Here is a 56426-nt window from a genome sequence, read left to right on the forward strand (position 1 = left end):
CAAGCACCCACACGAATTGCTTGATTCAATTTGTTAAAGAGCGTTTGGCTGAGAGCGTTTCGTCTCAACCGAGGCGCGCATTCTACGCTTTCCTCATTTCGTGTCAAGCGTTTATTTTGAGGTTTTTAACGAAGAACTCGTTTCACTTCAAACACTTGACTCGCCGCGATCTCTCGTAGCGGGAGGCAAATCATACAGCGTTACAACCTGCTGTCAACTGCCTTTTTCACCGCTGCCGATCAGATGATCGAAGCACTTCCGATACTACCTGAAACATTCAACCTATTGATTAACAATAAGTTTTTCGTTTCGACTACGTCGGAAGTGGGGCGCATTATAAGGGGATCTGAGAGGGCGTCAACCGTTAATTTCATTAAAGTGAAATATCGGGGGAAAACACCGCGTCAGGGCTGCCAGCTGCCCATCACAGCCCTAGCACTTATATAAGCAGCCAAAAAACAAAGCGGGGCGGCCTGTCGGCCGCCCCGCTTTCATCCCTGCGCCTTACAGGCTCGGGAACGCAAACTGCGAAGCCTCATGGCTGGCCCGCTGTGGCCAGCGCTGGGTGATCGCCTTGCGACGGGTATAGAAGCGCACACCGTCCGGACCATAGGCATGCAGGTCGCCGAACAGCGAACGCTTCCAGCCACCAAAGCTGTGGTACGCCACCGGCACCGGCAGCGGTACGTTGACACCCACCATGCCCACTTCGATCTCGTCGCAGAACAGCCGCGCCGCTTCACCGTCACGGGTGAAGATGCAGGTTCCGTTACCGTACTCGTGCTCGTTGATCAGCTGCATGGCCTGTTCCAGGCTGTTCACCCGCACCACGCACAGCACCGGACCGAAGATCTCTTCCTTATAAATACGCATCTCGGGGGTGACCTTGTCGAACAGGGTACCGCCAACGAAATAGCCATCCTCGTTACCGGCCACACGGTAGCCGCGACCATCGACCACCAGCTTGGCGCCAGCGGCGACGCCGTCATCGATGTAGCCCACCACCTTGTCACGCGCGGCGGCGGTCACCAGCGGGCCCATGTCCAGGCCACAGGCAGTGCCGGCACCGATCTTCAGCGCCTTGATCTGCGGCTCCAGCTTGGCGATCAGCGCATCAGCCACCTGGTCGCCGACACACACCGCCACCGAAATGGCCATGCAGCGTTCGCCGCAGGAACCGTAGGCCGCGCCCATCAGCGCGCTGACGGCGTTGTCCAGGTCGGCGTCAGGCATCAGCACCGCATGGTTCTTCGCGCCGCCCAGCGCCTGGACGCGCTTGCCGCGCTTGGTGCCCTCGGCATAAATGTACTCAGCGATCGGGGTCGAACCAACGAAGCTCAGGGCCTTGACCTCCGGCGCCTCGATCAGCGCATCGACCGCTTCCTTGTCGCCATGCACGACGTTGAGGATGCCTTTCGGCAGGCCGGCTTCCAGCAGCAGCTGGGCGATGTACAGGGTCGAGCTCGGATCGCGCTCGGACGGCTTGAGGATGAAGGCGTTGCCGCAGGCGATGGCCAGCGGGTACATCCACAGCGGCACCATGGCCGGGAAGTTGAACGGGGTGATGCCGGCCACGATGCCCAGCGGCTGGAAGTCGGACCAGGCATCGATGTTCGGGCCGACGTTGCGGCTGTACTCACCCTTGAGCAGCTCAGGGGCAGCGCAGGCGAACTCGACGTTCTCGATGCCACGCTTGAGCTCACCCGCCGCGTCTTCCAGGGTCTTGCCGTGCTCCTCGCTGATCATCTGCGAGATCTTCGCCTCGTTCTGCTCCAGCAGCTGCTTGAAGCGGAACATCACCTGGGCACGCTTGGCCGGCGGGGTGTTGCGCCAGGCCGGGAAGGCGGCCTTGGCCGAATCGATGGCCTGCTGGATGGTGGCGCGGCTGGCCAGTTCGACCTTGCGCACGGCCTGGCCGGTGGACGGGTTGAAGACATCGGCGGTGCGCTCGCCCTTGGTGACCAGCTCGCCGTGGATCAGGTGCTGAACAATGCTCATGCAGAACTCCAGATAAAGAAGGTAGAGACAGGCGCGTGGTACTCACGCGCCCGACGTCAAAATCAGAAAAGTCAGTCGACCTTGTTCAAGGCTTCGCCCACCGCGTCGAACAGGCGATCCAGTTCCTGCGGCTGGGTGTTGAAGGTTGGCCCGAACTGCAGGGTGTCGCCACCGAAGCGTACATAGAAGCCGGCTTGCCAGAGCTTCATGGCCGCCTCGTACGGACGGACGATAGCATCACCGTCGCGCGCGGCGATCTGGATGGCGCCGGCCAGGCCGTAGTTGCGGATGTCGACGACGTTCTTCGTCCCCTTGATGCCGTGCAGCAGCTTCTCGAAGTGTGGCGCCAGCTCGGCGGCGGACTGCACCAGGCTTTCCTTCTGCAGCAGGTCCAGCGCGGCGATACCGGCGGCACAGGCGACCGGGTGTGCCGAGTAGGTGTAGCCGTGGGGGAATTCCACGGCGTACTCGGGGGTCGGCTGGTTCATGAAAGTCTGATAGATCTCGCTGGTGGCGATCACCGCCCCCATCGGGATGGCGCCGTTGGTGACTTGCTTGGCGATGCACATCAGGTCCGGAGTGACGCCGAAGGCTTCGGCGCCGGTCATCGCGCCCATGCGGCCGAAACCGGTGATCACTTCGTCGAAGATCAGCAGGATGTTGTGCTGGCTGCAGATCTCGCGCAGGCGCTTGAGGTAGCCCTTCGGCGGCGGCAGCACACCGGCGGAACCGGCCAGCGGCTCGACGATCACTGCGGCGATGTTAGAGGCGTCATGCAGCTCGATCAGTTTGAGCATCTCGTCAGCCAGGGCGATGCCGCCCTCTTCCGGCATGCCCTTGCTGAACACGTTGGCCGGCAGCACGGTGTGAGGCAGGTGATCGACGTCCAGCAATTGACCAAACAGCTTGCGGTTGCCGTTGACCCCGCCCAGGCTGGTGCCGGCGATGTTCACGCCGTGGTAACCACGGGCACGGCCGATGATCTTGGTCTTGGTGGCCTGGCCCTTCAGGCGCCAGTAGGCGCGTACCATTTTCAACGCGGTGTCGGCGCACTCGGAGCCGGAGTTGGTGAAGAACACATGGTTCAGGTCGCCCGGCACCAGGTCGACGATCTTCTCGGCCAGCTGGAACGACAGCGGGTGGCCGAACTGGAAGGCCGGCGAATAATCGAGGGTGGCGACCTGACGGGCCACCGCCTCGCTGATCTCCTTGCGGGTATGCCCGGCACCGCAGGTCCACAGGCCCGAGAGGGCGTCGAACACTTTGCGGCCCTTGTCGTCGACCAGGTAGTTGCCTTCGGCCGCCACGATCAGGCGCGGGTCGCGCTGGAAGTTGCGGTTGGCGGTGTACGGCATCCAGTGGGCGTCCAGCTTGAGCTGGCTGGCCAGACCGACCTGGACGGTTTCGGGCATGTTCATCGGGCGATTCCTCGGAAGACGATTAGGCAACGATGGGTGTTGTTGCAGCTAAATTGTCACGGCGATAAAGTTCGAAAAACCCAGCATTTCTAATCTTCAGTCAGCGGATAACTAAACTAATGAGCCGACGTCCCGATCCCCTCGCCCAAGTCAGCGATTTCGACATCCGCCTGCTGAAAATCTACCGCAGCGTCGTCGAATGCGGCGGTTTCTCGGCGGCGGAGAACGTGCTGGGGATCGGCCGCTCGGCGATCAGCCAGCAGATGAACGACCTCGAGCAACGCCTGGGTCTGCGTCTGTGCCAACGGGGGCGCGCCGGGTTTTCGCTCACCGAGGAAGGCCGCGAGGTCTACCACTCGGCGTTGCAGTTGCTCAGCGCCCTGGAGACCTTTCGCACCGAGGTGAACGGCCTGCACCAGCACCTGCGCGGCGAACTGAACATCGGCCTCACCGACAACCTGGTGACTTTGCCGCACATGCGCATCACCCATGCCCTGGCCGAACTGAAGGACCGCGGCCCGGACGTGCGCATCCAGATCCGCATGATCGCGCCAAGCCAGGTCGAGCAGGGTGTGCTCGATGGCAGCCTGCATGTCGGCGTGGTGCCTCAGACCAGCCCACTGTCGGGGCTTGAGTACCAGCCGCTGTACAGCGAGCGCTCACTGCTCTACTGCGCGGTCGGCCATCCGCTGTTCTATGCCGATGACCAGCAGATCGACGACGACCGCCTCAATGACCAGGATGCGATCGCCCCAACTTTCCGCCTGCCGGCCGACATCCAGGCCCATTACCAGGCCTTGCGCTGCACCGCCAGTGCCTCGGACCGCGAAGGCATGGCCTTCCTCATCCTCACCGGACGTTACATCGGCTACCTGCCCGACCATTACGCGATGCTCTGGGTGCAGCAGGGGCGCCTGCGTGCGCTCAAACCCGCCCAGCGCTTCTATGACCTGAGCCTGAGCTGGGTGACGCGCAAGGGCCGTCGGCCGAACCTGGTGCTGGAAAGCTTCCTCGAGAGCCTGGCTGCGACACGTTGATACGTATCTCTACCGCTAATGCTTGTCACTTCGGCACAGGCAGGTAATCTGTCGGACATCTGTAACGACCCGCCCGGAATCGTCCATGACCCTAGAAGTCCCTGCGCATCGCTCCCCCGCCTCGGGCAAGCCCGCCGGCCGCATCCGCCAGAAGAACGAGCAGGCCATCATCCAGGCCGCCGAAGACGAATTCGCCCGCCACGGCTACAAGGGCACGAGCATGAACACCATCGCGCTCAAGGCCGGGCTGCCCAAGGCCAACCTGCACTACTACTTCACCAACAAGCTGGGCCTGTACATCGCGGTGCTGAGCAACATCATCGAGCTGTGGGACAGCACCTTCAATGCCCTGAGCGTGGAAGACGACCCGGCCGTGGCGCTCAGCCACTACATCCGCACCAAGATGGAGTTTTCCCGACGCAACCCGCAGGCCTCGCGAATATTCGCCATGGAAGTGATCAGCGGCGGCGAATGCCTGAGCGAGTACTTCAGCGCCGACTACCGCGAATGGTTCCGCGGCCGTGCCGCGGTGTTCCAAGCCTGGATGGACGCCGGCAAGATGGACCGGGTCGACCCTGTGCACCTGATCTTCCTGCTCTGGGGCAGCACCCAGCACTACGCCGACTTCGCCACCCAGATCTGCCAGGTGACCGGCCGCAGCCGGCTGACCAAGCAGGACATGGAAGACGCCAGCAACAACCTTATCCACATCATTCTCAAAGGCTGCGGCATCAGCACGCCCGCCTGACCCGGACTTATGCCTTCTACCCTGCTCGAGCTCTGCGAGTTCCGCGAGGACATCCGCAAGAGCCGCTTCATCACCCTCGCCGGCCCGATCAGTAGCCCGGCCGAGGCCATGGCCTTCATCGAACGCCACAGCGACCTGGCGGCCACCCACAATTGCTGGGCCTGGAAGCTCGGCGGCCAATACCGCAGCAGCGACGACGGCGAGCCCGGCGGCACGGCCGGGCGCCCGATCCTTGCCGCCATCGAGGCCCAGGACTGTGACCAGGTGGTGGTTCTGGTGATCCGCTGGTACGGCGGCATCCAACTGGGCACCGGCGGCCTGGCCCGGGCCTACGGCGGCGGCGCCAACAAATGCCTGCAGCAGGCGCCCAAGCGCTTGCTGGTACAGCGCAGCGAGTTCGCCTGCAGCTGCACCTTCAGCGAACTGGCGCTGGTCAAGTTGCGCCTGGGCGAAGTCGACGGCCTGGTGCTGGACGAGCAGTTCACCGCCAACGGCGTCGACCTGCGCATCGCCCTGGGTGACAGCCACCTCGAGGTGCTGCAGCAGCAGCTCGCCGACCTGAGCCGCGGGCGCATCCTGCTGGAACGAGCCTGAGCGTTGCCCACAACTGCTGTGGGCCTGCCTGTGGATAAGCTTGGGGCACTCCGCTGCAGGCCTTGTTCCGCAAGGCCTGCAGCGTATTGAGCATATTTTGATCACATTTGTGTGACATTAACCCAAGTCACTGAAAGCGTGTGAGTTATCCCCAGTCAGCAGCGACTGCGTTCCCTGAAACGGGCATTTTCAGGCTGTCGCGCTTGCACACAATTACTGTGGAGCAGCCTGTGGATAACCCGTGAACCACCCTGTCAGACCCCGTCTCCACAGGCCTTTCAGACCTTCGATCATTTTTTGACCAGCCGCGACAGGGCAGCCGACCTCTTCCTGGTTTATGCTCGTCACCCAGGCCCTCCCAGTGGAGGGCAACCGCCACGTTGCCGCGCGACAAGCGAACCTGTGCACAACACCGCTCGCCGCGCCCTTGATATGGAGTATCGCTATGAACGCCAACAAGACCGCCCTCATCATCGGCGCCTCCCGAGGTCTCGGCCTGGGCTTGGTACAACGCCTGCGCGAAGATGGGTGGAACGTCGTCGCCACCGTGCGCGACCCGCAACAGCCGGGTGCGCTGGGCGAAGTCCCCGGGGTGCGCATCGAGCGCCTGGAGATGAACGACACGGCCCAGCTCGACGGGCTCAAGCAGCGCCTGCAAGACGAAGTATTCGACCTGCTGTTCGTCAACGCCGGGGTGATGGGCCCGCTGCCGCAGGACCTGGAAAGCGTGCAGGTACAGCAGGTCGGCGAGCTGTTCATGACCAACGCCGTGGCGCCGATCCGTGTGGCCCGTCGCCTGGCCGGCCAGGTGCGCGAAGGCAGCGGCGTGCTGGCGTTCATGAGCTCGATCCTGGGCAGTGTGACCATCCCCGACGGTGGCGAAGTCTGCCTGTACAAGGCCAGCAAGGCCGCGCTCAACTCGATGATCAACAGCTTCGTGGTCGAGCTGCAGCGCCCCGACCTGGCCGTGCTGGCCATGCACCCGGGCTGGGTGAAGACCGACATGGGCGGCGAGAACGCCGAGATCGACGTGCTGACCAGCACCCGGGGCATGCTCGAGCAAGTCAAGGCCCAGAGCGGCAATGGCGGCCTGCGCTTCATCAACTACAAGGGTGAAGCGCTCATCTGGTAAACCCGGGCGTTGCGGCCTGGGTGGGCGCATTGCCCGGCCAGGCCCTGTAGAATGGCGGCCAACCGTACCTGATCGAGATTGCACACATGTATGAATGGCTGAACGCCTTGCCCAAGGCGGAACTGCACATGCACCTGGAGGGCTCGCTGGAGCCTGAACTGCTGTTCGCCCTGGCCGAACGCAACAAGATCGCGCTGCCCTGGGCGGACGTCGAGACCCTGCGCAGCGCCTATGCCTTCAACAACCTGCAGGAATTCCTCGACCTCTACTACCAGGGCGCGGATGTCCTGCGCACCGAGCAGGACTTCTACGACCTGACCTGGGCCTACCTGCAGCGCTGCAAGGCGCAGAACGTCATCCACACCGAGCCGTTCTTCGACCCGCAGACCCACACCGACCGGGGCATCCCGTTCGAGGTGGTGCTCGATGGCATCAACCGGGCCTTGAAGGATGGTCGCGAGCAGCTGGGCATCAGCAGCGGCCTGATTCTCAGCTTTCTGCGCCACCTGAGTGAAGACGAGGCACAGAAGACCCTGGACCAGGCCCTGCCCTTCCGCGATGCCTTCGTCGCCGTGGGCCTGGACAGCTCGGAAAAAGGCCATCCGCCGAGCAAGTTCCAGCGCGTCTTCGATCGCGCCCGCAGCGAAGGCTTCCTGACCGTGGCCCATGCCGGCGAGGAAGGCCCGCCCGAGTACATCTGGGAAGCCCTCGACTTGCTGAAGATCCAGCGGATCGATCACGGCGTGCGCGCCATCGAGGACGAGCGCCTGATGCAGCGCATCATCGACGAGCAGATCCCGCTGACCGTCTGCCCGCTGTCCAACACCAAGCTGTGCGTGTTCGAACACATGGGCCAGCACAACATCCTCGACATGCTCGAGCGTGGGGTGAAAGTTACCGTCAACTCCGATGATCCAGCCTACTTCGGTGGCTACGTCACCGAGAACTTCCACGCCCTGCATCAGCACCTGGGCATGACCCAGGACCAGGCACGCCGCCTGGCGCAGAACAGCCTGGATGCGCGACTGGTCCGCTAGCCGACCTGCCGGGCCGGGAGGCAGGCGATCGCGTTGATCTGCTGCTGGCCGAGCGGTGTGAGTTGCACCGCCCGGCTGCCCTCCTGCTCACGCACCCAACCCGACTGGGTGAACAAGCGGAGCAAGGCCTTGCCCAGGCAACCGCCCAGGTGCGGGCCCTGATCGTTCCATTTACTGCAGTGGCATATCACGCAGCCGCGCCGGTCACCGGCGGCCATCGCGTCAATGAATACCCCCAGAGCCTCCAGGTGCTCCTTGCCCTCCTGGCTCACCGACAGGTACTGCTCGCTGCCCTCCAGCCAACCGGCCACCTGCAGGCGGTGGAGCAGCGCGGCGGCCACTTCGCCGCCCAGGTGATCACCACACAGGCGTGCCTTGCGCATCGACAGGGGAATCTGCAGTGTCGTGCCCTGCTCCCCAGGTGAGCGCGTCGCCAGTTGCACGCTGGCCAAGGCTTCCACCGCAGTGCCGACCTCCGGCGTGGCCAGGCGAAAGAAGCGCTTGCGCCCACGCGCCTCGTGCCTGAGCAGCCCGGCACTGCACAACAGCGACAGGTGCGCACAGGCCGACGACGTGCTCAGCCCGGTGAGCACGGCAAGCTCGTCCGCCGCACGCGGGGTACCATCGATCAACGCCCACAACATGGCGCTGCGCTTGGGATCGGCCATCAGGTTGGCGACCTGACTGATGCTGCGGACTGCGTTCATGAACCTGAAGCTCCCTGATGAATCCCGCCTGCTGGCGAACGCCGCAGATGCCCTGCCTCCGGTGTGGGCAAGCGCGGGATGGTTCGTGTGCCGGATGGTGGTCGCCAGCCCAGGGAAACGCTCACCCTTCGCTGGCCGCCAGGGGGCAGTATAAGCCGCTGGAGGGCACTCGCCGTGAGGGAGGCATGCCCCAGATGGGTCGGTATACGCCTTCCCAAAATCGTTCTTAAAGATGCGTCTGTCAGAGTGGCTGACGACTGACTCTGCCCATCCCCCGTGCTACCGTGGCTCTAGCGGGAACGCAGCTGACAGCAACGAACCAGGGGGTCGATATGTCCGACTGGAAGAGGGAAAATTTCCGCCCTGCAAAACAGAACGTCTCCCAGCGTCAGACCGTCATGACCGTCAGTCTGGGTGCTGATCGCGGTCATGGCGCGAGCCGGGGGCAGCGCTACACTAGTTCCGCTCCCGCTCACTTGAGGTGGATCGCGATGAAGATTGTCGTCAGTGCGTCGAACCGGAACCCCGCCTGCCCCTGGCAGGTCCAGCTCGACCAGCATGTGGTGAGTTTCCGCAGCGAGGCCGAGGCGCGATCGTTCGTCGCCCTGCTGGAGGCGCGTCTCAACGCGCCCCACCCGCTCACGCGGGCCGGCTGGCCTGCAGGCGCCGGGTCAGCATTGCGACACTGACCACCAGCGCGCCGCACAAGCTGATCACCAGCGCCATGGGCACCGCGCTGCCGTCGTGCAGCACTCCGACCAGCGCCGCCGCGCCTGCGGCGACGCTGAACTGCAGGCAGCCCATCAGGGCCGAGGCACTGCCAGCCCGCGTTCCTTGCCCGCTCATGGCGCAGGCCGAAGCGTTGGGGATGATGCAACCGAGGCTGGCGATACACACGAACAGCGGCACCAATAATGGCCAGAGCTGTGCCGGGCGCAACGCCGCCACCACCAACAGCGCCAGCGCCGCCACCAGGTACAACCACACCGCTCGCGCCAGCAGGAATGCCGGACCGCGCTTGGCCAGCAGCCGCGCATTGACCTGGGCCATCAGGATGAAGCCGGCGGCGTTGGTGCCGAACAGCCAGCCGTAGTGCTCGGGCGGCACGCCGTAGAGCTTGATGAACACGAACGGCGAACCGGCGATGTAGGCGAACATCCCAGCGATGGCGATGCCGCCGGTCAGCGCATGTCCGACGAACACCCGGTCGCCGAACAGGCTCAGGTACTGGCGCAGCGCGCCCGACAGCGGCTGGCGCGGTACATGGGCCGGCAGGCTCTCCGGCAGGCCCAGGCCGACGGCGAGCAGGCATGCCGCACTGAACAGGCCCAAGGCCAGGAAGATCGACTGCCAGCCTGCCACGTTGACCAGCACGCCACCGAGCATCGGCGCGAGGATCGGCGCCAGGCCCATCACCAGCATCAGTTGCGAAAACACCTTGGCCGAGGCCACCGCGTCACACTTGTCGCTGACGATCGCCCGCGACAGCACCATGCCGGCGCAGCCACCCAGGGCCTGGACGAAACGCGCCAGGATCAGGCTGTCGAGATTTGGGGCATAGGCGCAGGCCAGTGACGCCACGGTAAACAGGCCAACCCCGAACAGCAGCGGCAGACGCCGGCCGAAACGGTCGGCCACCGGCCCGTAAGCGAGCTGGCCCAGGGACAAGCCGAGGAAATAGGCGGCCAGGGTGGTCTGCACATGCTTTTCGTCGGTGCCGAAGGCATGCGCCATGGCCGGGAAGGCCGGTAGATAAAAGTCGATCGCCAGAGGCCCGAACGCACTGAGGGCGCCGAGAATCAGCAAGGTTCGAAGGTTCATGGAAAATCCATAGCAGGCTAAGCAAGTCCGCTAGTCTACCTGAAAACCTTTGTATTGATTTTGTAGGTGCACCACGGAAACCGTGCACCGTCAGTCAGATCGCGCGCCGCCTGCGCGGCGCGCGATCTCATCGGCGCCGCAAGACTATCGCCATGCACACCGCGATAACTCAGGCGACCTCGGCCTGATACCCCTCTTCACGAATCGCCGCCAGGATCTGATCCGCCGCCAGGGCACTTTCCACCCGCACCTGGCGCGCCGCCAGGTCCACTTCCACGCGTGCCGCCGCATCCTGCTCCTGCACCGCCCGGGTCACGCCCTTCACACAATGGCCACAGGTCATGCCTTGTACATTGAACACTTGCATCGAGGTTGCCTCCTTGTGGGTTTTGCCCAGTCTCAGCCTTGCCATCGGGGCAAGGTCAAGTTCCGCAGAAAACGGCCGGGCTGGAAATCCGCGCGCGCCTCGGCCAAGCTGCGCCTTTGACGATTTTGGCAAGCAGGAGATTTTTCATGATCAGGGCAGCATTGGGCCTCGTTGGATTGCTGGGCGCGCTGGCCGTCGTGCCACCGGCCAGCGCCGAGGGCAATTCGGACTACAGCGTGCTGATCATTTCCCGGGAACGCCTGGAGGTGGCCACCAGCTGCGAGATCGGCATCTACCTCAACGACCAGCTGTCCGGCCGCCTGTTCCAGGAGCAGTCAACCTCATTCAACCTGCCGCCGGGCCCCGTCGATGTGCGCCTGCGCCTGTTGCCCGGGCAGGTTCCCGGCTGCGCGCCCGGCGTCGAGGACCAGCGCAGCACGCGCCTGACCTTGCAGGCGGGCCAGATCAACAAATACCGGATCGCCATGGGGCACAATGGCCTGGTGCTCAAGAGAGCCGGCCTGGGCTATTGACCTTGCCCGCATGGCAAGGTTGATGCTGGAGGCCTGTCCACGGAGGAGAGAGCCATGCCCGCATCCACCACCTTCGACCTGCCGATCGGTGGCATGACCTGCGCCAGCTGCGCAGGTCGGGTCGAACGCGCCCTGCGCAAGGTCACCGGTACCGAACACGTCAGCGTCAACCTCGCCACCGAGCAGGCCCGGGTCCAGGCCCCGGCCGACAGCCTGCCGGCGCTGGTCGACGCGGTGCGCGACGCCGGCTACAGCGTCCCCACCCGTACCCTCGAACTGCAGATCGGCGGCATGACCTGTGCCAGTTGCGCCGGCCGGGTCGAGCGCGCCCTCGGCAAACTGCCGGGGGTCGAGCAGGTCAGCGTCAACCTGGCCAACGAACGCGCCCACCTTGAAGTACTTGAGGGCGTCGACGACGGCGCGCTGATCGCCGCGGTCGAGAAGGCCGGCTACAGCGCCACCCTGCCGCTGGCCAGCCACGATGACCAGGCACAGGCCCGACGCCGCCTGCGCAACGAACGCCTGGCGGTCGCCGCGGCCCTGCTGCTGGCCCTGCCGCTGGTGCTGCCGATGCTGGTGCAACCGTTCGGCCTGCACTGGATGCTGCCGGCCTGGGCGCAGTTCCTGCTGGCCACCCCGGTGCAGTTCATCCTTGGCGCACGCTTCTACGTCGCCGCCTGGAAGGCCGTGCGCGCAGGTGCCGGCAACATGGACCTGCTGGTCGCCCTGGGCACCAGCGCCGGCTACGGCCTGAGCCTGTACCAATGGGCCAACGCCCACGCCGGCATGACGCCGCACCTGTACTTCGAAGCCTCGGCGGTGGTGATCGCCCTGGTGCTGCTGGGCAAGTACCTGGAAAGCCGCGCCAAGCGCCAGACCGCCAGCGCCATCCGGGCACTGGAGGCCCTGCGCCCGGAACGCGCCGTGCGGGTGGTCGAGGGGCGCGAGGAAGACGTCGCCATCAGCCAGCTGCGCCTCGACGATGTGGTGCTGGTCAAGCCCGGCGAGCGCTTCCCGGTCGATGGCCAGGTGCTCGAAGGCAGCAGCCACGCCGACGAAGCCCTGATCAGCGGTGAAAGCCTGCCGGTGCCCAAGCAGCCCGGCGACGCGGTGACCGGCGGCGCCATCAACGGCGAAGGCCGCCTGCTGGTGAAGACCCTGGCGCTGGGCACCGAGACCGTGCTCGCCCGCATCATCCGCCTGGTCGAGGACGCCCAGGCGGCCAAGGCGCCGATCCAGAAGCTGGTCGACCGGGTCAGCCAGGTATTCGTCCCCGCCGTGCTGGTGCTGGCCCTGGTGACCTTGGTCGGCTGGTGGCTGGCCGGCGCACCGCTGGAAACCGCGCTGATCAACGCCGTCGCCGTGCTGGTGATCGCCTGCCCCTGCGCCTTGGGCCTGGCCACGCCCGCGGCGATCATGGCCGGCACCGGTGTCGCCGCCCGCCACGGCATCCTGATCAAGGACGCCGAAGCGCTGGAGCGCGCCCATGCGGTCAACCGCGTGGTATTCGACAAGACCGGCACCCTTACCTCCGGCAGTCCGCGCATCGTCCACCAGCAGGCCAGCAGCGGTGACGATAACCAACTGCTGCGCCTGGCCGGCGCCCTGCAGCGTGGCAGCGAGCACCCCTTGGCCAAGGCGGTGCTCGATGCCTGCGCCGAACGCGATCTTGACGTACCGCAAGTGGCCGACAGCCAGTCCCTCACCGGCCGTGGCATCGCCGGCCAGGTGGAGGGCCGCGAGCTGGCCCTGGGAAACCGCCGCCTGCTCGACGAGAGCCGGCTGGTACCGGGCGAGCTGGCCGCCAGCGCCCAAGCCTGGGAGGCCGAGGGCCGCACCCTGTCCTGGCTGATCGAACTCGGCAGCCACCCCCGCGTGCTGGGCCTGTTCGCCTTCGGCGACAGTCTCAAACCCGGCGCCGGCCAGGCCATCGCCGCCTTGCATGCGCGCCACATCAGCAGCCACCTGCTGACCGGCGACAACCGCGGCAGCGCCAAGGTGGTGGCCGAGGCGCTCGGCATCGACGACGTGCACGCCGAAGTGCTGCCGGCGGACAAGGCCGCCACGGTGGCCGCGCTCAAGCAACAGGGCGTGGTGGCGATGGTCGGCGACGGCATCAACGACGCCCCGGCGCTGGCGGCCGCCGACATCGGCATCGCCATGGGCGGCGGCACCGACGTGGCCATGCAGGCGGCCGGCATCACCCTGATGCGCGGCGATCCGCGCCTGGTACCCGCGGCACTGGAAATCAGCCGCAAGACCTACGCGAAGATCCGCCAGAACCTGTTCTGGGCATTCATCTACAACCTGATCGGCATCCCCCTGGCCGCGCTGGGCTACCTCAATCCGGTGCTGGCCGGCGCCGCCATGGCGTTGTCCAGCGTCAGCGTGGTGAGCAATGCCCTGTGGCTGAAGACCTGGAAACCCACCGCCATCGACCAGGAGGCCCCATGAACATCGGCCAGGCCGCCCGCCGCAGCGGGCTGAGCGCCAAGATGATCCGCTACTACGAGTCCATCGGCCTGCTGCGCCCCGCCACGCGAAGCGAAAGCGGCTACCGGCTGTACCAGCAGGAGGACCTGCACAGCCTGGCGTTCATCAAGCGATCACGTGATCTGGGCTTTTCCCTGGAAGAAGTCGCCAAGCTGCTGACCCTGTGGCAGGACCGCCAGCGCGCCAGCGCCGACGTGAAGGCCCTGGCCATGCAGCATATCGAGGCGCTGAACAAGCGCATCGAGGAGTTGGTGAGCCTGCGCGACACCCTCGGCGAGCTGGTGGCCCACTGCCAGGGCGACGACCGGCCGGACTGTCCGATCCTCAAGGACCTGGCCAATGGCAGCGGGTGCTGTCACTGACCGAAACAGCAGCCGCTACTACAGGCGCAGTTCCCCTGGCGTGGCGCCGAACAGCTGGCGAAAGGCGGCGATGTAGGCCGAAGTCGAGTCATACCCGCAGCCCAGCGCGGCCTGGGTGACGCTCTCTCCGGCCTCCAGCAGCGCCAGCGACGACAGCAGGCGCATGCGCTGGCGCCAGTTGCGAAAGCTCAGCCCCGTCTCGCGCTGGAACAGGCGCATCAGGGTCTTTTCCGATACCCCGAGTTGCACCGCCCACTGCTGCAGGGTCTGGGGCCGGTCGGGGGCGGCGATCAAGCCGTTGCACAACGCCAGCAAGCCCGGGTGGCGCGGCAGCGGCAGCGAGAACCCCACCTGCGGCAGGGTGCGCAGCTGGTCCAGCAACACGGCCACCAACCGCGCCTCGGCACTGTCGCCTTCCGGGTAGTTCACCGCGAAGGTGCAGAACTGCTTGATCAGCTCCCGCGCCAGCGGCGTGACCTCCAGCACCCGGCATTCGCCCGGTGCCCAGGGACAGGCATCGCGGCGCACATACAGGCTACGCATCTCGGCCTGCATCGAGGTCAGCACTTCATGCTCGGTGCCGGCCGGGATCCACACGCCCCACTGCGGCGGGGCGAAGTAGCTGCCGTCACTGGTGTACACGCCAAGCACGCCGCTGATGGCATAGGAAAATTGCACCCAGTCATGCTGGTGACGGGTGGTCCAGGACCCGGCGCCCAGGCTCTCGGCGCGGGCGTAGAGCGGCCTGGGCAACTGGTCCAGGGCGGGGATGGGACGTGGTCCGGTGATCGACATGCTAAGGCCTGGTGTCTCGGGTCGGACAAGGGTACCAGCCATCGCCGCCTAGCGTTCGACGATCGCCGTTACCCCCTGCCCACCCGCCGCGCAGATCGAGATCAGGCCACGCCCCTTGCCACGCTCGCCCAGCAGCTTGGCCATGTTCGCCAGTATCCGCCCTCCCGTCGCCGCGAACGGATGCCCGGCGGCCAGCGAGCTGCCCTTCACATTCAGCTTGGCGCGATTGATCGACCCCAACGGCCCTTCGAGCCCCAGGCGCGTGCGACAGTAGTCGGCATCCTCCCAAGCCTTGAGGGTACAGAGCACCTGGGCGGCGAAGGCTTCGTGGATCTCGTAGAAGTCGAAATCCTGCAAGGTCAGGCCATTGCGCGCCAGCAGCCGCGGCACCGCGTACACCGGTGCCATCAGCAGCCCCTCCTGACCATGGACGAAATCGACGGCCGCCGCCTCGCCGTCCACCAGGTAGGCCTGCACCTTCAGGCCCTGCGTCTCGGCCCAGGCCTCGCTGCCGAGCAACACCAGCGAGGCGCCATCGGTCAGCGGCGTGGAATTGCCCGGCGTGAGCGTGCCCAGGCCGCTGCGCTCGAACACCGGCTTGAGCTTGGCCAGCTGCTCCAGGCTCAGGTCGGCGCGCAGGTTGTTGTCCCGGGTCAGGCCAAGGTAGGGCGTGAGCAGGTTGTCGTGCCAGCCCTCGCGGTAGGACGCCGCCAGGTGCTGATGGCTGAGCAGGGCCAGTTCATCCTGCTCCTCGCGGCCGATCTGCCAGGTCTGCGCCATGCGTTCGCAGTGCTCGCCCATCGACAGCCCGGTGCGCGGCTCGCCATTACGCGGCAACTCGGGCTTGAGCAGGCCCGGGCGCAGTTTCAGGAAGGGTTTGAGACGTTCGCCGAGGGTCTTGCCGCGGTTGGCCTGCAGCAGGATCTGCCGCAGCCCTTCGCTCACGGCGATGGGCGCGTCCGAGGTGGTGTCGACGCCCCCGGCGATGCCGCTGTCGATCTGCCCCAGGGCGATCTTGTTGGCCACCAGCAACGCCGCTTCCAGGCCGGTGCCACAGGCCTGCTGGATGTCGTAGGCCGGCGTCTGCGGCGACAGCCTCGAGCCCAGCACGCACTCGCGGGTCAGGTTCATGTCACGCGAATGCTTGAGCACCGCGCCGGCCGCCACTTCGCCCAGACGCAGGCCGTGCAGGCGGTAACGCTCCACCAGGCCCTCGAGGGCCGCCGTGAGCATCGCCTGGTTGCTGGCCTTGGCGTAGGCGCCGTTGGAGCGGGCGAAGGGAATCCGGTTGCCCCCCAGGATCGCGACCCGGCGAATTGACTGCATGCCTGTATTCCTCCTGAAACAATTTGATCCTTAAGCCTAGGTTCTTTTCGCGCATTCGAACGACCCTGCCACAAACTTGGTCCACACTTGCATGCTTGCCTTCAGGGAGAACCGTACATGAGCGACCGCTATCTGGGCTTTGCCAACTCCACCCTCGGACGAAAACTGGTCGATGCCCTCGGCCTGCCCCGCCCGGTGCCGCTGGAACGCTGGCAGGCCGGGCGCCTGCGCCCCATCGAGGGCGCACTGGTGCTGGGCGGCGGGCCGCTGGCAGCCCAGGTGGCGGCGATCGCTCCACGCCTGACCGCCGACTGCTACGGCTTCGCCAGCGACGCGCTCGAGGTCCCGGCCTGGGTCGCGGGCCTGGGGCCGAAGCTCAAGGCGGTGGTGTTCGATGCCAGTCACCTGTCCGACAGCGATGACCTCAAGCAGTTGCGCGAATTTTTCCAACCCCTGCTGCGCAGCCTGGCCTCCAGCGCCCACGTGGTGATCCTGGGGCGTGCGCCAGAAGGCGTCGCCGATGCGCAGGCCAGCGTTGCCCAGCGGGCCCTGGAAGGCTTCAGCCGCTCGCTGGCCAAGGAACTGCGCATTGGCGCCACGGCCAACCTGCTGTATGTCGCCGAAGGCGCCGAAAGCCAGCTCGAGGGCGCGCTGCGCTTCTTCCTTTCGCCCAAGAGCGCGTTCGTTTCCGGCCAAGTCCTGCGCCTGACGCCCTGCGCCGCCCAGGTGCAGGACTGGACCCGGCCGCTGGCCGGCCGCCACGCCCTGGTCACTGGCGCCGCCCGGGGCATCGGCGCGGCGATTGCCGAAACCCTGGCCCGAGACGGCGCCGAGGTGACGCTGCTCGACGTGCCCCAGGCCCAGCGCGACCTCGACGCCCTCGCCGCGCGCCTGGGCGGTCGTGCCCTGGCGCTGGACATCTGCGCCGCCGATGCCGCCGCGCAACTGCTCGAAGCCCTGCCCCAGGGCCTGGATATCGTCGTGCACAACGCCGGCATCACCCGCGACAAGACCCTCGCCAACATGACCCCGGAGTACTGGGACGCAGTGCTGGCGGTCAACCTCAAGGCGCCCCAGGTGCTGACCGAGGCGCTGTTCGAAGGCGGCAAGCTGCACGCGGATGCGCGCATCACCCTGCTCGCCTCGGTCAGCGGCATCGCCGGCAACCGCGGCCAGTCCAACTACGCGGCCAGCAAGGCCGGGCTGATCGGCTTCGCCCAGGCCTGGGCGCCACGCCTGGCCGAACAGGGCGCCAGCATCAACGCGGTGGCGCCAGGCTTTATCGAAACGCACATGACCGCGGCCATGCCCATGGGCCTGCGCGAGGCCGGCCGACGCCTGAGTTCGCTGGGCCAGGGCGGCTTGCCGCAGGACGTCGCCGAAGCCATCGCCTGGCTCAGCCAGCCGGGCTCGGGCGCGGTCAATGGCCAGGCCCTGCGGGTCTGCGGCCAGGCCTTGATGGGAGCCTGACCATGACCCGATCCTGGCACGACCTGCACAGCCCCGAATCACGACCGAGCCTGTACCTGCGCGCCCTCGGCAAACGCAAGATCCGTGGCAGCCAGCTGCCGGAGCAGGGCCTGCGCTGCTTCCTGCGGGTCGACCCCGCCAACCTGGCGGCCTACCGCCGGCTCTGCCACTTCGCCGACGATGGCCGCCTGCCGGGCACCTACCCGCACGTCATGGCTTTCAGCCTGCAACTGCAACTGCTCACCGCCGAGGACTTTCCCTTCCCGTTGCTGGGGCTGGTGCACCTGCACAACAGCCTGCAGGTGCTGCGCCCCCTGGGCGGCATCGACGGGCTGCGCTTCGCGGTGTATGCCGACAACCTGCAGCCCCATGAAAAAGGCGGCACCTTCGACCTGGTGACCGAGGCCGAGGATGGCCTCGGCCTGCTCTGGCGCGAAACCAGCCGCATGCTGGTGCGCGGCCTCAAGCTCGACGCACCGGCCGCGGAACTCGCCGACACAACGTCCGCCACGTTGCCCGAAGCCACCCGCTGGTATGCCGACGGCGATATCGGCCGGCGCTACGCCAGGGTCTGCGGCGACTACAACCCGATCCACCTGAGCAGCCTCACGGCACGCCTGTTCGGCTTCCCCAGGGCCATCGCCCACGGCATGTGGAGCAAGGCCATGGCGCTGGCGGCCTTGCAGGGGCACCTGCCCAAGGCCGGATATGCCTTCGCGGTGGACTTCCACAAACCGGTGCGCCTGCCTTCGGAGGTGATATTGAGCGCCAGCCAGGCGGGGCCGAGCGGCGAGCTGCGCCTGGATGGCCACGGCGGCCTGCTGCATATGCTCGGCAGTTGGCGCACGCTCTGATCGGGCTTGCTTTGCAAGGCACCTCGCCGGAAGCTATGCGCCACGAGGAGACCCCGATGAACCTGCAAGAACTGACCGAACGCCTGCACCGCATCCGCGACACCAACGACTGGCGGGTGTTTCACAGCCCGAAGAACCTGGCCATGGCCGCCAGCGTCGAAATGGCCGAGTTGGTGGAGATCTTCCAGTGGCTGACCGAGGACGAGTCCCGCCGGCTGCCCGCCGACAAGCTCGCCCACGCCGGCCAGGAAGTCGGCGATATCGTCCTCTACCTGTTGCTGCTGTGCAGTGAGCTGGGACTGGACATGAACGAGGTGGTGCGGGCCAAGCTCGCCGACAGCGAGAGGCGCTTCGGCAAATGAACGACCGTCATTTCGATGAGCTGGCCAGCCGCTTCGCCGAGAAGATCTACGGCGGCGCCAAGGGCGCCATCCGCCTGGCGGTGCTCCAGGCCGACCTGGCCGAGGCCCTGCCCGACCGCCCCCTGCGGGTGCTCGATATCGGCGCGGGCCTCGGCCACATGGCCCTGTGGCTGGCCCAGCGCGGCCACCAGGTGACCCTTGCCGAACCCGCCGCGCCGATGCTCGACGGCGCCCGTGCGCGCTTCGCCGAGGCCGGCCAGCAGGCGACCTTCATCCAGGCGCCGTGGCAGGACCTGCTCGGCCAACTCACCGAACCCTACGACCTGGTGCTATGCCACGCCGTGCTCGAATGGCTGGCCGAGCCCGAGAGCATCCTGCCGGTGCTGCACCAGCTGACCGCGCCGGGTGGCTGGCTGTCGCTGGCCTTCTACAACCGCGACGCGCTGGTCTACCGCAACCTGCTCAAGGGCCATTTCCGCAAGTTGCGGCACAATCGGCTGGCCGGCGAAAAGCAGAGCCTCACACCACAGAAACCACTTGATCCACGCCAGCTCAAGGCGCAACTTGAAGCTCTGTGGCAGGTCGAAAGCGAGAGCGGCGTACGGGTGTTCCACGACTACATGCCCAAGGAGTTCCAGGACAAGGCCGAGCTGCTCGACCTGCTGGAGATGGAACTGGCGCACCGCCGTCACCCCAGCTTCGCCGGCCTGGGCCGCTACCTGCACTGGATGTGCCGCCCCCACTGACCCGCTCGCCAGGAGGATCCATGCCGTATCGTCTGCTCTGCCTGGCCCTGCTCCCCTTCGCTCTGGCCGCCTGCCAGGGCAGCAACCCCTATGTCGCCAGCGGCAAGCCGCTGCCGCCGGCGCCGCCCCAGGCCGCCAGTACCTTCGATGCCAGCGCCTACCCCGCGCCGACACGCGACTACGGCCGTTACCGCAGCTGGAGCTGGCGCAACAACCAGCCACCCGGGGGCCTGGCCAACGCGACGCCGGGCCAGCTGGCCGACGCGGTGAGCGGTGCCCTCGACCAGCACGGCCTGCGCCCGGCACGCAATGCGCCCGCCGACCTGCTGGTGAGCGCCGACGTGCGTCTGGAGCGGCGCCTGCGCCAGGTGCGCGACTACGATCCCTACTACGGCCCCTACCCTTACGGCGGCGTCGGCTACGGCGGCTATCGCAACGGCTATGGCGGCTACGCAAGCGTGCCGATCGTGCGCACCTACGAAGTCGAGGTGATGGTGGTGCGCATCGACCTGTTCGATGCCCGCAACGGCCAGCCGGTGTGGAGCGCCAGCGCCGAAAGCGGCAGCGACAAGGACTCGCCGCGTGAGCGCGAAAGCGCCCTGCGCGAGTCAGTGAGCAAGGCGATGAGCGGCTATCCTCCCAGCTAACGTTCAACGGAGAACCACCATGTTGCGCCGTCTCGTTCTACTGTCCTTAGCCCTGCTGCTGGCCGCCTGTTCGAGCAACAACGTGCAGCACGATTTCGATGCCAGCCGCGACTTCGCCGCCTATCGCAGCTGGGCCTGGCAGGAACCGGGCCTGCAATATCGCCCGGACGATCCGCGGATCAAGAGCGACCTGACCGAGCATCGCATTCGCCAGGCGGTCTCCAACCAGCTCGACCAGCGCGGCCTGCGCCCGGTCCAGGGCAATGCCCGGGCGGATGTGAAGGTGCGCGCCTACCTGATCGTCGAGGACCGCCAGCAGCAGGTCACCACCAACTACGGCGGTGCCTGGGGTGGTTATTGGGGCGGTTACTGGGGCGGGCCGATGTACAACGAGACGCGCAGCGTCGACTACAAGGTGGCGACCATTCAGGTCGACCTGTTCGATGGCCGCGACGGCAAGCTGGTATGGCGCGGCAGCGCCGAGCAGATCATGAACAACTACCCGCCCAGCCCGCAGGAGCGCAATGCGGCGATCCAGAAGACCGTGACCCAGGTGCTGAGCAACTATCCGCCGCACTGAAGCCTGCGCGCCGCTCCCACAGAGATCGCGTGCAGCAGACAAGGCAACTTGCCATCACCTTGACTACACTCCTTGCACCGCCGCCGCGCTGCCGGGCCACAGGCCGGCAAAGGAGTGCCCGTGGTTCCCCGTTCCGCTGTGCGCCAACGCGGCGCGATCGGCCTGATGGCCGCGCTGACCATGGGCCTGGCCCTGGTGTTCATGCTCCTGACCGTTGACAGCGGCCGCCTCTACCTCGAACAACGCAAGCTGCAGCGCATCGCCGACATGGCCGCCCTGGAAGCCGCCGAGCACGGCGGCGTCTGCAGCGGCAGCGGCCCGCAGGCCTCCACCCTGGCCCGCACCGCGGCCACCCGCAACGGCCACTCGCCTCTCAACCCCCTGATTGCCAACTGCGGCTACCTGCGCACCGGTCTCGACAACCTGCGCACGTTCACCGCCGACAACGTGCGTCACGAGGCGATCAAGGTCGAGGTCAGCAACGTGGTGGTCACCAGCGTCGCTGGCGGGGTGTACGCGCTGGTCCAGGGTGGCGCCATCGCCCGCACCACCACCCTGCGTGCCAGCGCGGTGGCAGCCACCCCCGGGACGCCCCAGGCGCGGCTGAGCATCCGCACTACCCTGGCCACCGTCAACTCGACCCAGGGCTCGGTGCTCAACGCCCTGCTCAAGGCCCTGGGCGGCTCGGCGCAGCTCGATGTGCTGGGCTGGCAGGGCATCGCCAACACCCAGCTAAACCTGCTGAAGTACCTCGACCAACTGGCGGTGGACCTGCACCTGGATATCGGCGACTACCAGCAATTGCTCAACGCCGACACCAGCGCCACCGTCCTGCTGCAGGCCGCGGTCAAGGTGTTGCAGCAAAGCGGCGCCGCCGTCGACGTGATCACCAACCTGGGCAAGCTGGCGGCGGACCTGCCGGTGGGCGGCCTGCAACTGGGCGAGCTGCTCGACCTGCAGAACGGCACGGCCCAGGCTGGCCTGGACGCCAGCATCCAGCTGCTGCAACTGGTGCAAGGGGTGATCCAACTGGCGGCCAGCGAGAACGCCGTCAACGCCGACCTGCCGATCAATGTGCTCGGGCTGGTCAATGGCCGCGTGCAACTGCGGGTGATCGAGCCCCCGCAGATCTCGGCGGTGGGTGACCCGCGCACGGACGAGTTGCGCGTTCATACCGCCCAGATCCGCGCCCTGGTCTCCCTCGATTTGCCCCTGCTAAGCGGCATCGCCGGGCTGCTCAATGCGGTGCTGGACCTCGCGGCACCCTTGACCAACGTGCTCAACAACCTGCTCAGCCTGAACCTGCTGGGCACCGTGCAATCGTTGACCTGCGCCCTGGGCATTCCGTGCAAGGTCAGCGACATCAAGCTGCTGGACGGCCAGGTGCATATCGATATCGGCATCGAAGTCGCCGAAGGCAGCAGCCGCCTGCGCCCGGCACCGCCCGACAACTACACCTGTAGCCCGAAGAGCCTGACCACCCTCACCCAGCGCTCGGCGGCGAAAATCGCCATCGGCAGGTTCGATTCAACGACGGACTTCCTCAGCAACGGCACCACCGTGGTAAAGGCCTTGCCAGTCATCGATATCGGCACCAATGTCTGCAGCCGCCTGCTGATCCTGCCGCCGTCCTGCGGCACGCGGGTGCCCTACGCCGGCGGTGGCATCGGCCTGCGGGTGGACAGCAAGCTGCTGGGCAGTGGCCCAGTGGAAAAGCCCCTGCTGTTCAGCGGTGCCCATGCCCCGACCGAAATCGGCCAGGAACCGGCCTACCAACCCATGGACAGCGACCAGGCGCAGGTGGTGGCGAGTCTGTCCGACACCCTGGCGGGCATCCACCTGGAAGCCTACAAGCCCACCGGCAATGGCGGCCTTGGCCAGGTGCTGGTGCTCACCGCCGGACTGCTGGACGGGGTGAAGAACATCCTCGAGCCGGTCATCAAGAACCTGCTCAGCCCCCTGCTCGATCCCCTGGTCAACGGCTTGCTAAAGGTGCTGGGTATCGACCTGCTCGACGCCCAGGTCGGCACCAACCTCAGCTGCGCCAGCGGCCACGCTCAACTGGTGCTGTGAAGGGGCAGTTCGACCCGCAAGCACGCGCCCTCGACGCCGTTGTCCACGCTCAGGCGGCCGCCCATCTGGCTGACGATGCCATGGCTGACCGACAAGCCCAGCCCGGTGCCGACCCCGGCCGGCTTGGTGGTGAAGAAGGGTTCGAAGATCCGCTCGTGCAGCTGCGGATCGATCCCGCCGGCGTTGTCCTCCACCAGCAACCACAGGCACCCGCCATGCAGCGCCTGGCGTACCCGGATCCACGGCTGCGCCACCTGCTTTTCCAGCAAGGCGTCACGGGCATTGACCATCAGGTTGATCAGCACCTGTTCCAGCTGATCCTGATGCCCGAGCACCTGGGCCAAGGCCTCGGGCGGTTCCAGGCGCAGTGTCACGCCCTTGCCGCGCAGGCCTTCTTCAAGCAACGCCTGGGCGCCTTGCACCGCGGCCCAGGCGGCGAAGCGCTCGCGCTCGACCGCCGAGCGCCGGCCATACACCCGCATATGGTCGACCAGCCGGGCGGCGCGCTCGACCTGGGCCTCGATACGGCGCAGCTTGTCTTCCAGATAAACAGGATCGGCAGCGCCGTTCTCCAGACGCTTGAGGGTGTTGACCACCGCCATGCGCATGACGTTGAGCGGCTGGTTGATCTCGTGCAACAAACCGGTGGCCAGCTCGCCCAGGGTCGCCATCTTCGCGCCCTGCAGCAGTTGCTGCTGGCTGCGCCGCACTTCGGTGTTGTCGCGGCCCACGGCCTGGACCTCCAGCAGGTTGCCCTCGGCATCGAACAACCCACGGTCGGCCCAGACCCACCAGGCATGCTCGCGGCCGGGCAGTTGCAGGCAGATCTCCGCGCTGCTCACCGGCTGCTCCGGCGTCAGCGCCCGCAGGCGCAGGAGGAAGGCCTCGCGCTGGCCGGCGGACAACCATTGCCCGAGGTCCGCGCCCTGCAACTGCCCGGGCGTGCAGCCCAGGTAGTCGGCCAAGGGCCGATTGCCGAACAGCACGGTCAGGTCCGGGCGATAACGGCAGATCATCGCCGGCGAGTCTTCCACCAGCACGCGGTAGCGCTCCTCGCTCTGGCGCATGCGCTCGGCAGCTTCCGTGGCCTCGCTGACGTCCAGCCACAGGCCGACCACCTCCAGCGGCTGGCCGAGGTCGTCACGCAGCAGGCGGGCTTCGTCAAGCATCCAGTGATAGCCGCCAAGGTGATCGCGCAGGCGATAGCGGCAGCGTACCTGGCCATCGCGCAACAGACCGCGGGTGCGCTCCAGCCACAGCGGACGGTCGTCCGGATGCACCGCCAGGCCCGGCTGGCGCGCCTGCTCGCTATCGGCCGCCCAGCCGAGCAACGGCGCCAGGCTGGCGCTGTAGAAGTCGCTGTGCAGCGCGCCTTCGGCATAGCGCTGCACGTAGATCACCGCGGGCGAGCGGGCGATGAGGTTCTCCAGCCGCGCACGGGCCGCGCCGGCCTGCTGCTCCTGGGCCTTGAGGGCGCTGATATCGAGCAGGAAGCCGCGCAGTTGGCCGGCCTGGCCCTGGCCGGCCCAATGGAACCAGCGCGGCGGCGCCTGGGGATCGTGACCCGGCAGGCGCACGCTGAGGCTCAGCGCCTGCCCGTCACGGGCCTGGTCCAGGGCCAGTTGCGCCGGCTCGCGGTCCGCCGGGTGCAGGCGGGCGAGCCATTGGCCAAGGCTGACCCGATTCGCCAGCCCGAGGGTCGCGGCCAGGGCCGGGTCCAGCTGCAGCTCGCCGTGCGCCGGCCACTCCCACCATCCCGCGCCCAGTTGGCGCTGCAGGTCATCGAGGTGATGGGCCTGGTGCTGCAGTTGCTGGCGGCGATGGCGCACCAGCAGCGGCTCGGTCAAGGTCCGTACGAGCGCCAGGGCCATGTCGACCGCAGGCGCCTGCCGCGCCCCGGCGCACAGCACCCAGGCCTCGGCCTCCAGGCCCTGACGATAGGGCACCAGGAACAACGACGCAGCACCGCACAGGGCAAGCAGCTCGGGGTCGTCATCGACCTCGACCAGGGTATGGGCCGGCCAGCGGTCCAGGCGCTCGCGCAGCCTGCGATCGTCGGGCCAGGGCCAGGTCTCGTCGCTGCTGGCGTAGTGGCGCCAGCCTCCTGGTTCGCGCAGCATCAGCCGCAACGCGGCCGCCTGCCAGTGCTCGGCCAGGCTGTGCAACTGTTCGCGGGCCGTCTGTAGCAGGCGCTCACTGCCACATTCGCGCAGGGCGTGGCCGATCTCGCCGAGCAAGGGGCGCTGGCGGTCCCAGCGCTGCTCGCGCAGCAGGTCACCGATGTCGAAAAGCTGCAGCATCCAGCCCTGTTCGTGGCGCTGCAGCCAGCCACGGGTGTGCAGCGCATGGCCCATGACGGTGTGAAAATCCAGGTCCAGGGGCTGGCCCTGCCAGTCGGCGGGCTGCCCTTCGAGCACCAGCCAGCTGTGACGCTCCAGATAATCGTGCACCCGCGCGCCCGCCTGAGCGGGAAGTGCCAGCAGGCTGCGCAGCGGACCGGCCAGACGCAATACCCGCGCCTGGTCGTCGAGCCACAGCTGCAGACCGATGGCCGGCGTCACCTCGGACGTCTGGGCCGGGACCGGCGCGGCGAACCAGCGATCGAACAGGCCACCACTCACAGTTGCAGGCTCGCCTGGGCCTGCAGCCGCGCGGGCAGCTTCGGTACGTCACCGACCACCGGCAGCACCAGGGTCGGCAGCACCCGCGTCAGGCGCGAGCGCGGGTAGTCGATCACCACCGTGAGCACCTTGTCCACGCCGACGGTGACCCGGGTGTCGGTGAGCACGTTGAATCCCAGCGCGCTGGGCATCCACGCCAACTGCTGGCCGATCACCTGGCGGGCCAGCCCCTGCACGTCCAGCTCGTAGGTCTGGCTGGCGGGGTCCACGGCCACGCAGCGACGCACCGCCTCGCTGCTGGCCTGGTTGAACGACTGCAGCATCAGCATCGGCAAGGCGTAGCTGACCAGCCCGTAGAACACCGCGAAAAACACCATGAATACGGCGACAAACTCGATGGCTGCCGCGCCTTTTTGCTGTCCCGCCGGGCTTGCTTTCATGATCGCGTCTACCCTGACTGTGAGACCTGTCTGAAAGCATAGAACCGTTCAACGAATAGGGATGGCAATTTGCCAATGCAAAGCATTGTTCTCCTGATGTGGCTTGCCTTGTGCACCGAACAAGATGTCCGTGAACGGCAAATCTCCAACGCCCTGACCCTCGGGGTCGCGGCGTGCGCCCTGGCCTGGCTGTTCGCCACCGGACGCAGCTGGATCGGCGCCGACGCAAGCGAAGCCGGCTGGGCCCTGGCCATCGTCATGCTGCTCACCCTGCCCGGCTACATGCTCGGCCGCTTCGGCGCCGGCGACGTCAAGCTGATGGGCGCCCTGGCCCTGGCCACCAGCCCGCAATACGTGCTCGGCACCTTCATCGGCGCCGGGGTCACCGTGCTCGCCTGGATGTTCGGCCGGCGGCGTCTGTGGACCCTGCTCAATCCCAAGGTGAAAAAGCGCCTGCAGGCGCTGGCCGAACAGGTCGGCGACAAGCAGCCCTTTGCCCCGTATGTGCTGGCCGGCTTCCTGTTGACGGCCGTCTGGATCCAATAACCGACCGCTGGGTCGCTTCCATGAGCTAGATGCATGTACATAATTGCAAAGTGCGACTACTTTTCTACCTGCCAGAGCCTCTGGCCCGGGAGCAGAGCCGATACAACAGGGAGTTGATCGTGAATAAATCTGTCAGTGAGGTGAAAGTGCTGGTGGTCGACGACCAGCCAGTGATCGTCGAAGAGTTGTGCGAGTTTCTCGAAAGCGAGGGCTACCGTTGCGTCCCCGCCCATTCCACCGGCCAGGCCATCGACTGCTTCAAGGCCGACGAGACCATCGGTTTGATCCTGTGCGACCTGCATATGCCCGAGCGCGATGGCATCGAACTGGTCCGCACCCTCAAGCAAAACGCAGGGCCGCAGCGCATGTTCGAGGCGATCATGCTGACCGGCCGCGCCGACAAGCAGGACGTGATCCGCGCCCTGCGCGAGGGCTTCGCCGACTACTACCAGAAGCCCATGGACCTCGACGAACTGCTCGAAGGCGTGCGCCGCCAGGAAGCGGCGCTGCTCGAACGGCGCCGCAACTTCCGCGAGCTGGGCAGCCTCAACCAGCGTCTGCAGGAGTTGGCCGAGTCCATCGACGATCTCTACCAGGACCTGGAAAAAGCCCGTGGCCAGGGCACCCACCGTCGCGCCAGCGATGCCGAGGACGGCGAGGCGGAGCTGCCCGCCGCCTTCGAGAAGCTGTCACCGCGCCAGCTTGAAGTGGCCCGGCTGGTAAGCAAGGGCAAGACCAACTACCAGATCGCCTGCGAGCTGGGCATCACCGAGAACACAGTGAAGCTGTACGTGTCGCAGGTGCTGCGCCTGACCCACATGCACAACCGCACGCAGCTGGCGCTGGCGTTGACTCCGCGTTCGTCGCCGGTGCATCAGCGGTTTACCACGCACTGACCTTGTGAATACCGCTCCTACACGATCGTGCCACAGCTTCAAGAGCTCAATTGTTCGACGAACTGATCTTGGTCCAGCGGTAGAAATCCGGAATCGCGTACTTGTAGCTGTCCAGCCAACGCTGCATGGCCTGGTCGCGTTCCTTGTCGGTCTGTTCCTGGCGCACGCTGGAGGCCTGGCGATTGCTCGCCTGTACCTGCAGCAGGGCCTCGGTGGCGGTCTGTGGGCGTGGCTGGCGCACAGGTTCTTCGGCCTGCGCCAGCAGCGGTGCGGCCAGGCAGGCCAGGACAATCCAGGGCTTGAACATGATCACCTCCCGATCAGTTGATGGCCGCGGCCGAAGACTCGGTCGCCGCCAGTGGGCCGCGCCCGTTGGACCTGATGCGCTGGGCCCGGGCCTGGGCCTCGGCGAATTGCTCGGGCTTCAGGCGCAGGCGATTGACCAAATCTTCCGCCTGCCGCCAGTTGTCCTGCACCAGCGACAGGGTCACCAGGTTCACCGCTGGCAGCGGGTTGTCGTCCTTGAGCTCGATGGCGGTGAGGAACTCGAAGCGCGCCTGTTCGTGGTTGCCCAGGTTCATCTGCACCACGCCCAGGTCGTTGCGCACCTTCTCGTCGGTTGGCGCCAGGCGTACCGCCCGCAGCAGGTTGCGCAAGGCCTGGACGTCATCGCCACGGGCCGAAGCCAGCTGGCCCAGGCCGTGCTCGCCCTCGGCGGCCAGGCAGCCGCCGAGCAGGCTGCGGTAGAGCGGCTCGGCCTCGCCGCGCCCGAGCTGGCGCAGTACCTTGGCCTTGCGCAGGCGGACCTGGTCGAGGGTGTCAGGCAGCTGTTCCAGGTGGGCCAGGCCCGCGTGCGGGCGGCCTTCGCTGATCATCTGGTCGGCCATGTCCAGGCTCAGTTGCTGGTCGGCATCGGGCTTGCCACAGGTGCCACCGCCGAGCAGACGGGCCAGGCCTTCGGGGGGCTGGCCGGCGCAACCGGTGAGCAGCAACAGGCCGATCAACGTCAGGATCGCTTTCATATCCATTTATCCCCTCATGAGCCCAAGGCCCGCGCCAGCGCGGAAAAACCTGGCCCGGCCAGGACGATCAGCAACGCCGGGAACAGGAACACCATCATCACCGCCGACATCTTCGCCGACATCTTCGACACCCGTTCCTGCAGGCCGGTCAGGCGCCGGTCGTCAAGCAACTCCTTGAGCGCCAGCAGCGACTTCATCGAGCCACTGCCCTGCACCAGCAGTTGCTGGAGAATGACGCAGGTGTCGATCAACTCGTCCACCGCCAGCAGGCGCGCGGTCTTTTCCAGCTCCGGGCCCAGGGCCAGGCCTGAGTCGACTCGCTGCAGGACCAGGCGCAATTCGTCACTGATGTTCGGTACCAGGCTGCGGCCTTCATGGGCCAGCACCCGCAGGGCCTGCTCCACCGCCAGCCCGGTTTCAAAGAGGATGCGCAGCAGCGGGATCAGCAGGCTCACCTCTTGGGCGATCTGCCGCTGGCGCCGCGCCGCCGCCAACACCAGCAAGCGCTTGGGCAGCAGGTAGCCCCCACCCATCGCGCAGAGCACCAGCACGCCCCAGTGCCCGCGGTTTTCCCCGGGCAAGCCATGGCCCAGCAGCAGCGCCACGCCCACCGCCAGCAGCGGCAAGCCCAACTGCACGGCGGCGAACAACGCCCGTTGCCGGCTGCGCCGCCAGCCCAGGCGATCGAGCAGCGCCTGGGTCTCGCCATCCAGCCGTTGCAGGCGCCGCCCCAGCGGGCTGCTGCCCAGCCACTGGAGCCAGTCGCCGAGCCGCTCGTCACGGGCCAGCCGTCCCTGCAGGCGTCGCGCCACCCGCTGCCGGGCCCGCCATTGCTGGCCGACCTGCAAGGCCAGCAGCACGAACGCGGCAAACAGGAACAGCGCGCAGAGCAACAAGGCCATACTTACAGGCTCCTCATCATGCGCCACAGCACCAGGCAGCCGACGGCCTGCAGGGCGAAGGCGAACAGCAGCATCAGTTGCCCACTGCGGTCGTGCCACATGGCCAACAGATAGGTGGGATTGGCAAACAGGAAGTAGCCGACCATGGCCAACGGCAGCGCGCCGAGGATCCACGCGGTAATGCGTGTTTCGCCGGTCATGGCGCGCAGTTGCCGGTCGCCCTGCTCGTGCTCGCGAATCAGCTTGATCAGGTTCTCCATCAGCTCGCTGGCATTGCCGCCGTGACGCTGGTTGATGCGCAGCCCGAGGGCGAACATGCGCAGTTCGGCCTGGCCATAGAGTTCGGCGAATTCATTGACCGCATCCTCCAGCGGCACACCCAGCTGCACGTTGCGCCGTACCCTCAGCATCGCCGAGCGCAGCGGCTCGCGAGTACTGTCGACGCCGCCGAGCACCGCCTCGTTCAGGGTGCGACCGGCCTTGAGGCTGCGCACGCTGTAGTCGAGCAGGCCAGGCAGTTGCTGGACGATCTGCTGCAGGCGCCGCCGGCAGCGCCAGGCCAGGAAGAAATGGCCGAGCAGCGGCAGGCCGAACAGCACCATCGACGCCACCACCCAGCCCGCCACAAGGCCGGCGAGCACGGTCAGCGCCAACCAGGCGAACAGCCACGGCCTGGGGGAAAATTCGGCATGGGCCAGGCCCGCCCGCTGCAGCAACGGGTCGAGCCAGTCGCGCCGGGCATTGCCGCTGCGCACGGCGCGGTAGGCCCGGCCCAGGCGTTCGAGGATGCGCTCCTCGCCACGCTTGTACAGGCCCAGGCGCAACAGCAGCAGCGCCATGCCCAGGCACAAGGGCGACAGTGCCAGCAGCAGCGGGCCCATCACAGCACGCCCTCGTGGCGCAGCTTGTTTCCCGCGGGGTTCGGCGCCTCGCGCAAGAAACCGTCGCCGCTGCGCCGGTCGAGGCGGAACAGGGTGTTCGTCACATACACATCATCGCGCACGCCGACCACTTCCAGCACCTCGCTGACGCAGCGCCGGCCATCGGCCAGTCGGGTCAGCTGGATCACCACGTCCAGCGCCGCGCAGATCATCTGCCGCAGGGTTTTCTCGGCCACCTGCCGGCCGGTCAGGCCGACCAGGGTCTCCAGGCGCAGCAGCGCGTCCTGGGCAGTGTTGGCGTGCACCGTGCTCATCGAACCGTCGTGGCCGGTGTTCATCGCGGTCATCACATCGAGCACCTCGGCGCCGCGGATCTCGCCGAGGATGATGCGGTCGGGGCGCATGCGCAGGGCGTTGCGGATCAGCTCGCTGGCCTTGATCTCGCCATGGCCCTCGGCATTTGGCGGGCGGGTCTCCAGGCGTACCACATGCGGGTGGTGCAGCTGCAGTTCGGCCACATCCTCGATGGTCACCAGACGTTCCTGGGGCGCGATCATTTGGCTGAGGATGTTGAGCAAGGTGGTCTTGCCGGTGCCGGTGCCGCCGCTGACCAGGATGTTGCAACGTCGGCCCACGGCGCGTTCGAGGAAGTCGTAGATCGGCTGGTCGATGGCCCGGGTGGCCAGCAGGTCGGCGCTCTTGAGCATGTCCTGGCGGAACTTGCGGATCGACAGGCATGGCCCGTCCAGGGCCACCGGCGGGATGATCGCGTTGACCCGGCTGCCGTCGGGCATGCGCGCGTCGACCATCGGCGACGACTCGTCCAGGCGCCGCCCGAGGGGCGCAAGGATGCGCTGCATCACCCGCTCGACATGATGCGCGTCGATGAAGCGCAAGTCGGTTTGTTGCAACAGCCCCGCCCGCTCGACAAACACCCGGTACGGGCCGTTGACCAGGATCTCGGTGACGCTCGGATCGCGCAGCAGCACCTCCAGCGGGCCGTAGCCGGTCAGCTCGTCGACGATCTCCTCGGCCAGGCGCTCCATCTCGTAGCGCGACAGGGCCAGGCGCAGGCGCGCCACATAGTCGCCCACCTGTTCCAGGACGAACTGCGCCAGCACCGGTCGCGCCCCTTCGAGCAGGTTGCGGCCGCTGTCCTCGATGGCGTCGATGACGTGCCGGTGCAGCGCGCGCTTGAGCACCTGCGGATCGCTGGCCGCATGGCGCGGCCCGCCAAAGGGTTCTTCGTTGCTCATCGGTTGCCCCACAGCCGGTTGAGCCAGCCCTGGCCTGCCGGCGCCAGGTTTTCCGAGCGCTGCGCCAGGCGCTCGCCCAGGCCGCGCAGGGCCTGGGTCAGGCCTTCGCGCGGAGCCAGCTCGAACAGGCTCAAGCCCTGGTTCTTGGCGTTCAGGCGCACCTCCGGGCTGTAGGGCATGACCTTGAGCAAGGCCAGCCCGTAGCGTTTGGCCAGGGCGTCGGCATCCGGCGCCACATGGCGCAGGTAGCGGTCCACCAGCAGGCTGGCGTGTTCGAGCTTGATGCCGCGGTCGCGCCACTGTTCGAGCACGTCCAGGTTGCGCCGGCAGTCGATGATGTTCTGGTCGGTGTAGACGATCAGCTTGTCGCAGTGGCTGACGATGGTGCGCAGGGCCTCGCTGTCGGCCTGGCCGGTGAGGTTCACGACGATGTGCTGGAAGTGCTGGCGCAAGGCGCTGAGCAGCATGTACAGCTCGGCGGCGCTGGATTGTGCCAGGGCTTCGTCGTTGTCGGCATAGGCCAGGATGCGCAGGCCGCCCTTGTCGCGGGTGAAGGCGCTGTCGATCAGGGTCGCGTCGAGCCGACGCAGGTGACGCAGGGCGTCGCCGAAATGAAACGAGGCCTCCAGGCCCAACAGGGCGAGGCTGTCGCCCCGGGGCAGGCCGAGGTCGAGCAACAGGGTCTGCTGGCCGCTCTCCTGCACCACCCGCGCCAGGTGCGTGGTGAGCAGCGCGCCGTCGGCGCCGCGCTGGGTGCCGAAGAGCACGGTCAGGCCGCCCAGGCTGGGGTTGCTGGTGGCCGTCGGCAGGCGCTTGCCCAGGCGCCGCACCAACCCCGCCACCTCGCTGGCCCGCGAACCATAGGCGACGAAGTCGCGGGCGCCGGCGCGCATGGCGTGCAGCACCAGCTGGTTGTCCATGCCGTCGCCGAGGGCGACGATGGCCAGCATCGGCTTGGCTTCGAGCATGCCCTCGATCAGCGCGCACTGGCCGATCAACTGCTCGCGGTCCAGGCCGATGAACACCAGGTTGCTGAAGGTCATGTCGACCAGCGCCAGCAGCTCGTCGAGGTTCGGGCTGCTGGCGCCGATCACCTGCCCCAGCGGCGCCAGCGCGCCCTGCAGCCAGTGCAGGTCCTCGTCGGTGCGGGTCAGGGCCAGGTAGGTCTGGTTCAGGCTTTCGTTCATTGGGACAACCCGCCACGGCCTTCGAAGTTGCCGTTTTCCATGAAGAACAGGCGGCCCCAGCTGGGGTCGTAGGTGCGCAACGCCTCGCCCGGCAGTTCCGGCAGGCGCGCATTGGCGGCCAGCGGCTGGACCAGGTGCGGGGTGACGATCATCAACAGCTCGGTCTCCTCGCGATTGAGCGCCGACTGGCGGAAGAACGCGCCGATGATCGGCAGGTTGCCCAGGCCCGGCATCTTGTCCACGTTCGAACGCACGTTGCTGCTGATCAGGCCACTGATGATGAAGCTTTCGCCATCGGCCAGGGAAATGCTGGTATCGGTACGCCGCACGCTGAGCCCCGGCACCCGGGTGCCGGCGATGACCACCGAATTGTTGAAGTCCAGCTCGCTGACCTCGGGGGCGACCTTCAGGGTGATGCGGTTGCGGCTGACCACCGTGGGGGTCAGCGCCAGGCGCACGCCGAACTCCTTGTACTCGATCGACACGTTGTCGCTGCCGCTGCTGGGCACCGGGATGGGGATCTCGCCACCGGCCAGGAAACTTGCGGTCAGCCCGCTCAGCACGGTGAGGCTGGGGCGCGCCAGGGTATAGGCGAAACCGCTGTTCTCCAGGGCGTTGATCATTGCCAGGAAGCGGCTGCTGCCGCCGCCCCAGACAATGTTGAAGACGCTGTTGTCGAGGGGGATGCCGGGCCGGGCGTCGGCGTAGTTGGCCGAGCTCGGCACGCTGGCGGTGCTCGGCACGTAGCCCGGGCGCACCACCGTGTCGGGCACGGTGCCGGGCGAGCCGATCAGGCTGTTGTTCGAGCCCTTGAAGAACAACCGCGCCCCGGCCTCCTTGTACTTGAGGCGGCGCACTTCGACGAAGCGGATATCAGCCTGCACCTGCACCGGCAGGTCCTCCTGGGCGGAGGGCAGTTGCGCCGTTTCCGTCATGTCGGCGCTGGCCCGGCCCTTGACAAACAACATGGCCCGGTGCGGCTGCGCGGTGCAGTCGGTCCACAGCATCAGGCTGGTGGTGCCCTGCCCCACCGCCGTCAGCAGCACGGCGCGCTCGCCGCTGGGCTGCACATCGGCCACCTTGGGCTCGCCCACCGCCGCCCGGGTGATGGCCACCGGCAGGCGCAGTTCCTGCTGCAGGCCCTGGTCCATCTCGATCACCGACGGCAACTGGCCGAACGCGGCGCAACCCTTGGCCGCCGCCTGCGCAGTCGGCGCCAGCAGGGCCAGGACCAGCAGCGCCGGGACCAGCCATCCGCCTCGTGGAGTAACACGCAAAGAAATACGCATGGATCGCATCCTTGCCGGTTCAGGGAGTCTTGTTGTTATCGCCGTTCTGGGCGCCGCGAATGATCTGCATCGCTGGGGCGCCAGCCGCGGCGGCGGCCGTCTGGCTGGCCAGGGGCACCTGGGACAGCTGGCTGAAGCGATAGAGGTCGCGATTGGCGCTCTGCAACTGCGGGCTGGCGTCCTGGCCGGACCAGTAGGCCGCCAGCAGTGGCTCCTCGGCGCTGCGCACCGCCAGGCGCAAGGTCCCGGCCTGGGCCGCCAGCATCAGCCGGCTGGCCAGGGCTTCTGGCACGGCCAGGCCCACGGTGCGGGTGGTGTTGCTGTTCAGCGATTGCTGGTCGCGGCGGGCCTTCTGTTCTTCGGCCGTCTGCGCCGGACGCCCGTCGTTGGCCAACCCGGTCTGCTGGTCGACGCTGAGCACGCGCAGGGCCGGCAGCACCACCTGGGCGGAGGACTGCGGGTTGTTGTTCTCCTCGCGCAGAAACAGCAGCACGTCGACGAAGTCACCCGGGCGCAACTGCCCGGCGGCGCCGATCACATCGTCGACGGCCACCGCCACGGCGCGCTCGTGGGGGCGGATCATCCGCGCCAGCGGTCCGCCGGCCTGGAAGCTCGACTCCTCCAGCCAACTGCCTGCCGCCAGGGGCCGGATGCTGCGGCGCCCGAGCACCTGGTCGAGTTGCTGGAAGGCGCCGGCCGGCACCACCTGCAGGCGTTCGACCAGCACATCGTCCTCGCTCAAGGGGGTGTTGGCCGGCACCGCCCTGCGCAACACCACGATGGGCGAGCGCGGCGGCTCGGGAGGGGCGACGGGGACGGGCGCGGCGGGGATCGCCGCTTCGCTCGGAGGCGCCAATGGCGCTGGCGCGGGCTCGGCCGGGCGGCTCAAACGCAGGCCCCAGTACCCGGCGAGCAAGGCCGCGATCAGGAACAGGCCGGCGAGGATCATGGTCAGGCGACTGCTCATCTGCGCTCTCCCCCCACGCCTGGGACCAATGATGGCAAAAGGTAACTATTTCGCTATTGGACGGTAGCTGAGCCGCCATCTTTCGCCATTACCTGCACCGCATTTTTAGAGCCATGAAATTGACGCGTCGGCAAAACAAAAACTTAGCATCGCCAATTACAACCAATACTTTTGGATTAATGCCTTTTTACATTTGCAGGTCGCCACAGCTTGGCAATGCTCTGATGGCAAAGGGGTATCACTTATCAAGCCCCGCCGACCGGCGCCCATCGAGCGCAAGGAGTAGTGCCATGCTGCTGCAACAGATCCTCATCCATGTAAGGGCTTTCCTCCAGCGCAAGGACGGCGCCTCCGGTATCGAATACGCCGTGATCGCGGCCATGGTGGCGGTGGTGCTGGCCGGCTTCGTCACGCCGATCTCGACCGAGGTATCGGCCATCATGACCACCATCAAGACCGCGATCACCCAGTGACCGCAGCACCTGCATGACGTGTAGTCCCACTGCCTGGAGCCGACCATGCCGACCTCTTCCTTGCGTCAACAGATCCTGCTGGTGGACGACGAGGAAGAGGCCCTGCTGGAACTGGCCGAGTTGCTGGAGAACGAGGGCTTCTGTTGCCACACCGCCACCTCGGTGCGCTGCGCCCTGCAGCAATTGACCCGCCACCCCGATGTCGCCCTGGTAATCACCGACCTGCGCATGCCCGAGGAAAGCGGCCTGGGCCTGGTGCAGCGCCTGCGTGAGCACACCGCGCGCCAGCACCTGCCGGTGATCGTGATGTCCGGGCATGCCGACATGGACGATGTCAGCGACCTGCTGCGGCTGCAGGTGCTCGACCTGTTCCGCAAGCCGATCTACCACGCACGGCTACTCGAGACGCTGGAGAACCTGTTTCCCAAGCCATTGATGCAGGCCGTCAAATAGCTTGCGCGCTCCTACAGCTGATAACTGAAACTGAGGTTCAGCCGTGGCCGCCGGTTGAAGCTGTCCAGGGCGATGTCCGACATCGGCTTGGCCACCTCGACCGCGATGTTGTAGTAGCGCATATCGCCGAACCGCAGCCCCAGCGCCGCCGATGACATCTTCGTGTCCTTCACGTCCAGCGCGTTGAACCAGGCCCGCGCCGTGTCGAGTGCCACATACGGCTGCACGACCTTGAGCCAGGCACCGTCACGCCGGAAGCTGTAGTTGAGCTCGTAGGCCAACCCCCAGCCCTTGTCGCCCGAGCCCTGGTCGCTGGGATAACCCCGCCCGAAGTTCTGCCCGCCGAACACCGCCCGTTCGCTGTCGGGCAGGCTGTCGTTGCTCCAGTAGGCTGCCGCCGAGGCCACACCCTGCCAGTTGTCGGTGAAGTTGTCGCTCTGCACCCCCGATACCCGCAGGCGCAGGAAGTCCAGGTCGTAGTCGGCATTGGTGCTGGCCCCCAGGCGGTCAAGGCCCTGGTAGACACCGGCACTGAGGATGCGCAGGCGCCGTGCCTCGGCCTTGCGCCAGTCCCCTTCGAAGGACAGCGCACGAATATCGGTCTGGCTGTCCAGGCGCAACGGAAAGCCCACCACCTGGTAGTCGATGCGGTCGTTGACCACGTAGAAGCGCCCGACCACCTCCAACCATTCGCTGGGCGAGGCGATCAATGTCTGGCTGATGCCCATCGAGTAGCGATCGTTCTCGCGGTGCTGGGTCAGGTCGATGCCGTTGTCCAGGCGGATGCGCGCCTTGGGATCGCTGCGGTAGCGCGAGGCCGACAACAGCAGCTTCGAGCCCTCGGCATCGAGGAACTGGCTGTAGTCGAGGCGGTAGTAATGCTCCTTGTCTTCGCCGGGCGGCACCAGCACGCTGGCGCTCAGTTGCTCGGCGAAACGCGTTTGCGCGTTGCTGCTGGCGCCGATCAGCGCCTGCAGGTCGTCGCGGCTGCCGTCGTTGAGGCTCAGGGTGGTCGTGATCGGTTTGCGCGAGACCTGGGCCAGGAGCCGGGTCGCGCCATCGGTGGTGGCCGGGGGCGGTACCTGGGCCTGGAAGGTCACCCCGGGGATGCGCCCGGCCAGGCTGGTGTAGCGCTCGAAGCTCTCACGGGTCAGCGGACGCTCGGCCTTGAGGCGGTCCATCAACTGGTCCAGGTAGGCGCGCGCCGCGCCGATATCGCCCTGTACCTGATAGTCGTGGATGTAGCCTTCCACCAAAACCACCCGCACCCGACCATCGGCGAAGTCCTGGGGCGGCAGGTAGGCGTACGAAAGCAAGTACCCGTCTTGCTGGTAGCGTTGGGTCAGGCGACGGGTGACCTCGATCAGCTCGGCGAGTGTCACCTCACGGCCAATCAACGGCTGGAAATGCTCGCGCAGGTCGCTCAATGGATAGACGGTGCCGCCTTCGAAGCGCACCTTGCGCACCGCCACCTGCGTGCTCATCAACAGCGGGGATTGGCGCGCGCTGTCCACGGTGGGCACGTGCAGGCCGGCGGGGCCGGGGCGATAGGCATCCACCGGCAGGTTCGGCGTGGGCAGGCGGCGCTCGGTCTCATTGCTGTTGAGAAAACTCGGCAGGGGTTCGGCCCGGGCCAGGCTGGCCACGGACAGCGCCAGCATCGTCACCAGCAATCGGCGCATTCGGACACTCCATGATCCAAGGGTGACAGGGTGACCGACCGGCGCACGGCGCACCGGTCGGCCTCACTCACCTTTAGCGTAGCCCGTCGCGTCAGCGCTGCCCGCCTGCCAGGGCGCCGGTCAAGCCACCCAGGGCGCCGCCGAGACCGCTGCCCTGTGCGCCATTGGCGTTGACCAGGGTGCCGGCCTGGCCGACCGTTGCGCCCACCGCCGTCACCGTTGCGCCCAGCTGGCTGACCGTCGGGTTGGCCGTGGCGCCGGTCAATTGCGTGCCGACGGTACCCACCGCACCACCCACCTGGTTCAGCAACCCGGCCACCGGCGCTCCCGCGCCCGTGCTGGCACCGATCTGCTGGGTCACGCTGGACACACCGGCGACCACCGGACTGAGTCCGCTGCCCACCTGCTGGGTGAGTGCCGCGGCAGGAGCACCTGCCGCCGTGTTGGTCACGCCGTTGCCGCCGAGCACCGGGCCCAGGCTGGCGACGCTGTTGCCCGCCTGCACCATGCTGCCGCCGATACCGCCAACCGTCGGGCTGCCAATACTCGCGGCCAAGCCACTACCGGCACCTGCCACCACCCCACCAGCGGTTTCCAGCAGCCCGGTGCGCGCGCCGCCGGTGACCGGCGCCAGCCCGCTGGCGATGCTCACGGTGGTGCCGGTATTGGCGACTGCCTGCCCAAGCGTGGTGCCCAGTGGATTGCCCGAGCCCGCCAGTTGCTGGCCGGCCTGGTTCAGGACCGTGCCGGTTTGATTCAACGCCTGGTTGAGCGGGCCGGCGAGCCCGGTCTGCCGGGTGACGTTGGCCGTGGTGTTTTCCACCAGCGAGACCACCGGCACCAGGGCATCACTCGCGCCTTGGGTCGCACCGGCCAGCGGACCGCTGGTGCCGACCGGCGAGAGCGTGTTGCCAAGCATGGTCACCGCTTGGCCGACCCGGTCGACACCCTGCCCGGCCCCGGCGACCAGTTGGTTGACCACCGGCACCTGCTCGACCGGCCCGTTGCTGGCCAGTCCGGTCACGCCCTGGCCAAGGCCAGAGACGCCCGTGCCCAGGTCGGCGGTGGTCGCGCCGACCACGCCGACCGTGGTACCCACGGCATTGTTGCCAGTGCCCAGTTGCCCCAGGCCGTCGCTAAGGCCACTGCCAACACTGTCCACCGCGTTGCCGGCGGACGACACCAGCGCACCCACACCGCCGGTCAGCGAGGTATCGCCGGCGATGGGCAGCGAGCCGATCACCTGGCCCAGGTTGCTCACGCCGTCACCGACACCGGAGACGGTGTTGCCCAGTTGATCGACCACCTGGCCGGTGACCAGGGCGGTAGGAGTGGTGCCACCGCCCGTGCCGCCATCGCCGCCGCCGGGCGTGGTGCCGCCGCCGGAGCCACCGCTGCCCCCACCCGTGCCTGCGCTGCCATCGCCCGGGGTGCTGCCACCACCGGTGCCCGTGCCACCGCCACCGGCCCCGCCGCCCGAGTCTCCAGCACCCGCACCGGTGCCTGCGCCCGTACCGCCGTCGGCCGAGGAACCATCGACCTCACTGTGATGCCCACCTCCGCCACTGCTGCAACCGGTGAGGCCCAGGGACATGACCATCGTCAGCGCCGTTGCGGCCCTGATCCACGCTTGAGTGTTCATGGGAAGACTCCCGCTGCTGGTTGTTGTACTCACAACCAGCAGTGAAAGCCGAGGAGAGCGAAACAGGTAGTTCACAACTTGGTGTTAGTACCTGTGGTAGAGGACGGCGGGCGCTGCGCAAACCTATGAAATCAAGCTGATTTCATCCTGTAGACGAAGCCTGGTGACGCAAGTATTAGTACTAAGTCATTAGCACAAGCGACTGCGGAGCGGTCTTGCCAAGACTTCAGCCCCCATGACCTCGAATCAAACCACGCCCTGCGCCAACATCGCATCAGCGACCTTGACGAAGCCAGCAATGTTGGCGCCCTTGACGTAGTTGATGCTGCCATTGGCCTCTTCGCCATAGTGCACGCACGCATGGTGGATCGACTGCATGATGTGGTGCAGCTTGCTGTCCACCTCGCCCGCGGTCCACAACAGGCGCATGGCATTCTGCGACATCTCCAGGCCCGACACGGCCACGCCACCGGCATTGGAAGCCTTGCCCGGCGCATAGAGGATGCCGGCCTCGATGAAGATATCCACAGCCTCCAGGGTGGTCGGCATGTTGGCGCCCTCGGCCACACAGATGCAGCCGTTGCGCAGCAGGGTACGGGCGTCCTCGGCGTTCAGTTCGTTCTGGGTGGCGCACGGCAGGGCGATGTCGCACGGCAGGGACCACGGCGTCTGGCCCTTGCGGAACTCCAGGCCGAACGAGCCGGCCAGCTCGCTGAGGCGGCCGCGCTTGACGTTCTTCAGTTCCATCAGCGCATCCCATTGCGCGTCGTTCAGGCCGGCTTCGCAGAACAGGGTGCCTTCGGAGTCGGACAGCGAGATCACCTTGCCGCCCAGGTCCATGACCTTGCGCGCAGCGTACTGGGCGACGTTGCCGGAGCCTGAGATCGCCACGCGGCGACCGTCGATGCGTTTGTCCTGACGCTTGAGCATCTCTTCGGCGAAGTACACGCAACCGTAGCCGGTGGCCTCCGGGCGAATCAGGCTGCCGCCGTAGGTCATGCCCTTACCGGTCAGCACCGAGGTGAACTGGTTGGCCAGGCGCTTGTACTGGCCGAACAGGAAGCCGATCTCACGGGCGCCGACGCCGATATCACCGGCCGGTACATCAAGGTCGGCACCGATATGACGGTACAGCTCGCTCATGAACGCCTGGCAGAAACGCATCACCTCGGCGTCGCTCTTGCCCTTGGGGTCGAAGTCCGAACCGCCCTTGCCACCGCCCATGGGCAGCGAGGTCAGCGAGTTCTTGAACACCTGCTCGAAGGCCAGGAACTTGAGCACGCCCAGGTTCACCGACGGGTGGAAGCGCAGGCCGCCCTTGTACGGGCCGATGGCGCTGCTCATCTGGATGCGGTAGCCGCGGTTGACCTGCACCTTGCCTTGGTCATCGACCCATGACACGCGGAACAGCACCGCGCGCTCGGGCTCGACCATGCGCTCGAGGATGCCGGCCTTGAGGTAGTGAGGGTTTTGTTCGAGGAACGGCCACAGGCTGCGTAACACTTCTTCCACGGCCTGGTGGAACTCGGGCTGAGCCGGGTCGCGCTGTTGCAGGCGGGCCAGGAAATCGTCGACAGATTCGATCATGGTAGACATCTCACCAAGAGGGATTGTTTTTGGTTTTTTCCCGAATGTACCAAGAACCAATCGCACTGGAACAGGGCGCAATGTCGTTTTTATGAAATTATTTGGTGCGTTTTCTGTAAGTGTATACAAAATTCGAGACACAGGATCTTGCTTGGCTGATCGGCTTGAACCCGGCTATCGCAAGGCAAGCCCGCTTCCACCTTGCCCCGCCGACACTCGAATGCCAGGCACAAAAATGGGGCCCCGAAGGGCCCCATTGCTGTGCAGCGAAATCCGGCTTACTGGGCCAGTTTCTTGTGACGCACACGGTGCGGCTGGGCAGCGGCGTCGCCCAGGCGCTTCTTGCGGTCGGCTTCGTACTCGGTGTAGTTGCCCTCGAAGAACACCACGCTCGAGTCGTCTTCGTACGCCAGGATGTGCGTGGCCACACGGTCCAGGAACCAACGGTCGTGGGAAATCACGATGGCGGCGCCCGGGAAGTCCAGCAGGGCTTCTTCCAGGGAACGCAGGGTTTCGACGTCGAGGTCGTTGGACGGTTCGTCGAGCAGCAGGACGTTGCCGCCCTCCTTCAGGGTCAGGGCCAGGTGCAGGCGGCCACGCTCACCACCGGAGAGGTCCTTGACGAACTTCTGCTGGTCGCCACCCTTGAAGTTGAAGCGGCCGACGTAGGTGCGCGACGGAATCTCGTAGCTGCCGATGCGGATCTGGTCGGAACCGTCGGAGATCTGCTGGAACACGGTCTTGCTGCCGTCCAGGTCCTCGCGGCTCTGGTCGACGCAGGCCAGTTGCACGGTTTCACCGATCTCGATGCTGCCCGAGTCCGGCTGCTCCTTGCCCATCAGCATGCGGAACAGGGTCGACTTACCGGCACCGTTGCCGCCGATCACGCCGACGATGGCGCCCTTGGGCATGGCGAACGACAGGTTGTCGATCAGCACGCGATCACCGTAGCCCTTGGTGACGTTCTTGAACTCGATGACCTTGTCGCCCAGGCGCGGACCGGCCGGGATGTAGATCTCGTTGGTCTCGCTGCGCTTCTGGAATTCCTGCGACTGCATCTCTTCGAAACGTTGCAGACGGGCCTTGGACTTGGACTGGCGGGCCTTGGCGCCTTTGCGCACCCACTCCAGTTCCTCTTTCATGGCCTTCTCGTGGGCGCTCTGCTGCTTGGATTCCTGGGCCAGACGCTCCGACTTGGCCTCCAGCCAGCCCGAGTAGTTGCCTTCGTACGGGATGCCGGCGCCGCGGTCCAGTTCGAGGATCCAGCCGGCGACGTTGTCGAGGAAGTAACGGTCGTGGGTGATCGCCACCACGGTGCCGGGGAAGTCGTGGAGGAAACGCTCAAGCCAGGCCACCGAGTCGGCGTCCAGGTGGTTGGTCGGTTCGTCCAGCAGCAGCATGTCGGGAGCCGACAGCAGCAGGCGGCACAGGGCCACGCGGCGCTTCTCGCCACCGGACAGGTGCTCGATCTTGGCGTCCCAGGCCGGCAGGCGCAAGGCGTCGGCGGCAACGTCCAGCTGACGCTCCAGGTTGTGGCCGTCGGCGGCCTGCAGGATAGCCTCGAGCTTGGCCTGCTCGGCGGCCAGCTTGTCGAAGTCGGCGTCGGGGTCGGCGTAGGCGGCGTAGACCTCGTCCAGGCGGGCCTGGGCGTCCTTGATCACGCTGACCGCTTCCTCGACCACTTCACGCACGGTCTTGGTCGGATCCAGCTGCGGCTCCTGGGGCAGGTAGCCGACGTTGATGTCGGGCATCGGACGGGCTTCGCCGTCGAATTCCTTGTCGACGCCCGCCATGATCCGCAGCAGGGTCGATTTACCCGCGCCGTTCAGGCCCAGCACGCCGATCTTGGCGCCAGGGAAGAACGACAGGGAAATGTTCTTGAGAATTTCCCGCTTCGGCGGCACGACCTTGCTCAGCCGATGCATGGTGTAGACGTATTGAGCCAAAACCAAGCCCTCTATCAGATAGGTAAAGACACGCGCCCCGGCATGGGCCAGGGGGATGTGATTACGGGGTGTCGTTGAACAAAGTGGGCCATTCTACGCCAACTCGCGGCGTTGCACAGATGAGTAGATGGCGGCGCCGTTCGGCGGCTACCGCGGGTCAACCCCGCTCCCACGCCACGGCGTTGTTGCATGGGAGCGGGGTTGGCCCGCGATCAAGGTGACGCAGGCTCAGACGTGCGCTTGCTTGACCTTGCCGCGCGGTAGGCGGCAACGGTCCGACTGCTCGGCCAGGCGCGCGGCCCAGGCGGCCTTGACGCTGAAGCCGCCATTGCGGGCAGTTTTTTCCGCAGCCTTGGCGGCGGGCTTGCTCGCGGCCTTGGCGGGCGCGGCAACAGGCTTGCCAGCCGCCGGGGTGACGGCCTCGACCGCAGGCATGGCCTGCTTGCGCAGTTCGGCCAGCGACGGCGTCTTGTTGGCACTGGCGGCAGCCGTGTCCGGCTTGGCCAGCGAACGCTGGCAGGTCTTGCAGGATACGTCCTCGGTCACGGCAGTGCTGACCAGGGTCTGACTGCTGCGCCCACAGGCGGAATCGAGGCCATTGGTGGAATAGTGGGTAACCAAAACCGTACATCTCCGTTGCGTTGACTATGAAGCGGGCGGCATTCTCGCACAGGTTGCAGGGGCTTGCCGAACCGACATGACCGGCTGCCGGGCGGTGCGCGGACATACGGACTGGCACTTTGCCATGTTTGCGGGCATGCTAGTCGGCTTCTCGCGTGCGCCTTATAGTGCGCCCAGCGACCACGGCACGCGCCGTGCATGCTGCGAGGACGCAACCCCTGCCATCGCCAGCCAAATCGCAGGACCCAACGCTTGACCAATCTCACGCAACCGTCATCCCTGCGGCCTGCCGACACCTCGGCCGGCACACACCTGCGTGGCTCGCTCAAGGGGGCGCTGGCCCTGCTCGCCCTGGTTTTGCTGGGTTTGCTGTTGTGGCAACTGTTCGCCCAGTTCCGCCATACCCAGGCCGACCTGCGTCAGCACAGCCTGACGACCAGCGCCGAATTGGCCGACCACCTGAGCCTGAACATGGCGCTGAAGGCCCAGCAATCGCTGAACCTGGTCCAGCCTTACGTCAATCCACCGGCGCCCGCCGCCCTGCCGAGCCTGCTCACCACCTTGCAGGCGCGCCTGCCGGCCCTGCGCGACCTGGCCTGGCTGGACGCCGCCGGGCAGGTGCGCAGCGACAGCCTCGACGGCACGCCGGACCGTCAGTTGATTGACGACCTCCTGCAACTGAACCAAGGCCGCGCCTTCTTCTATGGCAACGGCGCCGACAACCAGCGGGTGTACCTGCTGCTGCGCCAGCCGGCCGAGCAGGACCGCGGCTACTGGCTGCTGCGCCTGAGCCCGGACTACTACCAGGAGCTGACCCGCCACCTGGACGGCCCTACCCACCCCCTGTGGCTGCTGGAAAACAGCCGCAGCGGCGAGATCATCCAGCACCATGGCCACCGCCAGGCCAGCGACGAACCGCTGCAAAGCGTGATGCTCGCGTTCATCGACAACAGCACCTGGCAACTGCGCGGCCTGTTCGACGCAGGCATGGCCCGCGACAAACTGCTGCCGGCGCTGATCGGCAAGTGTGTGCTGGTGCTGTTCTGCGCCCTGCTGCCGGTGCTGGCGCTGATCAACATGCGTCGCCGCCAGCGCGCCCTGCAGGAGGATCGCCGACGCTACCAGGAAATTTTCGAGGGCACTGGCGTGGCCTTGTGCGTGCTCGACCTGTCCAGCCTGCCCGGCCAGCTCGACCGTTACCACCTGCGCAACCGCGCCGCGCTCAAGCACAGCCTGGCGCTGGACACCAAGCTGCGCCGCACGCTGCTGGCGGAACTGAAGATCACCGAGATCAACCAAGTGGCGCGTCAGCTGCTCAATGTCGACAGCCACGAAGGCGCCTGGCAGCGCCTGATCGAGGGCAGCGGCGACAGCCGCGACAGTATCGGCATGCAACTGATCGACGCGCTGATCGAAGAGCGCCAGCAGCTTGAACTGGAGGTGCGCTTGCCCGCCCCGCAGGGTGGCGAACTGCACCTGTGGCTGATGGCCCGCCTGCCTCAGCAGCGCCGCGACTACCAGGCGGTGATCCTGAGCATCAGCGACATCACCAGCCGCAAGCAGGTGGAGCTGTCGCTGCTCGAACGCGAAGGCTTCTGGTCGGACGTGGTGCGCACCGTGCCCGACCAGCTCTACGTGCAGGACGTCAACAGCCAGCGCATGATCTTCAGCAACCGCCACCTCGGCCAGACCCTGGGCTACGACCGTGTGGAACTGGCGCAGATGGGCGACCGCTTCTGGGAAATGCTCCTGCACCCCGGCGACGCCGAGCACTATCGTGCCCTGCGCCAGCAGCAGCGCGACACCGGCCACGGCGAGTCGCTGCACTGCCAGCTGCGTTTCCGCCACCGTGACGGCGGCTGGCGCTGCTACGACATCCGCGAGCAGGTGCTGACCCGCGACAGCGAGGGCCAAGTCACCCGCATCATCGGCGTGGGCAAGGACGTCACCGTGCAGATCGAGGCCAGCGAGTCCCTGCGCGACAGCGAGCAGCGCTACCGCATGCTCGCCGAGAGCATCAGCGACGTGATCTTCTCCACCGATAGCCAGTTGCAGCTCAACTACGTCAGCCCCTCGGTGCAGGCGGTGCTGGGCTACCAGGCCGACTGGATCTTCGCCAACGGCTGGCAGTCGATCGTCGCCAACCCCGCCCAGCTCAGCGGCGTCTACAACCTGTTGGAGCGGGTCAGCAAGGTGCTGGGCGACAGTGAGCAGTTGGCCCAGTTGCGCAGCACCCTGCCCACCCAGCTGTTCCTGTTCGACTGCCTGCGCGCCGATGGCCGCAAGATCCCCATCGAGCTGCGCCTGGTGCTGGTGTGGGACGAACACGAGCGCTTCGAAGGCGTGCTCGGCGTGGGACGCGACATCAGCCAGCAGCGCCGGGCCGAGAAAGACCTGCGCATGGCCGCGACGGTGTTCGAACACTCCACCTCGGCGATCCTCATCACCGACCCGGCCGGCTATATCGTTCAGGCCAACGAGGCTTTCAGCCGGGTCAGCGGCTATGCCGTGGCCGAAGTGCTCGACCAGTTGCCCGGCATGCTCACCGTCGAACAGCAGCAGAGCGCCCAGCTGGGCTACGTGCTCAAGCAACTGAGCCAGCGCGGTACCTGGGAAGGCGAGGTCTGGCTCAAGCGCCGCAACGGCGAGCACTACCCGGCGTGGGTAGGCATCACCGCAGTGCTCGACGACGAGGGCGACCTGGCCAGCTACGTGTGCTTCTTCACCGACATCAGCGAGCGCAAGGCCAGCGAACAGCGCATCCACCGCCTGGCCTACTACGACGCCCTGACCCACCTGCCCAACCGCACGTTGTTCCAGGACCGCCTGTACACCGCCCTGCAGCAGGCCGAACGGCAGAAGGCCTGGGTGGTGTTGATGTTCCTCGACCTCGACCGCTTCAAGCCGATCAACGACTCCCTCGGCCACGCCGCGGGTGATCGCATGCTCAAGGACATGGCCGAGCGCCTGCTGGCCTGCGTCGACGACGACGACACTGTGGCGCGCATGGGCGGCGACGAGTTCACCCTGTTGCTGCAGCCCAAGGCCACCCGCGAGCAGGCGCTCAACCGGGCGATCCATGTCGCCGAGCACATCCTCGACGGGCTGGTCACGCCGTTCGTCCTGGAAAACCGCGAGTTCTTTGTCACCGCCAGTATCGGCATCGCCCTGAGCCCGCAGGACGGCAGCGAGCTCAGCCAACTGATGAAGAACGCCGACACGGCGATGTACCACGCCAAGGAGCGCGGCAAGAACAACTTCCAGTTCTACCAGGCAGACATGAACGCCAGCGCCCTGGAGCGCCTGGAGCTGGAGAGCGACCTGCGCCATGCCCTGGAGCAAAACGAGTTCACCCTCTACTACCAGCCGCAGTTCAGCGGCGACGGCAAGCGCCTGACCGGCGCCGAGGCGCTGCTGCGCTGGCGCCATCCGACCCGCGGCCTGGTGCCGCCAGGCGACTTCATCCCGGTGATCGAAGAGCTGGGCCTGGTGGTCGACGTCGGCGACTGGGTGCTGCGCGAGGCGTGCCGCCAACTCAAGGCCTGGCACAAGGAGAAGGTGCGGGTACCGAAGGTGTCGGTGAACATTTCCGCCCGGCAGTTCTCCGACGGCCAACTGGGTACGCGCATCGCCACCATCCTCGAGGAAACCGGGCTGCCCCCGGCCTGCCTGGAGCTGGAGCTGACCGAAAGCATCCTGATGCGCGAGGTCAACGAGGCCATGCAGATCCTCGACAGCCTGAAGAATCTCGGCCTGAGCATCGCGGTCGACGACTTCGGCACCGGCTACTCGTCGCTCAACTACCTCAAGCAGTTCCCCATCGACGTGCTCAAGATCGACCGCACCTTCGTCGACGGCCTGCCCGAGGGCGAGCAGGACGCGCAGATCGCCCGGGCGATCATCGCCATGGCTCACAGCCTCAACCTGGCGGTGATCGCCGAGGGCGTGGAGACCCACGAGCAGTTGGAGTTCCTGCGCGAGCACGGCTGCGACGAGGTGCAGGGCTACCTGTTCGGCAGGCCGATGCCGGCCAACCAGTTCGAGGCGCAGTTCAGCAACGAGACGTTGTTCATGTTCCAGTGACGACGGTGACACGAGACGGTTTCCGTGGGAGCGGCCTTGCGTCGCGAAAGGGCTGCGCAGCAGCCCCAGGACCTAAGTGTTAACGCAAAGATCGCCGGGGCCGCTTTGCGGCCCTTTCGCGACGCAAGGCCGCTCCCGCAGTGCACGGCGCCAAGCCTTGAAAAACGGACCCAAAAGTCAACTCCAGCCCAGAAACGGCGCGGGCTGCAACATGAGGGCCATTGGTCCGCGACTTGATGCCACTTCATATGCCAGCGGCGAATCAATCGGTTAGAATGCCCCCCCAATTCTGCCCGATCCTTGAGGACCGCCATGTTCAGCCGTGATTTGACCATTGCCAAGTACGACGCCGAGCTCTTCGAAGCCATGCAGCAAGAAGCCCTGCGCCAGGAAGAGCATATCGAGCTGATCGCTTCGGAAAACTACACCAGCCCGGCGGTCATGGAGGCCCAGGGTTCGGTTCTGACCAACAAGTACGCCGAAGGCTACCCAGGCAAGCGCTACTACGGTGGTTGCGAGTACGTCGACGTCGTCGAGCAGCTGGCCATCGACCGCGCCAAGGAGCTGTTCGGCGCCGACTACGCCAACGTCCAGCCGCACGCCGGCTCCCAGGCCAACGCCGCCGTCTACCTGGCCCTGCTGTCGGCCGGTGACACCATCCTGGGCATGAGCCTGGCCCACGGCGGTCACCTGACCCACGGCGCCAGCGTCTCCTCCTCGGGCAAGCTGTACAACGCCATCCAGTACGGCATCGACGCCAACGGCCTGATCAACTACGACGAAGTCGAAGCACTGGCCCTGGAGCACAAGCCGAAGATGATCGTCGCCGGCTTCTCCGCCTACTCGCAGGTCCTGGACTTCCCACGCTTCCGCGAAATCGCCGACAAGGTCGGTGCCTACCTGTTCGTCGACATGGCCCACGTGGCTGGCTTGGTCGCCGCCGGCGTGTACCCGAACCCTGTTCCGTTCGCCGACGTGGTCACCACCACCACCCACAAGACCCTGCGCGGTCCGCGTGGCGGCCTGATCCTGGCCCGCGCCAACGCCGACATCGAGAAGAAGCTGAACTCCGCGGTCTTCCCGGGCGCCCAGGGCGGCCCGCTGGAGCACGTCATCGCCGCCAAGGCGATCTGCTTCAAGGAAGCGCTGCAGCCTGAGTTCAAGGCCTACCAGCAGCAAGTGGTAAAGAACGCCCAGGCCATGGCCGAAGTGTTCATCGAGCGTGGTTTCGACGTCGTTTCCGGCGGCACCCAGAACCACCTGTTCCTGCTGTCGCTGATCAAGCAGGAAATCTCCGGTAAGGACGCCGACGCCGCCCTGGGCAAGGCGTTCATCACCGTCAACAAGAACTCGGTCCCGAACGACCCACGTTCGCCGTTCGTCACCTCGGGCCTGCGTTTCGGTACCCCTGCCGTTACCACCCGTGGCTTCAAGGAAGCCGAGTGCCGCGAACTGGCTGGCTGGATCTGCGACATCCTGGCCGACCTGAACAACGAAGCGGTGATCGACGCCGTGCGCGAGAAGGTCAAGGCCATCTGCAAGAAGCTGCCGGTGTACGGCAACTGATTGGCGGACGCCTGATGTGAAAAAGCCCGGCCATATGCCGGGCTTTTTTGTGCTTGTTCTCAGCGAGTTGTTGCGACATCCGGCACGAGACGTATTTCCACGCGCTGGCCCAAGGCTCTCGCCGCATTGGCCAGCGTTGCCAGCGTCATGCCGGCATCCGTCTGATCAAGCGCTCGATCGACCGCCGTACGGCTGGTGTGCATGCGCTCGGCAAGCGCCTTCTTGCTGACCTTCTGCTGCTTCATCGCCTCAGTCAGCTGCCAGGCAATCACCCGCTTGTGACTCGACCAAGCGCACCAAAAAAGGTACCTCTTTCAAGGGGGCCATAGCGTGTGGCCCAATGTATTGAACGAGGCAAAAAAATGCCGCCATTTGGCGGCATCAACCAGTCAGCTACGTCCCACTCATGCGTGATACAACGCCTCAAACCCTGCCCGAATATTCTCTTCCGGCAGCTCATCGGCAATGAACACCATCACGCTTTCCCGTGTCTCGCCGTCCTTCCACTCGGCGTCCCAATCAAAGCCATAGAGCTTGAGCACCCCTTGGAACACCAGACGGCGGTCCTCACCGGCAATGTTCAATACCCCCTTGTAGCGCAGCAATTGCTTACCGTGCTCTTCCAGCAGCTCGTTCATGAAGTCGCTGAGCCGATCGATGTCCAACGGCGTTTCGGTACGCAGCACCAGCGTCGAGATACGGTCAGGGGTGGCCGGCTTGAGCAGCGGGCGCAAGGTGGGCTTTGGGCTGATGCCCAGGTCGGGGTTGAGGTTGAAGCCGCGCACATCGAGTAGCTCGGCCAGGTCGATGCGGCCGTGCTCGACCACGCGGATTGCCGCCCGGCCATTGATACGCGCCAGACGCTCGCGCAGGGCGTCGACCACCTGTGGCTCGACCAGGTCGGTCTTGCTCAGCAGCAGGCGGTCGGCGAAGCCGACCTGGGCCTGGGCGATGGCCTGGGTCAGGTGCAGCTCGGCATGGGCGGTGTCGACCAGGGTGATAATGCCGTCGAGGATATAGCGCTCGCGCAGCTCTTCATCGATGAAGAAGGTCTGCGCCACCGGCGCCGGATCGGCAAGGCCGGTGCACTCGATGACCAGGCGATCGAAGGCGATTTCACCGGCATCCAGCCGTTCGAGCAGCAGGTACAGGGCCCGGGTCAGGTCGCCATGGATGCTGCAGCACACGCAGCCATTGGCCAGGGTCATGACCTGCACCGGTTCATCGCCCAGCAGCTGGCTGTCGATGCCGGCCTCGCTGAATTCGTTTTCGATCACGGCGAGCTTCAGGCCATGCTCGGCCCTGAGCATATGCTTGAGCAATGTGGTCTTGCCGGCGCCAAGGAAGCCGGTCAGCACGGTAACGGGAATCGGCGTTTGCACGCGGTTGTCTCCTGCAGCTGAAAATGAAAGTGGGAGCCCGGTTGCCCGGGCTCCCACTGGTTCACGCGTGTCGCGGGTTCAACAGCACTTGGGCCCGGACTTGCCACCATAGCGCGCTTCCTGGCGCTCGCGGAAGAACTCTTCGTAGCTCATCACCGGCTTGTCCGGGTGCTTCTTGCGCATGTGCTCGACATAGTTGTCGTAGTCGGGCATGCCGACCATCAGGCGGGCGGCCTGCCCCAGGTACTTGCCCAGTCGACCCAGGTCGTTGAACATCGCGGCGATCCTCTCAAGCGTCAGGCAGGGCCTGGAACGGGGTTTCCTTGTCGGTGCGCTCCTTGCGACCCAGGGCGGCGAGGCCAACCTTGACGGCGAAGAACAGCACGCTGAACACCACCACCAGGAACAGCACGGTCAGGCCGGCGTTGGTGTAGGCGTTGAAGATCACATGCTGCATCTGGCCGATGTCCTTGGCCGGGGCCAGCACTTGGCCGGCATCCAGCGCGGTGCTGTACTTCTTGGCCAGGGCCAGGAAGCCGACCGCAGGGTTCGGGTCGAACAACTTGATCAGGCCCGCGGTGGTGGTGCAGATCAGCAGCCACACGGCCGGCAGCAGGGTGACCCAGACGTAGCGCTGGCGCTTCATCTTGATCAACACCACGGTGCCCAGCATCAAGGCGATGCCGGCGAGCATCTGGTTGGAGATGCCGAACAGCGGCCACAGGGTGTTGATGCCACCCAGAGGATCGATCACGCCCTGGTACAGCAGATAGCCCCACAGCGCCACGCAACCGGCGGTGCCGATCAGGTTGGCGGTCCACGACTCGGTGCGTTTCAGGGCCGGCACGAAGCTGCCCAGCAAATCCTGCAGCATGAAGCGACCGGCACGGGTACCGGCGTCTACTGCAGTGAGGATGAACAGCGCCTCGAACAGAATCGCGAAGTGGTACCAGAACGCCATGGTGTTCTCACCCGGCAGTACCTGGTGCAGGATCTGCGCAATGCCCACCGCCAGGGTCGGTGCACCACCGGCACGGGCCAGGATGGTGTGCTCGCCGATATCACGGGCGGTGGCCTCGAGCTGCTCGGGTGTGATCATGAAGCCCCAGCTGCTCACAGTCTGCGCCACCGAGACGACGTCGGCACCGACCACCGCGGCCGGGCTGTTCATGGCGAAGTACACCCCCGGCTCGATCACCGAGGCGGCGACCATGGCCATGATGGCGACGAACGACTCCATCAGCATGCCGCCGTAGCCGATGTAGCGGGCGTTGGTTTCGTTGTCCAGCAGCTTGGGCGTGGTCCCCGAGGAGATCAGCGCGTGGAAGCCGGACACCGCGCCGCAGGCGATGGTGATGAACAGGAACGGGAACAGGGTGCCCTTCCAAACCGGGCCCGTGCCGTCGGTGAACTGGGTCAGCGCCGGCATCTTCAGTTCGGGCGCGATGATCAGGATGCCGATGGCAAGGCCGACGATGGTGCCGATCTTGAGAAAGGTCGACAGGTAGTCACGCGGCGCCAGCACCAGCCACACCGGCAGCACGGCAGCGACGAAACCGTAGCCGACCAGCATCCAGGTGATCTGCACGCCGGTGAAGGTGAACGCCGGGCCCCACACCGGATCTGCGGCGATCTGGCCCCCCAGCCAGATCGACAGCAGCAGCAGGACCACGCCGATGACCGAGATCTCGCCGATGCGGCCCGGGCGGATGTAGCGCATGTAGATGCCCATGAACATCGCGATCGGGATGGTCGCCATCACCGTGAACATGCCCCACGGGCTCTCGGCCAGGGCCTTGACCACGATCAGCGCCAGCACCGCGAGGATGATGATCATGATCAGGAAGCAGCCGAACAGGGCGATGGTGCCCGGGATGCGGCCCATTTCCTCGCGTACCATGTCGCCCAGCGAGCGGCCGTTGCGGCGGGTGGAGAGGAACAGGACCATGAAGTCCTGCACCGCGCCGGCCAGCACCACGCCGGCGATCAGCCACAGCGTGCCGGGCAGGTAGCCCATCTGCGCGGCGAGCACCGGGCCGACGAGCGGGCCGGCGCCGGCGATGGCGGCGAAGTGGTGGCCGAAGAGAATGTGCTTGTTGGTCGGGACGTAGTCCAGGCCATCGTTGTTGAGCACCGCGGGCGTGGCCCGGCGGGGGTCGAGCTGCATCACCTTGGTGGCGATGAACAGGCTGTAGTAACGGTAGGCGACCAGGTAAAGGGCCACTGCCGCGACCACGATCCACAAGGCGTTGATGGCCTCACCGCGACGCAGGGCGACCACACCCAGCGCGCAGGCCCCTATGACTGCCAGCGCCAGCCACGGAATGTGGCGTAGCAGGCTATTATTGTTGTTCATGGTTTACTTCCAGCTGGTGGATTGGAAAGACCGCCCATCGAGTCTAGGGCGACTCATCGCGCATTGCCACACTTGCTTTGGTCTAGAGCCTCTGCGGCCAGATTGCGGTACCTGATACTGCACCATAACCCACTATAGTCAGGTTGAACCCCCGAGGGCTTTTCCCATGAGCGACCACGACGAACGCCGCCGCTTTCAACGCATCGCCTTCGATGCTCCCACTGAACTGCGCCAGGGCGAGCGGCGCTGGCCGGTGAAACTGCTCGACCTGTCGCTCAAGGGCTTGCTGATCGAGCGCCCCGATCCCTGGAATGCCGACCTCACCCAGGATTTCGAAGCGATCATCCACCTCAACGACAAGAAGACCCAGGTGCTGATGCAGGTCGAACTGCGCCACGAGGAGCCGAGCCGCCTGGGTTTCATCTGCCTGCACATCGACATCGATTCGATGACCCATCTGCACCGTCTGGTGGAACTGAACGTGGGTGACAGCACCGAAATGATGCGCGAGCTGCGCGAACTCATCGAAGATTGATATCTCTTAGCTTGCTATCTATCTGGCTGTGACGGCTTTCCTGTCCAGCCAGACAGCTTTCATACGCCTGCCAAGTGCTTTGTACACACCCCTCTGATACAGCCTCCTGCAAGTTGGAACGCAACCTGCATCCAGGTTTCACGCACCCTGGACGCACCAGTTCCGTCGCTACGATCAAAACTTTGTATACAATTTTTGTGGCAATTTTTTGTGCTTGTTGTCTACAGTAGCGGCACAACAATAAACAGAGAGCCTGCTCCAATGACCACGTCCCCCAGCACGTCTCCCGCCCCGCGCCCCGAGGACGAGAACCTCGGCCTTGGCGCCAACCTGGCCTACGGGCTGCAGCATGTCCTGACCATGTATGGAGGGATTGTCGCCGTACCCCTGATCCTCGGCCAGGCCGCCGGCCTGGCCCCGGCGGAAATCGGCCTGTTGATCGCCGCCTCGCTGTTCGCCGGGGGCCTGGCGACGTTGCTGCAGACCCTTGGCCTGCCGTTCTTCGGCTGCCAGCTGCCGCTGGTGCAGGGCGTGTCGTTCGCCGGCGTGGCGACCATGGGCGCGATCCTCGGCAGCCAGAGCGGTGGCGGCTTGCCTTCGGTGCTGGGCGCGGTGATGGCGGCCTCGCTCATCGGTTTCCTGATCACCCCGGTGTTCTCGCGCATCACCAAGTTCTTCCCGCCGCTGGTCACCGGCATCGTCATCACCACCATCGGCCTGACCCTGATGCCCGTGGCCGCACGCTGGGTGATGGGCGGCAACAGCGCCTCGCCGGAGTTCGGCAGCGTGGCCAACATCGGCCTGGCGGCCCTGACCTTCGCCATCGTCCTGCTGCTGAGCAAGCTGGGCAGCGCGAGCATCTCGCGCCTGTCGATCCTCCTGGCCATGGTCGCCGGCACCCTGATTGCCTGGGCGCTGGGCATGACCGACTTCAGCAAGGTCACCGAAGGCCCGATCTTCGCCTTCCCCACGCCGTTCCACTTCGGCATGCCGACCTTCCATATCGCCGCGATCCTGTCGATGTGCATCGTGATCATGGTGACCCTGGTGGAAACCTCGGCGGACATCCTCGCCGTGGGTGAGATCATCGACACCAAGGTCGACTCCAAGCGCCTGGGCAATGGCCTGCGCGCCGACATGGCGTCGAGCATCCTGGCGCCGATCTTCGGCTCGTTCACCCAGAGCGCCTTTGCCCAGAACGTCGGCCTGGTGGCCGTGACCGGGGTGAAGAGCCGCTACGTGGTGGCCACCGGCGGGGTAATCCTGGTGGTGCTGGGCCTGCTGCCGATCATGGGCCGGGTCATCGCCGCGGTACCGACCCCGGTCCTCGGCGGCGCGGGTATCGTGCTGTTCGGCACCGTGGCGGCCAGCGGCATCCGCACCCTGTCCAAGGTCAACTACAAGAACAACGTCAACCTGATCATCGTCGCTGCCTCGCTGGGCTTCGGCATGATCCCGATCGCGGCGCCGACCTTCTACCACAACTTCCCGAGCTGGTTCGAAACCATCTTCCACTCCGGCATCAGCTCGGCGGCGATCATGGCCATCCTGCTGAACCTGATCTTCAACCACTTCACCACCGGCAACTCGGAAAACCAGTCGGTATTCGCCGCGGCCTACGAGCGCACCATCCAGTACTCGGACATCTCGGCCCTGCGCGATGGCGACTACTTCAAGGACGGCAAGCTGTTCGACGCCGACGGCAATGAGGTTCCGGTGCTGGAGCTTGACGAGCACGGCAACGAGGCGCCCAGGCGCAAGGCGGTTGCCGAACACTGATCGCTGACCAGGACGGTCATCGAGGGGGAGCCGACGCGCATCGTCGGCTCCCTTTTTTATCTGGTGCAGGTGTCGGAGCGCCGACGCACTATCCGTGCGACAGGAAATACCTGCTCAGCGCATTCAGATCCCCCGCCTCCAGTACGCCCGCCAGATAGCGCAGCTGCAACCACGCCCGCAGGTACTCATGGCGTGCCTGCGCCAGGTCACGCCTGGCACTGAACAGCTGTTGCTCGGCATCCAGCACATCGAGGTTGACCCTTTCCCCTCCCCGCACGCTCTTGCGTGTGGCCTGCACCAGGGCCGAGGCCGCCTTCACCGCCAGGTCGTAGGCGCGGATCTTCGCCGTGCCGCTAGCACACAGGTTGAACTGCCGACGCAGTTGGGTGAGCGTGTCGTTCAGCTGAGCATCCAGTTCGAACCCCGCGGCATCGCGCTGGGCACGAGCCTGACGCACTGACGCCTGCACCCCGCCCCCGGCATACAGCGGCACGCTCAACTGCACGCCGATGCTGTCGGTATCGTAGCGTTGGTTGTAGCTGCTCTCGGAGCTCGAACTGGAAATGCCCTTGCTGGCATAGGCACTCAACGAAGGCAGGTGCCCGGCCCGTTGCCGCTCGATGTTCTGCTCGGCGACCTCCAACCCATGGCGCTGGCTGGCCAGCTCGGCGTTGTGGGCCACGGCCAGGTCGCGCCAGCGCTCGAAACGTGTGGGGGTCAGGGGTTGGACGCGAAAATCGGCGGTCATCGGCGCCAGGTCCTCGACCACCACCGGCTCGCCGATGATCGCCTGCAAGGCGTGCAGCGCCGCATCGAGATTGTCGCCAGCCTCGATTTCCTGGGCCTGCGCCAACTCGTAGCGGGCGCGGGTTTCGAGCACATCGGTGCGGGTGCCCTCGCCGCCCTTGAGCAGGCGCTCGTTGAGGGTCATCTGCTCGGCATAGGTACGCCGCTGGGCCTGGGCCAAGGCGATCTGTTCGTTGGCGAACAACGCTTCGCTGTAGGCGCCGAACAGACGCACCATCAGCTCCTGGCCACGACCGCGATAGCGCTCGTCGGCCAGGGCGGCCTGGGCCACACCACGGCGGTAGTCGCTCCAGGCGGCGTAGTCGAACAACGGCTGCTCGAGGGTCAGGGTCGAGCTGTAGCTGCGGTAATCGCGCTGGGTGGTCACGTCGCCGAACTGGCTACGCTGGGTCACCTCGGAATCGTTG

The 56426-nt window shown here is 66.2% G+C and carries 49 protein-coding genes and 2 pseudogenes (1 of these 51 running past the window's edge); 24 read left to right on the forward strand and 27 right to left on the reverse strand.

The genetic code is table 11. The annotated features are described in order from the left end of the window. Nucleotides 1-504 precede the first annotated feature (504 nt). Together AC25MA_RS22185 and aptA are read right to left on the reverse strand one after the other, a co-directional pair. Entirely contained in the window at nucleotides 505-1998 is a 1494-nt protein-coding gene (locus AC25MA_RS22185; protein ID WP_028691392.1) for a CoA-acylating methylmalonate-semialdehyde dehydrogenase, read from the reverse strand. 71 nt (nucleotides 1999-2069) lie between these two features. After that, nucleotides 2070-3416 (reverse strand): omega-aminotransferase AptA, encoded by a 1347-nt coding sequence (gene aptA / locus AC25MA_RS22190; RefSeq protein ID WP_028691391.1) that lies wholly within the window; start codon nucleotides 3414-3416, stop codon nucleotides 2070-2072. 119 nt (nucleotides 3417-3535) lie between these two features. On the opposite strand from aptA, the gene AC25MA_RS22195 reads away from it, so the two are divergent. From AC25MA_RS22195 to AC25MA_RS22215, 5 genes are all read left to right on the forward strand, one after another. Then, nucleotides 3536-4453, forward strand: a complete 918-nt coding sequence (locus tag AC25MA_RS22195) for a LysR family transcriptional regulator (RefSeq protein ID WP_028691390.1) — start codon at nucleotides 3536-3538, stop codon at nucleotides 4451-4453. 85 nt (nucleotides 4454-4538) lie between these two features. Continuing rightward, entirely contained in the window at nucleotides 4539-5201 is a 663-nt protein-coding gene (locus AC25MA_RS22200) for a TetR/AcrR family transcriptional regulator (RefSeq protein WP_028691389.1), read from the forward strand. A 9-nt stretch (nucleotides 5202-5210) separates the two neighbouring features. Then, the gene (locus AC25MA_RS22205; protein ID WP_028691388.1) at nucleotides 5211-5795 is read left to right on the forward strand and encodes an IMPACT family protein; all 585 of its coding nucleotides are present in this window, start codon (nucleotides 5211-5213) and stop codon (nucleotides 5793-5795) included. A gap of 445 nt (nucleotides 5796-6240) precedes the next feature. Continuing rightward, on the forward strand, nucleotides 6241-6927 hold the full coding sequence (locus AC25MA_RS22210) for an SDR family oxidoreductase (protein ID WP_182324518.1): 687 nt from the start codon (nucleotides 6241-6243) through the stop codon (nucleotides 6925-6927). Between the two features lie 86 nt (nucleotides 6928-7013). Then, on the forward strand, nucleotides 7014-7964 hold the full coding sequence (locus AC25MA_RS22215) for an adenosine deaminase (protein ID WP_028691386.1): 951 nt from the start codon (nucleotides 7014-7016) through the stop codon (nucleotides 7962-7964). Here the strand turns inward: AC25MA_RS22215 and AC25MA_RS22220 are convergent. Beyond that, complete coding sequence (locus tag AC25MA_RS22220; protein WP_062362044.1) at nucleotides 7961-8671, reverse strand: ArsR/SmtB family transcription factor; 711 nt, start codon at nucleotides 8669-8671, stop codon at nucleotides 7961-7963. The genes AC25MA_RS22215 and AC25MA_RS22220 overlap by 4 nt on opposite strands. A 491-nt stretch (nucleotides 8672-9162) precedes the next feature. Here AC25MA_RS22220 and AC25MA_RS22225 point away from each other — a divergent pair, with 491 nt between their 5' ends. Continuing rightward, a complete protein-coding gene (locus AC25MA_RS22225; RefSeq protein ID WP_088851503.1) occupies nucleotides 9163-9360 on the forward strand; it encodes a hypothetical protein in 198 nt (65 codons plus the stop codon). On the opposite strand, the gene AC25MA_RS22230 is transcribed toward AC25MA_RS22225, so the two are convergent. Both AC25MA_RS22230 and AC25MA_RS22235 read right to left on the reverse strand, forming a co-directional pair. Beyond that, the gene (locus AC25MA_RS22230; RefSeq protein ID WP_028691384.1) at nucleotides 9311-10492 is read right to left on the reverse strand and encodes a multidrug effflux MFS transporter; all 1182 of its coding nucleotides are present in this window, start codon (nucleotides 10490-10492) and stop codon (nucleotides 9311-9313) included. The genes AC25MA_RS22225 and AC25MA_RS22230 overlap by 50 nt on opposite strands. Before the next feature lie 169 nt (nucleotides 10493-10661). Continuing rightward, a complete protein-coding gene (locus AC25MA_RS22235) occupies nucleotides 10662-10859 on the reverse strand; it encodes a heavy-metal-associated domain-containing protein (RefSeq protein ID WP_028691383.1) in 198 nt (65 codons plus the stop codon). Nucleotides 10860-11005: 146 nt separating this feature from the next. Between AC25MA_RS22235 and AC25MA_RS22240 the strand changes: the two genes are divergently transcribed. Genes AC25MA_RS22240 through cueR form a run of 3 tightly spaced genes read left to right on the forward strand, consistent with a single transcriptional unit; the run spans nucleotide 11006 to nucleotide 14247 of the window. Continuing rightward, nucleotides 11006-11392 (forward strand): hypothetical protein, encoded by a 387-nt coding sequence (locus tag AC25MA_RS22240; protein WP_028691382.1) that lies wholly within the window; start codon nucleotides 11006-11008, stop codon nucleotides 11390-11392. A 54-nt stretch (nucleotides 11393-11446) separates the two neighbouring features. After that, the gene (locus tag AC25MA_RS22245; protein ID WP_028691381.1) at nucleotides 11447-13846 is read left to right on the forward strand and encodes a heavy metal translocating P-type ATPase; all 2400 of its coding nucleotides are present in this window, start codon (nucleotides 11447-11449) and stop codon (nucleotides 13844-13846) included. Continuing rightward, nucleotides 13843-14247: a Cu(I)-responsive transcriptional regulator gene (gene cueR, locus AC25MA_RS22250; RefSeq protein ID WP_028691380.1), complete on the forward strand. Its 405-nt coding sequence runs from the start codon at nucleotides 13843-13845 to the stop codon at nucleotides 14245-14247. Before AC25MA_RS22245 ends, cueR begins: the two co-directional genes overlap by 4 nt. 18 nt (nucleotides 14248-14265) lie before the next feature. Here cueR and AC25MA_RS22255 read toward each other — a convergent pair whose 3' ends face one another. Continuing rightward, nucleotides 14266-15042 (reverse strand): AraC family transcriptional regulator, encoded by a 777-nt coding sequence (locus tag AC25MA_RS22255; protein WP_028691379.1) that lies wholly within the window; start codon nucleotides 15040-15042, stop codon nucleotides 14266-14268. Nucleotides 15043-15090: 48 nt separating this feature from the next. Beyond that, nucleotides 15091-16368 (reverse strand): acetyl-CoA C-acetyltransferase, encoded by a 1278-nt coding sequence (locus AC25MA_RS22260; protein ID WP_486972385.1) that lies wholly within the window; start codon nucleotides 16366-16368, stop codon nucleotides 15091-15093. A 117-nt stretch (nucleotides 16369-16485) separates the two neighbouring features. Here AC25MA_RS22260 and AC25MA_RS22265 point away from each other — a divergent pair, with 117 nt between their 5' ends. The 7 genes from AC25MA_RS22265 to AC25MA_RS22295 all read left to right on the forward strand — a co-directional run bounded on the left by AC25MA_RS22265 (nucleotide 16486) and on the right by AC25MA_RS22295 (nucleotide 23100). Then, nucleotides 16486-17838, forward strand: a complete 1353-nt coding sequence (locus AC25MA_RS22265) for a 3-oxoacyl-ACP reductase (protein WP_486972386.1) — start codon at nucleotides 16486-16488, stop codon at nucleotides 17836-17838. Between the two features lie 2 nt (nucleotides 17839-17840). Beyond that, nucleotides 17841-18692, forward strand: coding sequence for a MaoC family dehydratase (locus AC25MA_RS22270; protein WP_088851502.1), 852 nt, complete (start codon nucleotides 17841-17843; stop codon nucleotides 18690-18692). A 56-nt stretch (nucleotides 18693-18748) separates the two neighbouring features. Beyond that, nucleotides 18749-19054 carry a MazG-like family protein gene (locus AC25MA_RS22275; RefSeq protein ID WP_028691375.1) on the forward strand — a complete coding sequence of 102 codons (306 nt, stop codon included), beginning with the start codon at nucleotides 18749-18751 and terminating at the stop codon, nucleotides 19052-19054. Then, nucleotides 19051-19800 carry a methyltransferase domain-containing protein gene (locus AC25MA_RS22280; RefSeq protein ID WP_062362070.1) on the forward strand — a complete coding sequence of 250 codons (750 nt, stop codon included), beginning with the start codon at nucleotides 19051-19053 and terminating at the stop codon, nucleotides 19798-19800. Before AC25MA_RS22275 ends, AC25MA_RS22280 begins: the two co-directional genes overlap by 4 nt. 20 nt (nucleotides 19801-19820) lie before the next feature. After that, nucleotides 19821-20447: a DUF4136 domain-containing protein gene (locus tag AC25MA_RS22285; protein WP_486972387.1), complete on the forward strand. Its 627-nt coding sequence runs from the start codon at nucleotides 19821-19823 to the stop codon at nucleotides 20445-20447. A gap of 19 nt (nucleotides 20448-20466) precedes the next feature. Further along, complete coding sequence (locus AC25MA_RS22290; protein WP_486972388.1) at nucleotides 20467-21027, forward strand: DUF4136 domain-containing protein; 561 nt, start codon at nucleotides 20467-20469, stop codon at nucleotides 21025-21027. 120 nt (nucleotides 21028-21147) lie between these two features. Next, nucleotides 21148-23100: a pilus assembly protein TadG-related protein gene (locus AC25MA_RS22295; RefSeq protein ID WP_308280962.1), complete on the forward strand. Its 1953-nt coding sequence runs from the start codon at nucleotides 21148-21150 to the stop codon at nucleotides 23098-23100. Here the strand turns inward: AC25MA_RS22295 and AC25MA_RS22300 are convergent. Further along, entirely contained in the window at nucleotides 23085-25721 is a 2637-nt protein-coding gene (locus tag AC25MA_RS22300; RefSeq protein WP_309295722.1) for a PAS domain-containing sensor histidine kinase, read from the reverse strand. The two genes, AC25MA_RS22295 and AC25MA_RS22300, sit on opposite strands and share 16 nt — an antisense overlap. Continuing rightward, nucleotides 25718-26161: a TadE family protein gene (locus AC25MA_RS22305; RefSeq protein WP_028691369.1), complete on the reverse strand. Its 444-nt coding sequence runs from the start codon at nucleotides 26159-26161 to the stop codon at nucleotides 25718-25720. Before AC25MA_RS22305 ends, AC25MA_RS22300 begins: the two co-directional genes overlap by 4 nt. Nucleotides 26162-26236: 75 nt before the next feature. Here AC25MA_RS22305 and AC25MA_RS22310 point away from each other — a divergent pair, with 75 nt between their 5' ends. Both AC25MA_RS22310 and AC25MA_RS22315 read left to right on the forward strand, forming a co-directional pair. After that, a complete protein-coding gene (locus AC25MA_RS22310) occupies nucleotides 26237-26707 on the forward strand; it encodes an A24 family peptidase (protein WP_028691368.1) in 471 nt (156 codons plus the stop codon). Between the two features lie 113 nt (nucleotides 26708-26820). Beyond that, nucleotides 26821-27603: a response regulator gene (locus tag AC25MA_RS22315; RefSeq protein ID WP_189660374.1), complete on the forward strand. Its 783-nt coding sequence runs from the start codon at nucleotides 26821-26823 to the stop codon at nucleotides 27601-27603. Nucleotides 27604-27649: 46 nt separating this feature from the next. Here the strand turns inward: AC25MA_RS22315 and AC25MA_RS22320 are convergent, their stop codons facing one another. Genes AC25MA_RS22320 through cpaB form a run of 8 tightly spaced genes read right to left on the reverse strand, consistent with a single transcriptional unit; the run spans nucleotide 27650 to nucleotide 35107 of the window. Beyond that, entirely contained in the window at nucleotides 27650-27910 is a 261-nt protein-coding gene (locus tag AC25MA_RS22320; protein WP_028691366.1) for a DUF3613 domain-containing protein, read from the reverse strand. A 13-nt stretch (nucleotides 27911-27923) separates the two neighbouring features. Further along, entirely contained in the window at nucleotides 27924-28625 is a 702-nt protein-coding gene (locus AC25MA_RS22325) for a tetratricopeptide repeat protein (protein WP_028691365.1), read from the reverse strand. 14 nt (nucleotides 28626-28639) lie between these two features. Beyond that, nucleotides 28640-29527 (reverse strand): type II secretion system F family protein, encoded by an 888-nt coding sequence (locus AC25MA_RS22330; protein ID WP_028691364.1) that lies wholly within the window; start codon nucleotides 29525-29527, stop codon nucleotides 28640-28642. Between the two features lie 2 nt (nucleotides 29528-29529). Next, nucleotides 29530-30411, reverse strand: coding sequence for a type II secretion system F family protein (locus tag AC25MA_RS22335; RefSeq protein WP_028691363.1), 882 nt, complete (start codon nucleotides 30409-30411; stop codon nucleotides 29530-29532). Next, nucleotides 30408-31664 carry a TadA family conjugal transfer-associated ATPase gene (locus AC25MA_RS22340; RefSeq protein ID WP_028691362.1) on the reverse strand — a complete coding sequence of 419 codons (1257 nt, stop codon included), beginning with the start codon at nucleotides 31662-31664 and terminating at the stop codon, nucleotides 30408-30410. Before AC25MA_RS22340 ends, AC25MA_RS22335 begins: the two co-directional genes overlap by 4 nt. After that, nucleotides 31661-32851: a CpaE/TadZ family protein gene (locus AC25MA_RS22345; protein ID WP_028691361.1), complete on the reverse strand. Its 1191-nt coding sequence runs from the start codon at nucleotides 32849-32851 to the stop codon at nucleotides 31661-31663. The genes AC25MA_RS22340 and AC25MA_RS22345 overlap by 4 nt, the downstream gene beginning before the upstream one ends. Then, nucleotides 32848-34140, reverse strand: a complete 1293-nt coding sequence (locus AC25MA_RS22350) for a type II and III secretion system protein family protein (RefSeq protein WP_182324529.1) — start codon at nucleotides 34138-34140, stop codon at nucleotides 32848-32850. Before AC25MA_RS22350 ends, AC25MA_RS22345 begins: the two co-directional genes overlap by 4 nt. A gap of 19 nt (nucleotides 34141-34159) precedes the next feature. After that, entirely contained in the window at nucleotides 34160-35107 is a 948-nt protein-coding gene (cpaB, locus tag AC25MA_RS22355) for a Flp pilus assembly protein CpaB (RefSeq protein ID WP_069017045.1), read from the reverse strand. 290 nt (nucleotides 35108-35397) lie between these two features. Here cpaB and AC25MA_RS22360 point away from each other — a divergent pair, with 290 nt between their 5' ends. Further along, nucleotides 35398-35580 carry a Flp family type IVb pilin gene (locus tag AC25MA_RS22360; RefSeq protein ID WP_028691358.1) on the forward strand — a complete coding sequence of 61 codons (183 nt, stop codon included), beginning with the start codon at nucleotides 35398-35400 and terminating at the stop codon, nucleotides 35578-35580. Nucleotides 35581-35625: 45 nt separating this feature from the next. Further along, on the forward strand, nucleotides 35626-36033 hold the full coding sequence (locus AC25MA_RS22365) for a response regulator (RefSeq protein ID WP_028691357.1): 408 nt from the start codon (nucleotides 35626-35628) through the stop codon (nucleotides 36031-36033). A gap of 11 nt (nucleotides 36034-36044) precedes the next feature. Here the strand turns inward: AC25MA_RS22365 and AC25MA_RS22370 are convergent, their stop codons facing one another. From AC25MA_RS22370 to AC25MA_RS22390, 5 genes are all read right to left on the reverse strand, one after another. Continuing rightward, nucleotides 36045-37715, reverse strand: a complete 1671-nt coding sequence (locus AC25MA_RS22370; protein ID WP_213883588.1) for a ShlB/FhaC/HecB family hemolysin secretion/activation protein — start codon at nucleotides 37713-37715, stop codon at nucleotides 36045-36047. Between the two features lie 91 nt (nucleotides 37716-37806). Then, nucleotides 37807-39357, reverse strand: coding sequence for a collagen-like triple helix repeat-containing protein (locus tag AC25MA_RS22375; RefSeq protein WP_486972389.1), 1551 nt, complete (start codon nucleotides 39355-39357; stop codon nucleotides 37807-37809). Between the two features lie 246 nt (nucleotides 39358-39603). Then, nucleotides 39604-40944 (reverse strand): NADP-specific glutamate dehydrogenase, encoded by a 1341-nt coding sequence (gene gdhA / locus AC25MA_RS22380; RefSeq protein WP_028691354.1) that lies wholly within the window; start codon nucleotides 40942-40944, stop codon nucleotides 39604-39606. Between the two features lie 278 nt (nucleotides 40945-41222). Next, a complete protein-coding gene (gene ettA, locus AC25MA_RS22385; RefSeq protein ID WP_028691353.1) occupies nucleotides 41223-42890 on the reverse strand; it encodes an energy-dependent translational throttle protein EttA in 1668 nt (555 codons plus the stop codon). 228 nt (nucleotides 42891-43118) lie between these two features. Further along, nucleotides 43119-43511, reverse strand: coding sequence for a hypothetical protein (locus AC25MA_RS22390; protein WP_241412303.1), 393 nt, complete (start codon nucleotides 43509-43511; stop codon nucleotides 43119-43121). Between the two features lie 1098 nt (nucleotides 43512-44609). Here AC25MA_RS22390 and AC25MA_RS22395 point away from each other — a divergent pair. Further along, a pseudogene (locus AC25MA_RS22395) lies at nucleotides 44610-47594 on the forward strand (sensor domain-containing protein); the annotation flags it as partial. 312 nt (nucleotides 47595-47906) lie between these two features. Then, nucleotides 47907-49160 carry a serine hydroxymethyltransferase gene (gene glyA, locus AC25MA_RS22400; RefSeq protein WP_028691350.1) on the forward strand — a complete coding sequence of 418 codons (1254 nt, stop codon included), beginning with the start codon at nucleotides 47907-47909 and terminating at the stop codon, nucleotides 49158-49160. A gap of 59 nt (nucleotides 49161-49219) precedes the next feature. Here glyA and AC25MA_RS22405 read toward each other — a convergent pair. The 4 genes and pseudogenes from AC25MA_RS22405 to AC25MA_RS22420 all read right to left on the reverse strand — a co-directional run. Further along, nucleotides 49220-49438, reverse strand: a pseudogene (locus tag AC25MA_RS22405) (Fis family transcriptional regulator); the annotation flags it as partial. Between the two features lie 126 nt (nucleotides 49439-49564). After that, nucleotides 49565-50542, reverse strand: a complete 978-nt coding sequence (yjiA, locus tag AC25MA_RS22410) for a GTPase (RefSeq protein ID WP_028691349.1) — start codon at nucleotides 50540-50542, stop codon at nucleotides 49565-49567. Between the two features lie 78 nt (nucleotides 50543-50620). Beyond that, on the reverse strand, nucleotides 50621-50818 hold the full coding sequence (locus tag AC25MA_RS22415; RefSeq protein WP_028691348.1) for a YbdD/YjiX family protein: 198 nt from the start codon (nucleotides 50816-50818) through the stop codon (nucleotides 50621-50623). A gap of 13 nt (nucleotides 50819-50831) precedes the next feature. Continuing rightward, entirely contained in the window at nucleotides 50832-52898 is a 2067-nt protein-coding gene (locus AC25MA_RS22420; RefSeq protein ID WP_062362098.1) for a carbon starvation CstA family protein, read from the reverse strand. Nucleotides 52899-53064: 166 nt separating this feature from the next. Between AC25MA_RS22420 and AC25MA_RS22425 the strand changes: the two genes are divergently transcribed. Then, the gene (locus tag AC25MA_RS22425) at nucleotides 53065-53433 is read left to right on the forward strand and encodes a PilZ domain-containing protein (protein ID WP_028691346.1); all 369 of its coding nucleotides are present in this window, start codon (nucleotides 53065-53067) and stop codon (nucleotides 53431-53433) included. A gap of 261 nt (nucleotides 53434-53694) precedes the next feature. Continuing rightward, on the forward strand, nucleotides 53695-55212 hold the full coding sequence (locus AC25MA_RS22430; RefSeq protein ID WP_028691345.1) for a nucleobase:cation symporter-2 family protein: 1518 nt from the start codon (nucleotides 53695-53697) through the stop codon (nucleotides 55210-55212). An 88-nt stretch (nucleotides 55213-55300) separates the two neighbouring features. Here the strand turns inward: AC25MA_RS22430 and AC25MA_RS22435 are convergent, their stop codons facing one another. Next, nucleotides 55301-56426, reverse strand: partial view of a TolC family outer membrane protein gene (locus AC25MA_RS22435; RefSeq protein WP_232853737.1) — the 3' portion only. It continues 212 nt past the right edge of the window; only the last 1126 of its 1338 coding nucleotides appear in the window; its start codon lies beyond the right edge, outside the window; its stop codon occupies nucleotides 55301-55303.

This window comes from Pseudomonas sp. P65(2024), assembly GCF_057480955.1.

Excerpts from the sequence above, each read along its gene's own strand:
- AC25MA_RS22185 (WP_028691392.1), bottom strand. The coding sequence starts at position 1,998 with ATGAGCATTGTTCAGCACCTGATCCACGGCGAGCTGGTCACCAAGGGC.
- aptA (WP_028691391.1), bottom strand. The coding sequence starts at position 3,416 with ATGAACATGCCCGAAACCGTCCAGGTCGGTCTGGCCAGCCAGCTCAAG.
- AC25MA_RS22195 (WP_028691390.1), top strand. The coding sequence starts at position 3,536 with ATGAGCCGACGTCCCGATCCCCTCGCCCAAGTCAGCGATTTCGACATC.
- AC25MA_RS22200 (WP_028691389.1), top strand. The coding sequence starts at position 4,539 with ATGACCCTAGAAGTCCCTGCGCATCGCTCCCCCGCCTCGGGCAAGCCC.
- AC25MA_RS22205 (WP_028691388.1), top strand. The coding sequence starts at position 5,211 with ATGCCTTCTACCCTGCTCGAGCTCTGCGAGTTCCGCGAGGACATCCGC.
- AC25MA_RS22210 (WP_182324518.1), top strand. The coding sequence starts at position 6,241 with ATGAACGCCAACAAGACCGCCCTCATCATCGGCGCCTCCCGAGGTCTC.
- AC25MA_RS22215 (WP_028691386.1), top strand. The coding sequence starts at position 7,014 with ATGTATGAATGGCTGAACGCCTTGCCCAAGGCGGAACTGCACATGCAC.
- AC25MA_RS22220 (WP_062362044.1), bottom strand. The coding sequence starts at position 8,671 with ATGAACGCAGTCCGCAGCATCAGTCAGGTCGCCAACCTGATGGCCGAT.
- AC25MA_RS22225 (WP_088851503.1), top strand. The coding sequence starts at position 9,163 with ATGAAGATTGTCGTCAGTGCGTCGAACCGGAACCCCGCCTGCCCCTGG.
- AC25MA_RS22230 (WP_028691384.1), bottom strand. The coding sequence starts at position 10,492 with ATGAACCTTCGAACCTTGCTGATTCTCGGCGCCCTCAGTGCGTTCGGG.
- AC25MA_RS22235 (WP_028691383.1), bottom strand. The coding sequence starts at position 10,859 with ATGCAAGTGTTCAATGTACAAGGCATGACCTGTGGCCATTGTGTGAAG.
- AC25MA_RS22240 (WP_028691382.1), top strand. The coding sequence starts at position 11,006 with ATGATCAGGGCAGCATTGGGCCTCGTTGGATTGCTGGGCGCGCTGGCC.
- AC25MA_RS22245 (WP_028691381.1), top strand. The coding sequence starts at position 11,447 with ATGCCCGCATCCACCACCTTCGACCTGCCGATCGGTGGCATGACCTGC.
- cueR (WP_028691380.1), top strand. The coding sequence starts at position 13,843 with ATGAACATCGGCCAGGCCGCCCGCCGCAGCGGGCTGAGCGCCAAGATG.
- AC25MA_RS22255 (WP_028691379.1), bottom strand. The coding sequence starts at position 15,042 with ATGTCGATCACCGGACCACGTCCCATCCCCGCCCTGGACCAGTTGCCC.
- AC25MA_RS22260 (WP_486972385.1), bottom strand. The coding sequence starts at position 16,368 with ATGCAGTCAATTCGCCGGGTCGCGATCCTGGGGGGCAACCGGATTCCC.
- AC25MA_RS22265 (WP_486972386.1), top strand. The coding sequence starts at position 16,486 with ATGAGCGACCGCTATCTGGGCTTTGCCAACTCCACCCTCGGACGAAAA.
- AC25MA_RS22270 (WP_088851502.1), top strand. The coding sequence starts at position 17,841 with ATGACCCGATCCTGGCACGACCTGCACAGCCCCGAATCACGACCGAGC.
- AC25MA_RS22275 (WP_028691375.1), top strand. The coding sequence starts at position 18,749 with ATGAACCTGCAAGAACTGACCGAACGCCTGCACCGCATCCGCGACACC.
- AC25MA_RS22280 (WP_062362070.1), top strand. The coding sequence starts at position 19,051 with ATGAACGACCGTCATTTCGATGAGCTGGCCAGCCGCTTCGCCGAGAAG.
- AC25MA_RS22285 (WP_486972387.1), top strand. The coding sequence starts at position 19,821 with ATGCCGTATCGTCTGCTCTGCCTGGCCCTGCTCCCCTTCGCTCTGGCC.
- AC25MA_RS22290 (WP_486972388.1), top strand. The coding sequence starts at position 20,467 with ATGTTGCGCCGTCTCGTTCTACTGTCCTTAGCCCTGCTGCTGGCCGCC.
- AC25MA_RS22305 (WP_028691369.1), bottom strand. The coding sequence starts at position 26,161 with ATGAAAGCAAGCCCGGCGGGACAGCAAAAAGGCGCGGCAGCCATCGAG.
- AC25MA_RS22310 (WP_028691368.1), top strand. The coding sequence starts at position 26,237 with ATGCAAAGCATTGTTCTCCTGATGTGGCTTGCCTTGTGCACCGAACAA.
- AC25MA_RS22320 (WP_028691366.1), bottom strand. The coding sequence starts at position 27,910 with ATGTTCAAGCCCTGGATTGTCCTGGCCTGCCTGGCCGCACCGCTGCTG.
- AC25MA_RS22325 (WP_028691365.1), bottom strand. The coding sequence starts at position 28,625 with ATGAAAGCGATCCTGACGTTGATCGGCCTGTTGCTGCTCACCGGTTGC.
- AC25MA_RS22330 (WP_028691364.1), bottom strand. The coding sequence starts at position 29,527 with ATGGCCTTGTTGCTCTGCGCGCTGTTCCTGTTTGCCGCGTTCGTGCTG.
- AC25MA_RS22340 (WP_028691362.1), bottom strand. The coding sequence starts at position 31,664 with ATGAGCAACGAAGAACCCTTTGGCGGGCCGCGCCATGCGGCCAGCGAT.
- AC25MA_RS22345 (WP_028691361.1), bottom strand. The coding sequence starts at position 32,851 with ATGAACGAAAGCCTGAACCAGACCTACCTGGCCCTGACCCGCACCGAC.
- AC25MA_RS22350 (WP_182324529.1), bottom strand. The coding sequence starts at position 34,140 with ATGCGTATTTCTTTGCGTGTTACTCCACGAGGCGGATGGCTGGTCCCG.
- cpaB (WP_069017045.1), bottom strand. The coding sequence starts at position 35,107 with ATGAGCAGTCGCCTGACCATGATCCTCGCCGGCCTGTTCCTGATCGCG.
- AC25MA_RS22360 (WP_028691358.1), top strand. The coding sequence starts at position 35,398 with ATGCTGCTGCAACAGATCCTCATCCATGTAAGGGCTTTCCTCCAGCGC.
- AC25MA_RS22365 (WP_028691357.1), top strand. The coding sequence starts at position 35,626 with ATGCCGACCTCTTCCTTGCGTCAACAGATCCTGCTGGTGGACGACGAG.
- AC25MA_RS22370 (WP_213883588.1), bottom strand. The coding sequence starts at position 37,715 with ATGCGCCGATTGCTGGTGACGATGCTGGCGCTGTCCGTGGCCAGCCTG.
- AC25MA_RS22375 (WP_486972389.1), bottom strand. The coding sequence starts at position 39,357 with ATGAACACTCAAGCGTGGATCAGGGCCGCAACGGCGCTGACGATGGTC.
- gdhA (WP_028691354.1), bottom strand. The coding sequence starts at position 40,944 with ATGATCGAATCTGTCGACGATTTCCTGGCCCGCCTGCAACAGCGCGAC.
- glyA (WP_028691350.1), top strand. The coding sequence starts at position 47,907 with ATGTTCAGCCGTGATTTGACCATTGCCAAGTACGACGCCGAGCTCTTC.
- AC25MA_RS22415 (WP_028691348.1), bottom strand. The coding sequence starts at position 50,818 with ATGTTCAACGACCTGGGTCGACTGGGCAAGTACCTGGGGCAGGCCGCC.
- AC25MA_RS22420 (WP_062362098.1), bottom strand. The coding sequence starts at position 52,898 with ATGAACAACAATAATAGCCTGCTACGCCACATTCCGTGGCTGGCGCTG.
- AC25MA_RS22425 (WP_028691346.1), top strand. The coding sequence starts at position 53,065 with ATGAGCGACCACGACGAACGCCGCCGCTTTCAACGCATCGCCTTCGAT.
- AC25MA_RS22430 (WP_028691345.1), top strand. The coding sequence starts at position 53,695 with ATGACCACGTCCCCCAGCACGTCTCCCGCCCCGCGCCCCGAGGACGAG.